General features: G+C 60.8%; 42 protein-coding genes and 5 pseudogenes. 14 read left to right on the top strand and 33 right to left on the bottom strand.

Features of this window, described 5'->3' with window-relative positions:
• Window positions 1–37 precede the first annotated feature (37 nt).
• From AC57B6_RS15110 to AC57B6_RS15085, 6 genes and pseudogenes are all read right to left on the bottom strand, one after another.
• Entirely contained in the window at window positions 38–322 is a 285-nt protein-coding gene (locus tag AC57B6_RS15110) for a hypothetical protein (protein WP_496421637.1), read from the bottom strand.
• 346 nt (window positions 323–668) lie between these two features.
• Complete coding sequence (locus AC57B6_RS15105) at window positions 669–1,034, bottom strand: hypothetical protein (RefSeq protein WP_496421636.1); 366 nt, start codon at window positions 1,032–1,034, stop codon at window positions 669–671.
• A 590-nt stretch (window positions 1,035–1,624) separates the two neighbouring features.
• Window positions 1,625–1,921, bottom strand: a complete 297-nt coding sequence (locus tag AC57B6_RS15100; protein WP_496421635.1) for a hypothetical protein — start codon at window positions 1,919–1,921, stop codon at window positions 1,625–1,627.
• Window positions 1,922–2,124: 203 nt separating this feature from the next.
• Window positions 2,125–3,819: a site-specific integrase gene (locus AC57B6_RS15095; RefSeq protein ID WP_496421634.1), complete on the bottom strand. Its 1,695-nt coding sequence runs from the start codon at window positions 3,817–3,819 to the stop codon at window positions 2,125–2,127.
• Between the two features lie 440 nt (window positions 3,820–4,259).
• Window positions 4,260–4,370 (bottom strand): annotated as a pseudogene (locus AC57B6_RS15090) (IS6 family transposase); the annotation flags it as partial.
• Window positions 4,371–4,477: 107 nt separating this feature from the next.
• Entirely contained in the window at window positions 4,478–5,347 is an 870-nt protein-coding gene (locus tag AC57B6_RS15085; protein ID WP_496421633.1) for an NAD(P)H-binding protein, read from the bottom strand.
• Between the two features lie 192 nt (window positions 5,348–5,539).
• Here AC57B6_RS15085 and AC57B6_RS15080 point away from each other — a divergent pair, with 192 nt between their 5' ends.
• Together AC57B6_RS15080 and AC57B6_RS15075 are read left to right on the top strand one after the other, a co-directional pair.
• Window positions 5,540–5,890, top strand: coding sequence for a winged helix-turn-helix transcriptional regulator (locus AC57B6_RS15080; protein ID WP_496421642.1), 351 nt, complete (start codon window positions 5,540–5,542; stop codon window positions 5,888–5,890).
• Between the two features lie 326 nt (window positions 5,891–6,216).
• Window positions 6,217–6,500, top strand: a pseudogene (locus AC57B6_RS15075) (DDE-type integrase/transposase/recombinase); the annotation flags it as partial.
• Between the two features lie 69 nt (window positions 6,501–6,569).
• Here AC57B6_RS15075 and AC57B6_RS15070 read toward each other — a convergent pair.
• Together AC57B6_RS15070 and AC57B6_RS15065 are read right to left on the bottom strand one after the other, a co-directional pair.
• Entirely contained in the window at window positions 6,570–7,931 is a 1,362-nt protein-coding gene (locus AC57B6_RS15070) for an MFS transporter (protein WP_183797579.1), read from the bottom strand.
• A 91-nt stretch (window positions 7,932–8,022) separates the two neighbouring features.
• Window positions 8,023–9,189 carry a M24 family metallopeptidase gene (locus AC57B6_RS15065; protein ID WP_183797580.1) on the bottom strand — a complete coding sequence of 389 codons (1,167 nt, stop codon included), beginning with the start codon at window positions 9,187–9,189 and terminating at the stop codon, window positions 8,023–8,025.
• A gap of 187 nt (window positions 9,190–9,376) precedes the next feature.
• On the opposite strand from AC57B6_RS15065, the gene AC57B6_RS15060 reads away from it, so the two are divergent.
• The gene (locus AC57B6_RS15060) at window positions 9,377–10,372 is read left to right on the top strand and encodes a LysR substrate-binding domain-containing protein (protein WP_183797581.1); all 996 of its coding nucleotides are present in this window, start codon (window positions 9,377–9,379) and stop codon (window positions 10,370–10,372) included.
• A 16-nt stretch (window positions 10,373–10,388) separates the two neighbouring features.
• On the opposite strand, the gene iolB is transcribed toward AC57B6_RS15060, so the two are convergent.
• The 5 genes and pseudogenes from iolB to AC57B6_RS15035 all read right to left on the bottom strand — a co-directional run.
• Window positions 10,389–11,219 (bottom strand): 5-deoxy-glucuronate isomerase, encoded by an 831-nt coding sequence (iolB, locus tag AC57B6_RS15055; protein ID WP_454805402.1) that lies wholly within the window; start codon window positions 11,217–11,219, stop codon window positions 10,389–10,391.
• A gap of 69 nt (window positions 11,220–11,288) precedes the next feature.
• Window positions 11,289–12,767, bottom strand: a complete 1,479-nt coding sequence (locus AC57B6_RS15050) for a mannitol dehydrogenase family protein (RefSeq protein WP_454805401.1) — start codon at window positions 12,765–12,767, stop codon at window positions 11,289–11,291.
• Entirely contained in the window at window positions 12,754–13,812 is a 1,059-nt protein-coding gene (gene uxuA, locus AC57B6_RS15045; protein ID WP_496421632.1) for a mannonate dehydratase, read from the bottom strand. The genes AC57B6_RS15050 and uxuA overlap by 14 nt, the downstream gene beginning before the upstream one ends.
• A gap of 386 nt (window positions 13,813–14,198) precedes the next feature.
• Window positions 14,199–14,601 (bottom strand): annotated as a pseudogene (locus AC57B6_RS15040) (GMC oxidoreductase).
• 187 nt (window positions 14,602–14,788) lie between these two features.
• Window positions 14,789–15,175, bottom strand: a pseudogene (locus tag AC57B6_RS15035) (IS6 family transposase); the annotation flags it as partial.
• Between the two features lie 322 nt (window positions 15,176–15,497).
• Here AC57B6_RS15035 and AC57B6_RS15030 point away from each other — a divergent pair.
• The 6 genes and pseudogenes from AC57B6_RS15030 to AC57B6_RS15005 form a co-directional block, all read left to right on the top strand.
• Complete coding sequence (locus AC57B6_RS15030) at window positions 15,498–16,802, top strand: MFS transporter (protein WP_454805399.1); 1,305 nt, start codon at window positions 15,498–15,500, stop codon at window positions 16,800–16,802.
• A 149-nt stretch (window positions 16,803–16,951) separates the two neighbouring features.
• The gene (locus AC57B6_RS15025; protein WP_496421631.1) at window positions 16,952–18,169 is read left to right on the top strand and encodes a porin; all 1,218 of its coding nucleotides are present in this window, start codon (window positions 16,952–16,954) and stop codon (window positions 18,167–18,169) included.
• Between the two features lie 59 nt (window positions 18,170–18,228).
• Window positions 18,229–19,656 carry a M20 family metallopeptidase gene (locus AC57B6_RS15020; RefSeq protein WP_496421630.1) on the top strand — a complete coding sequence of 476 codons (1,428 nt, stop codon included), beginning with the start codon at window positions 18,229–18,231 and terminating at the stop codon, window positions 19,654–19,656.
• A gap of 55 nt (window positions 19,657–19,711) precedes the next feature.
• The gene (locus AC57B6_RS15015; protein ID WP_496421629.1) at window positions 19,712–21,241 is read left to right on the top strand and encodes a M81 family metallopeptidase; all 1,530 of its coding nucleotides are present in this window, start codon (window positions 19,712–19,714) and stop codon (window positions 21,239–21,241) included.
• Window positions 21,242–21,272: 31 nt separating this feature from the next.
• A complete protein-coding gene (locus tag AC57B6_RS15010; RefSeq protein WP_496421628.1) occupies window positions 21,273–22,232 on the top strand; it encodes a LysR family transcriptional regulator in 960 nt (319 codons plus the stop codon).
• A 1,117-nt stretch (window positions 22,233–23,349) separates the two neighbouring features.
• Window positions 23,350–24,186: pseudogene (locus tag AC57B6_RS15005) on the top strand (IS630 family transposase); the annotation flags it as partial.
• Window positions 24,187–24,285: 99 nt separating this feature from the next.
• Here AC57B6_RS15005 and AC57B6_RS15000 read toward each other — a convergent pair.
• From AC57B6_RS15000 to AC57B6_RS14980, 5 genes are all read right to left on the bottom strand, one after another.
• Entirely contained in the window at window positions 24,286–24,537 is a 252-nt protein-coding gene (locus tag AC57B6_RS15000; protein ID WP_216752381.1) for a hypothetical protein, read from the bottom strand.
• 120 nt (window positions 24,538–24,657) lie between these two features.
• Window positions 24,658–26,919 carry a xanthine dehydrogenase family protein molybdopterin-binding subunit gene (locus AC57B6_RS14995; protein ID WP_216752383.1) on the bottom strand — a complete coding sequence of 754 codons (2,262 nt, stop codon included), beginning with the start codon at window positions 26,917–26,919 and terminating at the stop codon, window positions 24,658–24,660.
• Window positions 26,919–27,920, bottom strand: a complete 1,002-nt coding sequence (locus AC57B6_RS14990; protein WP_216752384.1) for an FAD binding domain-containing protein — start codon at window positions 27,918–27,920, stop codon at window positions 26,919–26,921. Before AC57B6_RS14990 ends, AC57B6_RS14995 begins: the two co-directional genes overlap by 1 nt.
• On the bottom strand, window positions 27,917–28,510 hold the full coding sequence (locus AC57B6_RS14985) for a (2Fe-2S)-binding protein (RefSeq protein ID WP_496421627.1): 594 nt from the start codon (window positions 28,508–28,510) through the stop codon (window positions 27,917–27,919). The genes AC57B6_RS14990 and AC57B6_RS14985 overlap by 4 nt, the downstream gene beginning before the upstream one ends.
• 199 nt (window positions 28,511–28,709) lie before the next feature.
• On the bottom strand, window positions 28,710–29,165 hold the full coding sequence (locus AC57B6_RS14980; protein ID WP_216752386.1) for a hypothetical protein: 456 nt from the start codon (window positions 29,163–29,165) through the stop codon (window positions 28,710–28,712).
• Window positions 29,166–30,467: 1,302 nt separating this feature from the next.
• On the opposite strand from AC57B6_RS14980, the gene AC57B6_RS14975 reads away from it, so the two are divergent.
• On the top strand, window positions 30,468–30,737 hold the full coding sequence (locus tag AC57B6_RS14975; protein WP_183797594.1) for a hypothetical protein: 270 nt from the start codon (window positions 30,468–30,470) through the stop codon (window positions 30,735–30,737).
• Between the two features lie 616 nt (window positions 30,738–31,353).
• On the opposite strand, the gene AC57B6_RS14970 is transcribed toward AC57B6_RS14975, so the two are convergent.
• From AC57B6_RS14970 to AC57B6_RS14955, 4 genes are all read right to left on the bottom strand, one after another.
• Window positions 31,354–32,073 carry a glutathione S-transferase family protein gene (locus tag AC57B6_RS14970; RefSeq protein ID WP_183797595.1) on the bottom strand — a complete coding sequence of 240 codons (720 nt, stop codon included), beginning with the start codon at window positions 32,071–32,073 and terminating at the stop codon, window positions 31,354–31,356.
• A 540-nt stretch (window positions 32,074–32,613) separates the two neighbouring features.
• Window positions 32,614–33,198 (bottom strand): plasmid partitioning protein RepB C-terminal domain-containing protein, encoded by a 585-nt coding sequence (locus tag AC57B6_RS14965; RefSeq protein WP_454805392.1) that lies wholly within the window; start codon window positions 33,196–33,198, stop codon window positions 32,614–32,616.
• Window positions 33,195–33,512: a hypothetical protein gene (locus tag AC57B6_RS14960; protein WP_216752406.1), complete on the bottom strand. Its 318-nt coding sequence runs from the start codon at window positions 33,510–33,512 to the stop codon at window positions 33,195–33,197. The genes AC57B6_RS14965 and AC57B6_RS14960 overlap by 4 nt, the downstream gene beginning before the upstream one ends.
• Window positions 33,509–35,104 (bottom strand): recombinase family protein, encoded by a 1,596-nt coding sequence (locus AC57B6_RS14955; RefSeq protein ID WP_454805391.1) that lies wholly within the window; start codon window positions 35,102–35,104, stop codon window positions 33,509–33,511. Before AC57B6_RS14955 ends, AC57B6_RS14960 begins: the two co-directional genes overlap by 4 nt.
• 232 nt (window positions 35,105–35,336) lie before the next feature.
• On the opposite strand from AC57B6_RS14955, the gene AC57B6_RS14950 reads away from it, so the two are divergent.
• Window positions 35,337–35,690 carry a hypothetical protein gene (locus AC57B6_RS14950; RefSeq protein ID WP_216752948.1) on the top strand — a complete coding sequence of 118 codons (354 nt, stop codon included), beginning with the start codon at window positions 35,337–35,339 and terminating at the stop codon, window positions 35,688–35,690.
• Between the two features lie 370 nt (window positions 35,691–36,060).
• Here AC57B6_RS14950 and AC57B6_RS14945 read toward each other — a convergent pair whose 3' ends face one another.
• The 3 genes from AC57B6_RS14945 to AC57B6_RS14935 form a co-directional block, all read right to left on the bottom strand.
• Complete coding sequence (locus AC57B6_RS14945; protein ID WP_454805390.1) at window positions 36,061–36,690, bottom strand: helix-turn-helix domain-containing protein; 630 nt, start codon at window positions 36,688–36,690, stop codon at window positions 36,061–36,063.
• Window positions 36,691–36,737: 47 nt separating this feature from the next.
• Complete coding sequence (locus AC57B6_RS14940; protein ID WP_454805389.1) at window positions 36,738–37,787, bottom strand: winged helix-turn-helix domain-containing protein; 1,050 nt, start codon at window positions 37,785–37,787, stop codon at window positions 36,738–36,740.
• A gap of 356 nt (window positions 37,788–38,143) precedes the next feature.
• Window positions 38,144–38,563: a hypothetical protein gene (locus AC57B6_RS14935; protein WP_496421626.1), complete on the bottom strand. Its 420-nt coding sequence runs from the start codon at window positions 38,561–38,563 to the stop codon at window positions 38,144–38,146.
• 19 nt (window positions 38,564–38,582) lie between these two features.
• On the opposite strand from AC57B6_RS14935, the gene AC57B6_RS14930 reads away from it, so the two are divergent.
• Entirely contained in the window at window positions 38,583–40,502 is a 1,920-nt protein-coding gene (locus tag AC57B6_RS14930) for a hybrid sensor histidine kinase/response regulator (protein ID WP_496421641.1), read from the top strand.
• 563 nt (window positions 40,503–41,065) lie between these two features.
• Here the strand turns inward: AC57B6_RS14930 and AC57B6_RS14925 are convergent.
• The 5 genes from AC57B6_RS14925 to AC57B6_RS14905 all read right to left on the bottom strand — a co-directional run bounded on the left by AC57B6_RS14925 (window position 41,066) and on the right by AC57B6_RS14905 (window position 43,926).
• Window positions 41,066–41,239 (bottom strand): hypothetical protein, encoded by a 174-nt coding sequence (locus AC57B6_RS14925; RefSeq protein ID WP_183797601.1) that lies wholly within the window; start codon window positions 41,237–41,239, stop codon window positions 41,066–41,068.
• A 42-nt stretch (window positions 41,240–41,281) separates the two neighbouring features.
• Complete coding sequence (locus AC57B6_RS14920) at window positions 41,282–41,500, bottom strand: hypothetical protein (RefSeq protein WP_496421625.1); 219 nt, start codon at window positions 41,498–41,500, stop codon at window positions 41,282–41,284.
• A 44-nt stretch (window positions 41,501–41,544) separates the two neighbouring features.
• Complete coding sequence (locus AC57B6_RS14915; protein ID WP_183797667.1) at window positions 41,545–41,721, bottom strand: hypothetical protein; 177 nt, start codon at window positions 41,719–41,721, stop codon at window positions 41,545–41,547.
• A 677-nt stretch (window positions 41,722–42,398) separates the two neighbouring features.
• Entirely contained in the window at window positions 42,399–43,598 is a 1,200-nt protein-coding gene (locus AC57B6_RS14910) for a PAS domain-containing hybrid sensor histidine kinase/response regulator family protein (RefSeq protein WP_496421624.1), read from the bottom strand.
• Between the two features lie 70 nt (window positions 43,599–43,668).
• Window positions 43,669–43,926, bottom strand: coding sequence for a hypothetical protein (locus tag AC57B6_RS14905; protein ID WP_496421623.1), 258 nt, complete (start codon window positions 43,924–43,926; stop codon window positions 43,669–43,671).
• Here AC57B6_RS14905 and AC57B6_RS14900 point away from each other — a divergent pair.
• Together AC57B6_RS14900 and AC57B6_RS14895 are read left to right on the top strand one after the other, a co-directional pair.
• On the top strand, window positions 43,925–44,080 hold the full coding sequence (locus tag AC57B6_RS14900; RefSeq protein ID WP_496421622.1) for a hypothetical protein: 156 nt from the start codon (window positions 43,925–43,927) through the stop codon (window positions 44,078–44,080). The genes AC57B6_RS14905 and AC57B6_RS14900 overlap by 2 nt on opposite strands.
• Before the next feature lie 1,081 nt (window positions 44,081–45,161).
• A complete protein-coding gene (locus AC57B6_RS14895; RefSeq protein ID WP_496421621.1) occupies window positions 45,162–45,329 on the top strand; it encodes a hypothetical protein in 168 nt (55 codons plus the stop codon).
• Between the two features lie 113 nt (window positions 45,330–45,442).
• On the opposite strand, the gene AC57B6_RS14890 is transcribed toward AC57B6_RS14895, so the two are convergent.
• From AC57B6_RS14890 to AC57B6_RS14880, 3 genes are all read right to left on the bottom strand, one after another.
• Window positions 45,443–45,676, bottom strand: a complete 234-nt coding sequence (locus AC57B6_RS14890) for a hypothetical protein (RefSeq protein WP_496421620.1) — start codon at window positions 45,674–45,676, stop codon at window positions 45,443–45,445.
• Window positions 45,677–45,952: 276 nt separating this feature from the next.
• Window positions 45,953–46,351: a hypothetical protein gene (locus tag AC57B6_RS14885; protein WP_496421619.1), complete on the bottom strand. Its 399-nt coding sequence runs from the start codon at window positions 46,349–46,351 to the stop codon at window positions 45,953–45,955.
• 172 nt (window positions 46,352–46,523) lie between these two features.
• Window positions 46,524–46,685 (bottom strand): hypothetical protein, encoded by a 162-nt coding sequence (locus AC57B6_RS14880; protein WP_496421618.1) that lies wholly within the window; start codon window positions 46,683–46,685, stop codon window positions 46,524–46,526.
• Between the last annotated feature and the right edge of the window lie 336 nt (window positions 46,686–47,021).

Raw genomic sequence — 47,021 nt, 5'->3', positions numbered from 1 at the left:
CATTCTGCCGCAACCAGCCCTCTCTCAGCTTACTTCTTCAAGGCACGTCAAGTATTCGCTTCGCCGGGCTGGCGCCCGTACTTGACCCGCCAACCCACCCACTGAGAATTGAAAAGAGGCACTTTTTTGTCGTTGCCTCGCATCCCGTCAGAAAATGCTCAGATGCATCCGAGTGCAACCCGCCTGTGTTCGCCAATTCCAGGATTGCGGCGACCTTGGCCCGTTGCTCCTCACTTGCCGTAGCAAGAATGCCTGCGACAGCGACCTCCAGTGCGGATAAGCGTCCGAATAAATAGTCAAAGCGGTCTTCGAAGTTGCTCATCGCTGGGCTCCATTTTCCTGCGTGGCCCGCGCGCAAGCGCGAGCGCTTTTCCTAGTCATCCAACGGCGCGAGGATCCATCGCCCGCACCCATCTCGGTAAATCTGTACTCGCTCACACGCCAGCTCCTCATGGAGCGCGTCCGGAACCGAGTCCGTGCATATCAACCACGCAAGCTCGAAGCCGTCCAGAAACTCAGACGGCACTATCTCGATTGCTTCGCTTCGTGCTTGCCGAAGTAGTACAGCATTTCTCGCCATTGCCAGTCGATCTTTTTGTTTTCCTCTGTTTGACCCGCGCAACAGGCGTGCGCTTTTCCTATCGCTTTACAACCATCCGGCGACGGGTCTATTGAGTCGTAGTTGTCGTGACGCCATTGTCCGGGCGCATATGAACGTCGTTTGCATGCCCGACGCATCTGAACGTGATCGACGCCCCGCCCAACCGAACGCCAGGAATATTGGAGGTGGTTGTTTGCGTCACCAGTTCGAACTCTTTATCCATCGCAGCGCAAAACTGATTGCCCTCAACCATCAACTTCCCGCTCACCGCGCTCACGTCCCCGAAGACTCCTGCCGTGTTGGTCTTTGACGAATAGTAGGTATCCCCGCCGATCTTCGTTGGAGGGGTGCTAGCACATCCGCCGATGAAAACAGCAGCAGAGAGCATCACAACTCTCGTGATCAGTCCCGCCCCGTTTCCCGTCTTCATCATTATGTTTTCCTAGCGGTCGAGCGCGCTAGAGGGAACGCTGAACGGCACGAGCCGAACCCGAAATGTCCTGCCCTACGCCGGCCACTGTGTTACAGCCTGTGACCAAGAGCAACGCTCCAATTAGTGACAACACCGCTGCTCGGCGTCCAAATGTTCTCATCATCACGGCCCACAATTTGCGGCTACCGGCCGTCACGCGGGGCGCGACTCGCGCCGAATGCTCTCACCGTCAAATTACGCCACTCATAACCGAGGCCAGCCTGACCGGATCACCGTCTATTAGACGTTTAACGGCAGATAGACTAGAAACTCCAATCAATTGCTGTATCAGTTTCAGCGAGCGCCCGTCGCGGTGCAGTCTGACCGCGAAAGTCCGACGCGCAGCGCTCGTGTTGCCATGCTCGATGCCTGCCTGTTGGTGAAGTCGCCGCACGATTTCGGTAAGTGACTCGCACGAATAGCTAACCGCACCTGACGGCGTCTTTCGCGGCGTAAAACTGAACGGCTCCCCGTCTCCCGCCAAGAATAACGGGCTGTTTGGGTCTAGGCCCCGAAACGCCGCTGATGAGGTGATTACGCCGTGCCGTGCGTCAAGTCTGGAGCGCAGATAATCGTCCACTGCGGCGCGAATTTTCTGACTGACCCACAGCAGCGGGCGCCGCTTCCCATTGAAGGCAATTTTGGGCCGCGGTTGCCTCGACTGAGTGCTGACCATCCGCCTGGAGAAAGTCCGACACCAAGAGCTTCGCGATCTCGTTTGGGGTCAGGCCGGTCCCATAGAACACCAGAAGCAAAGCCACGTCGCGCTTTGCATTCTGCCCCGTGACGGATGCTACTTTTACTGCATGCCGAAACGGATATTGCTCGATAACAGGGGCTTTAACCATCCCGTAATGCGTCTATATTTGGCTGTATTACAAGAAATTATGAAGTTCCACTGCGGGGATCGCAATCGCGGCACCAGCGAATCGTCACTTCCTCGGAAAATCCCCTGCACCGAAAGGAAGGTGGTTTTCGGCCGGATCAAGTCGGACGGGTAAATGACCGTCGGCCCCGTCGATCTCATCGCTCGCCATTGCCGTCCCGGTAATCATTTGCTCCCGAACGCCCCTGCGATCTGCTGCGCCCGCTTGACGTCATCGCCATGCAGGTAGATCGAGGTCGTCGAGATCGAGGCATGACGGAGGTTGTCGCGCACGATGGTCAGTTCGGCACCGTGCGCGAGCGCATGGGTCGCATGGGTATGGCGCATCCAGTGCGGACTCGCCTGCCGCAGTTTTTGCGAAACCGCGGGACTGTCGGCGTCGACGAGATCGGCGGCTCCGGCAAAGAACCGTCGCAGCACGTTCCAGAGGCGCACACTGGTGATGCGCGCCGCACCGTCCTCGGCGAGACTCGCGATCAACGGCGTGTCCGGGCGCCAGCGGCTGGGCGTCACCGGTAGCCGGCGCTCGACCAGGTGACGATCGAGCGCCGTGCGGGCGAGGGGCGGCAAGGCGACCTTGGCCACCTTGCGTCCTTTCCCAATGACCTTGATCCAATGGTCGCCGCGCGCGTCGGTCTCGATATCGCCGAGCGTCGCGCCAACCAGTTCGCTCGCGCGCAGGCCCGTCGCATACCCGAAGTCGAGGACGAAGCGCAGTCGTTGTGCCGCCACGGGCGCCCAGCCGTATGACCACTCGAGGCCGTCGGCGATTGCCCGGATCAGCAGCCATTCCCCTTCTGTGAATACATGCGACGTATCGAGCACGCTCCCGCGGGCGCTGCCCCGCACCTTGACCCCGGCAAACGGATTCGCAAGCAGGTACCGTTGTTCGATGAGCCAATGGAACAGCGCACCCAGCACGGACAGCGCATAGGCAGCCGAGCGGGCGGACAGGCCACCTGAGAACGGGCGCCAGTCGGATGCGCTGCGCGACCGGACCGGTCCCACCCAGCGTTCCCGCGGCGTCGGTCGGCGCAGGAACGCGCGATAGGCAACCGCGTCCTCGGTGGTGAGCGACGACAGCGCCCGGCCACGCTCGACGATCGCCCACAGGATGAGGCGCTCGGCTTCCTTACGGTACGCGCGCTGCGTCGCGGCGGACTCGTGCAGCGACAGCCACGCCTGAACGGCCTGGTAATCGTTGTCCGCATCAAGCGTGCAGGCGGCGCGCGGGGCGCGATAGGCGCCAGCCGAACCGTCGACCTCGTGCGGAAGCCGCAGTTGCTCCCACGGCACGATGCTGCTGGCCAGCGCGACAGCAATGAGCGCCCTCGCCCGCTCGGATAACTCTGGGTACGCCGCAAAGAACGCCTCGATACGTCGCGCACTGCCGGCACCGAGGCCGGGAATGGCTTTCCACCACTGGCGCCGGCGCGGAATGCGTACGGTGAGGTCCGACAGCGTCGAGATACCGTGCGCGTGCAGGGTAGCGACCGCTCGCGCGGGCAGCCAGATGCCGATGTCGTCACTGATCTTCGGAGTCGGCATGCGCGCATACCGCAGAAACTCAATCGCGTCTGCGACCGCTTTCGCTTCCCGTAACCGCTCACCGTCTGGGTGTTCAAAAATCGTGGCGAGATCCGGCCGGCCAACCTGCCGTGCGACTTTCGCCAGCCGCCGGCGAACGCCGCCCAAGACGCCGCGCGCCGACTGCCCTGCCCCGATGCGCTCCGGCAGGTAGTGTTCCACGGCTTTGCGAACCGCCATGCCGGCGTACCAGGCGCGCAGCATGGCCAGCTCGTCGGCACCGGGAAAATCCACGGGGTGACATTCGGGCGAAGGTATCAGGCGCGTTTTCATAAGTGCTAGTTTGGCATAACAATGGTGCTATTGTGATAAGAATACTTATCACAATAGCTAGTCCAGAAAGCGCTGTTGCAGACTTAAGCTGCATTTTCGGGCCGCTGCATGGCGCTGCCCAGGAGAAGGCGCATAGCCTCGTCGGACTCCTGAACCAACATTCGAGGTGCCTCGCCTCATGGTACGTTTGGGATTTTTTCCGCGACATATCGTGCCTCGCATTGGTGACGGTTTTTGCGCGGTGAAACCGCGTCTAATGGTTTCACCGTGGTTGACTGTTAGTTGCGTTCTGACTGTTTCGGATTCGGACATATAGATATCGGATTGTGGTGTCTGGAGGCAATTTAGACGGTTAGCTGCGTATTTGAAGCCCAGGCTTTCACGGATCGGTGCGTTTTTTGGCTCCGGTGCAAATCGGAGCTGCCGGTAAGTTAAGCTCGGTTGTTCAGATATTTTGAGGACCGGACCTTCGTGTCTTCAGGCAGCCGACCATTTGCCTTTATCTCGCGCACCGCGCGGTGCGAGGCAGCGTATCCATCGAGCGTGACGGCGTGTGGGTCGAAACCGCGAACGACCCCCGACGCCGTTCGGTTATCTGTAGCGACATAGATATACGGCGGTGGAGATGAGCCGCCGCCGCATCCGGCCACCGCATCGATCACGACCGCCGCCATGCATCCGCCGCATTTCGCACAAAGGTTTCGATCGCGATCGGCTCGCGCCCGGTCACACGTTCGATATGCTGGCTGACCTGTGCGGCTCGCCCCTCGCGGATCGCCGCCATATCCCGCAGCAGCATGGCCCGGTATCCGTCGGGAATCCCCGCCTCGCGCAGAAAGCGCTCTAACGTGCCCGGCGGCGCCGGCATATGGACTATTTCACGTCCACACGCCTGTCCGATCGCCGGGGCGGCCTCCGCGAAAGTCACGGCGGCCGGACCGGTCAGCGCATACGTCGCGCGTTCGTGGCCCGACTGTGTCAGGGCTTCCGCAGCCACTGCGGCAATGTCCGACGCATCGACCAGCGCGACCGCGCCATCGCCGGTGGCGCTGACGATCACGCCATCATTGCGGATGCCCTGCTGCGCCATGCCTTCGGAGAAGTTCTGAAAGAATCCGGACGGCCTGAGGATCGTCCATGCAAGTGGGGATTCCCGCACGGCCTCCTCGTGCTTCCTGCGACCCGATGCGAACGGTTCATCCGCAAACGTCACACCGAGCGAGGAAAGCAGCACCACGCGGCGTACGCCCGCCGACGCGGCCTCGCGCAGGAAAACCGCAATGGGTGCCGACGCATCCTCGACGCACGACGGCGGTACGAGATAAACGGCATCGATGCCCGCGAGCGCTTTCGCATGGCCACCGGGTTCGTCCCAGTCGAAATGTACGAGATCGGCTCCCGTAGACGAGACTAGCGCGTCGGGACGGCGCACGGCGGCCACGACGCCGGCGCCGCGCGCGGTCAAATGTGCGACCACGCGCGTGCCGGTCTTGCCCGTTGCGCCCAAAACCAGAATTCTGCGGGTCATCGATAGCCCTCCGGCAACACGGCGACAGGTTCGATGACGTTTTCATTGCGCGCGTCGGGATTCAGGAATGGTGCGTCGGCTTGCTGGTAGTCTTGTGCTTTTGCATTCATCGTCGCTATCCACAGGGAAAGGTGCTCAATTGTTTGAGCCAGCGTGGCATCGCGTCAACGCCCCGGGAGGTACGTTGTGACCATGGACCTCGGTTTGAAATCCGCTCCGCAGGCGAGCGACGTGCCAGTCGACGCGGTAGGTAATTGCCCGCTCGATCTGGCCATCCGCACCATCGGCGGCAAGTGGAAGCTGCTCATCCTGCGCGTGCTGTTTCTGTCGGGTGGTGAGCGCTACAACAACCTGTTGCGAGTCATCCCGGACATCAGTCCGAAGGAGCTGACGCGCAATCTTCGCGAACTCGAAGATACGGGCCTCGTCATCGCTCGACAGAGCGACGGCTACGCACTCAGCCCCCTTGGCCTGCAACTGGAGCCGGCACTGAAACAACTCGGCATTTTCGGCCGCGCGCTTTCCGAATCCGGTCGCGGTTGATCGAGTGCGAACTCGCATCCAGCGCACCCAATTGGAGAAAACTGCCGCCCAACCACGGCGCGTCATCGCACCCGTGTGATCTGGACACGCCGGGACAATTCAAGGCTTCTTTTGCAATAAGGGACCCGCTATGCTGAAGTCCCGAGAACCCACGATCTGATCGATGAAGCAGAACCTGAATCCGCTTTCGCAAACGTGCACCTTGTGGCGAGCTTCGCATAGGAAACCGTGGAGATGGACGTCCAGTTGTTAAGGCTGACGTTGGCGATGCTGCTTTCTGCGCACGCAGAGACAGATTGCATCGAGCGGACAGTGTAGACGCTTGAGCTGCCCGACCTCACTTCGAAAAGGCGATCGGTAACAATCGAGAACCTGAGCTGTCACCGTCGACAAGAGCGGCGCGAACTTGGCCGCACTTGATGTCCTGAACGCCGAACGGGACATGCTCATCCGGATCCGAAGGGTCAAGTACCTGAACACTATTGTGGAACAGGACCATCGCGCGATCAAACGCGTCATCAGCCCGATGATAGGCTTCAAGGATTTCCGCTGCGCGGGCGTCATCCTCTCGCCGTTCAATTTTACTCGCCTATTATATAAGGCATCCTAATCTTATGCCGGCTTGTCGAAACCTCGTCTCTTATCCCGACACATACTTTGTTCTACCGCCGCCTCCCGATTAACCTGACAGGGCCGTACCCAGCGCTGCAGCCGCCTCATCTTCCGACTCTGCGGACAGATCCCGCCTGAAAGTCTCCGCGAGGAAAAACGCGCACACGAGGCTCAACAACGCTGTCGCCGCGATATAGGTCGAAATGGGCAGCGTCTGGCCATACGTCGCGAACAGATAGGTGGCGATCAATGGCGTCGGGCCTGACGTGATGATGCCGGCGATCTGATACGGCAGCGAAGCACCCGTATAGCGCACCCGCGTACCGAACAGTTCCGCAAACCACGTCGATTGCACGCCGTACACCGACGCCTGGCTCAACGCGATACCGCAGACGTACGCCACGAAAATCAAGGTCGGATTGCGTGTCTCGAGCAACGGAAAGAACGCGAATCCATAGATCGCCACGAACACCGCGCCGAGCATGAAAACGGTCCGGCGTCCGATCACGTCCGACAGTTTGCCGAACAGCGGCAGCGTGATGAGCGCAAACGCGCAGCCCACAATGATGGCGTTCAGCAGCAGTCCACGCGACAAGCCGAGCCGCGTCGTTCCGTAGACCAGCACGAACACGTTAATCACATTGAAGGTGATGTCGACCGCGAAGCGCGTGCCGATCGTCAGCAGGAGGTCTTTCGGATGCCGGCGCAGCAATTCGATCAACGGCGCCTTCACGACCTGCTTGCTCGCCTTGATCTGTTCGAACACCGGCGACTCCATGACGCGCAGGCGGATGAACAGGCCGATCGCGATCAGCGCGACGCTCAGCAGGAACGGCAGGCGCCATCCCCATGAATAGAACACGTCCGCCGGCATACTCGACACGCCTTTGAACACCGCGGTCGAGAGCATCAGCCCGAGGGGCACGCCCAATTGCGGGAACGCGCCGAAGAAGCCACGTTTGCTGGCCGGCGCCGTTTCGACCACCATCAGCACGGCGCCGCCCCATTCGCCGCCGACCCCGACCCCTTGCAGGAAGCGCATCGCCACCAGCAGGATGGGGGCCCAGAAGCCGATCGAGGCGTAAGTCGGCAGCAGGCCGATCACGAAGGTGCCGACGCCCATGATCGTCAGCGTCGCGACCAGCGTCGCCTTCCGTCCGATGCGATCACCAAAGTGCCCGAAAAACACGGCGCCAAATGGCCGCGCGAGATAGCCGACCGCAAAACTTCCGAACGCCGCGATGGTGCCGACCATCGGATCGAACGAGGGGAAGAACAGCTTGGCGAACACCAGAGCCGAAGCGGTGGCATAAAGAAAAAAGTCATACCACTCGATGGCGGTCCCGACCACCGAAGCGACCAGAACACGGTTGACGGCCGAACGGCTGATAACCGACGCGTTGCCGGATGAAATGGGCGATGTATTCATGTCTCCTCCCTTCTACGGGAATCTATGTTTTGAACTGCTGCGTGCCGGCGGGACGTGGGTTCGCCGACACGTTACGGTAAGTTCGCTGCACTCACCAGTGCAGTTCCATCGGGAACTGGTCGAGCGTTTCGACGCCGCCCGCGGTCAATCGCACGATACGTTCCGTGCGCAAGCCGCCGACGTTCGGCACCGTGATCGTCGCCTTCAGGGTAAAGACCATATTTTCCTGCAGCACGGTCTGGTTGCCCGGCCCGATCCACGGCGCTTCTTCTTCCGGATCCATGCCGGTGCCGTGACCGGTGCCATGGCCACGCGCTTCGCTCGAGTATTGTTCGTAGTTCGATTTCACCAGCGCCTGCTGGATCACCGCGTTCAGTTCCATCGCCGCCATGCCGGGACGCGCGGCGGCGAGTCCCGCCTCGACCGCGCGCGCCGCTGCCGCGACGATCGCCCTCTTCTCCGGATTCGCCGGGCCGTAGGTGAAACCGCGTCCGCCATCGGCCACATAGCCGCGGTAACGGGCACCGATGTCGGTCATGATCAGGTCGCCTGGTTGCAGGATGCGATCGGTGGGGCGCGCCAGGTTATACGCCGAGCGCGGACCGGATTGCACCATCGAGTCGAACGCGGTCCGGTCCGCTCCTCCCGCGAGCATCGCGCGGTCAGCGATCAGAGCAAGTTCACGCTCGGTGTAGGGACGACGGTCGGCGAGCGCGTCGCGGATCGCAGCCATCGCCGAATCGGTCAAGGCGGCGGCTTTGCGCATCAACGCCACTTCGGCGTCGCTCTTGATCGCCTTGATTTCAGCCAGCACCATCGTCGGTTCGAGCTTCAGTTCGCCGAGACCGGCGTTCAGGCGCTGCAGCAAGTCCGCGGGGATATAGGCGGCGCCAGCGAGGCCGACCGTGCCGCCGCGGTGCCGCGCCGAAAATGCCTGCACCTGTTGCGTGACTTCTCGCAGGCTGCGCACCTCGAAAGCGGTCACGCTTGTCGCGTAGTCGAAGCATTGATCCGATACGAACAGCACGGGGTCGCCGTCCACGGGCAGCAGCAGGATCGCGTTGGCGATGTCCGACACGCCGTCGAGTGGACGGAACTCGGTAAAGTAGCCGATGTTCGCGCCACGCCAGCAATCGCCGAAGGCGAGCAGGCCGACCAGGCCCGCCTTGTCGAGTGCGCTGCGGACCTTGGCGACGCGGCCCAGGAACTCGTCGGTCGTGATGCCTTCCGGCGGGATGTCTGCGGTGCGGGTGTTCATTGCTTCGTCGTCTCCTGTGCGGCTGCATGCGCGGATGCTGGATGCAGCCGGTGTCGATGCCTGTGATGGGAATCCGCCCCGCCTCTGAATGCGGGACGTCTTCTGCATAGTAGAATCTATCGATATGCTTTTATAATGAAAAATAACGCAAATTGTATATCGATATGGAATACATGGAGACGACAGCGTGACCTCGTCCATTCATCGTGACAACGGCGAGGAGGCCATCGCGACGGGCCACTTCGACCCCACGCGGCTGAAGACGCGCCAATTGGCCCTGATCGTTCAGCTCGACACCCATCGCTCGGTATTGCGCGCGGCGGACGCCGCGCACATGACGCAGCCCGGGGCGACCAAGTTGCTGCGGGAACTGGAAGACACCATGGGTGTGCAATTGTTCGAACGGCATCCGCGCGGTGTCGAACCCACCTGGTACGGCGAGGTGCTGATCCGCCACGCACGCAGTGTGCTGGCGGAGCTGCAGCACGCATACGACGAAGTGTCCGCGCTCAAAGCCGGCCTGACCGGGCAGGCGATGATCGGCACCGAGGTTACAGCGGCCACCAACCTCGTCCCGCAGGCCGTGGCGCTGCTCAAGAAGCGCTTCCCGCAGATTCGCGTGAACATCGAAATGGAGTTCAGCGAGGTGCTGGTGCAGCGTCTACAGGAAGGCAAGCTGGATATGATCGTCGCGCGAATCCGCAATCCAGACGATCTGGCGGAACTACATTACGCCCCGCTCGCGGAAGCACAGCACGCGCTGTTCGCTCGCGTTGGCCACCCGCTCGTCAAGCGCAAGGCTCTGAGCTGGGACGAACTGGCGCCGCAAACCTGGATCTTGCCGCCGAAAGGCAATGTGATGCGTAATCAGTTCACGCAACTTTTTCTCGAACGACAGCTCGCATTGCCGACGGATGTGGTCGAGAGTTCGTCTCTGCCCGTCATTACAAGTCTGCTGCAAATGAGCGATATGATCGCGCCGCTTGCGCGCGAGCCAGTGCGGCCGTATTGCATTGCGGGTGCGCTTGAACCGCTACCGTTCCAATTCGATCTGAAGCTTGGACCGGCGGGCATCGTCACCCGGCGCGGCGACAGGCTCTCGCCGGGTGCGCGGGCGATGCTGCAAGCGCTGCGCGAGGCCGCCGGATTCGACATCCAGGGCCCCGACGCCGACAGCGACTGACTTACCGCAACGGGACTCAGCGCGCGCCGTCCACCGCTACGCTTGCGCCGGGTTGTAGTAACCATTGATGAGCCGGCTCGTTATGTACGTGCCAGATACGGCGCGGACCGGCCATCACGTTCAGGTAATAGAGATCGTAGCCGTGCGCGGCGGCAACCGGGTGGTAGCCGCGCGGCACCAGCACGACATGCTTGTCGTACGCCGCAAGCGTTTCGTCGAGACTTCGGTCGTCGGTATAGACGCGCTGAATCGCGAAGCCCTGCGGCGGCGAGACGCGGTGGTAATAGGTTTCCTCGAGATAGGTCTGCTGCTCGCCATCGTCGGTATCGTGCCGATGCGGCGGATAGCTCGACCAGTTGCCCGCCGGCGTCACCGATTCCACCACCAGCAAGCTCTCCGCCGGCTCGGTTTCGGGCAGGATGTGGCGCACGTGACGCAGGTTGGCGCCAGCGCCGCGGGTTTCCTGCTTGACCTCGTCAGGTGCAATGAAGCGCGGCGGCAGACCGCCCTTCGCGGGCGCGGAGCAGATACCGAGTTCGACGTCGTCCGTGGCCACGATCGTGTAGCGCGTATGCGGCGGCACGTACATGGACCATGGCGCGCCATCGAACGGCGACATCCGGGCGCCGATCGCGCGGCTCGCGAGCCCTTCGCAAGCCGCCGTTGCGTGCCCCCTGACGAGCACGACCACGACTTCGCGATCGCCCGTTTCACGAGTAACTGTCGCGCCAGGCGTCAGGTCGAAGACATCGAAGCCGACGTATTTCCAGTTGGCGCTCTCCGGCGTGATATGGATGATCTGGCCGTCTTCGGCATGCTTTGACGGTTTGACGAGCAAGTCGCTCATGTCTTACTCCAATTATCAAGGTTTGCTATCTGGCAGAACGCGGCAGTCGCGGCGGACACGTGAACGGCCTCAAGCGGCAACAGCGCCCATTGCTTTGACGACGCCTTGCGTGCGAATCGCATCCAGATGACGCGCGACTTGCGCGACGAAGCGCGGGTGCGCGCGCAGATCGCAACCGAAAATCGACTCGATTTCGAGCAGGGTTCGTACCGCATCAACTGCACCCGCTAGCAAGGTCGAACGGACCGCCGCGGTCAGGGTGTCGGCGAGCGGATCCGCGATGACATAAGTGCGCCCTGTCTCGTCCTGACCGCTCAGGTATGCGATCCAGCCGGCCAGCGCAAAGGCGAGACGTTCGGTCGGCGCGCCGTTTTTCAGGTTGGCGCGCACGCTTTCCAGCCAGCGCTGTGGCAGTTTCTGCGAGCCGTCGGTCGCGATCTGCTGCAAGCGGTGATCGAGCGCAGTGTTGCGAAAACGCGCGAACAGTTCGGCGCGATAGGTGGCCAAAGCAGGTCGCGACAGCGTCGGCTCCACCTCGTCGCGCAACATGCTTTCGACAAAGTTCAGCACCGCCGGTGCGCCGATCGCCTGATCGACGGTGTCATAGCCGATCAGCGACCCTAGGTACGCGAGCACCGAATGCGCGCCGTTCAACATCCGCAATTTCGCCTGCTCATACGGACGCGCGTCACCCACGAGCGTCGCGCCTGCGCGCTCCCAGGCCGGCCGCGGTCCCGCGAAGCGATCCTCGATCACCCATTGCGAGAACGGCTCGGTCATCACCGGCCACGCATCGTCGGCACCGAGTTGCTTTGCTACACGCACGCGATCGGCGCCGGAGGTTAGCGGCACGATCCGATCTACCATCGTGTTGGGAAATGCGCCCTCCTGCTCGATCCATTCGGCCAGCAGAGGATCCGCCTTGCGCGCGAACGCCAGCGTCAACGCGCGCATCGTGTCGCCGTTGGACGGCACGTTGTCGCACGACAGCACGGTAAACGGGCCCATCCCGCCCACGCGGCGCAGCGCCAGCGCGCGTACGACAAAGCCGATCGCGCTACGCGGTGCGGCAGCCTCGCGCAGATCATGGGCAATGTCGGGATGATCGCACTGCAATAGCCCGCTGGCCGGATTGTGGCAATAGCCTTTCTCGGTGATCGTCAAGCTGACGATATGGCAGCGCGGATCGGTCATTGCATCGAGTACGGCGGCGGGCGACTGCGGCGCGACCAGCGATGTGATCAGCGCACCGATCACCTGGAACGAATCCGCGGTGCCGTCGCGCACATTCACGGCATAAAGATGATCTTGCGGAGTGAGCGCTTCCGACGTGTCCGCATGCCGCAACGACACGCCGACGATGCCCCAGCGGTGATCGCCAGCGCGCAACGCGTGCTCGGTGTATACGGCCTGGTGCGCGCGATGAAACGCCCCGAGGCCCAGATGGACGATGCCCGGCGCAAGGCTCGCGCGATCATAGACGGGAATGATGACTTCGCCAGCAGTGCGCGGTGCGAGCGAAGCCACGCAGGCATTACTCAGCCGCATGATCGGCCGGATGTTTGGCGAGGCCCTCCCAGATGCCGTTCAGGTAGACCGCGCCCAACGCACGGTCGAACAACCCGTAGCCGGCGCGGCCCGTTTCCCCCCAGATCATTCGCCCATGGTCGGGCCTGGCATAGCCTTCGAAGCCAGTGTCGAAGTAGGCCTTGACGATTTCCGCCATGTCCAGCGAGCCGTCGGCCGAACGATGCGAGGTCTCATGAAAATCGCCCGCCGCATTGACTTGCACGTTACGCAGGTGTGCAAAGTGAATCCGGCCACGCGCGCCGAACTCGCGCACCAGTGCCGGAATATCGTTCTGCAGGTCCGCGCCGAGCGAGCCCGAACACAGCGTCAGGCCGTTGGCGGGATCGTCGACGATAGCCAGCACGCGCTGCAGGTCCGCACGATTCTTCACGATGCGCGGCAGCCCGAAAATCGGCCGCGGCGGATCGTCGGGGTGGATTGCCATCTTGATGCCGGCTTCTTTGGCCACCGGGATGATCGCGCGCAGGAAGTAGCCGAGATTGGCCCAGAGACCAGCTTCGTCAAGCGCTTCGTAGTCGCGCAACAGGGCTTTCAATTGCTCGGGTCGGTAGCTCGCGTCCCAGCCGGGTAACTGGATACCCTTGCTGACGTCGAGCTCGCGGATCGCTTGCGTGTCGAACGCGAGTGTCGTCGACCCATCAGGCAGAGGCATTTCCAGCGATGTGCGGGTCCAGTCGAAAACCGGCATGAAGTTGTAGCACACTACCTTCACACCGCAGGCGCCGAGGTTTCGCAGTGTCTGGCCGTAGTTGGCGATGAGCGAGTCGCGCGCCGGTTTTCCGAGTTTGATGTCCTCGTGCACCGGCACGCTTTCGATCACTTCCAGCGTCAGGCCGTGAGCCTCTATCTTCTCCTTCAGCGCCAGGATTCTGTCGATCGGCCACACCTCGCCCACAGGCACGTCATAGATGGCCGAGACGACCCCGACCATGCCGGGAATCTGACGGATGTAAGCGAGCGGCACGGGGTCGGTGTCGCCATACCAGCGAAAGGTCATTTTCACGTTCGAGTCTCCTCACACGCTCGCTGCGCCTTCGACGACGCTGCGTATCAGTGAATGGTTGGTTCAGCCCTTTCGCGTTGGTCCAGCGCAGCCACACCGCCTTTGGACGCCGTGCGCCGGCCCGTTCACGCGGGGGCACAGCCAGGAGTCTGCATAGTAGCGGCGATCGACATGCTTTTATAATGAAGAATAACGTTCTATCTATACGATTTTGGAATACATGCAGTTCGCAACGTCACCGCGCGCCGGTTGCCGACTACCCAGGGCACAGCAGCCAGCGACGGCGCTTGCTGCGTGGCTGCACGCACCGGATTCCCCCGCCGGGGCACGCGAAGTGCGCGGGACCGACTTACGTTTCGCTGCGATCGCAGGCTTGATTCGCTCCCTCACTTTTCCACTGCCGCCTGCGCCTGCTTCACGCCTCGCAGAATGATCTCCGCCGCCCGCTCCGCGAGCATCAGCACGGTCGCATTGGTGTTGGTCGACGTAATCGACGGCATCACCGACGCGTCCACGATCCGTAAGCCCGTCATCCCGCGCACGCGCAGATTCGCATCGACCACGCCCGTCGCGTCGTCGCCCATTCGGCAAGTACCAACCGCGTGATACACCGTCGAGCCGTTGTCGCGCGCGTACTGCAGCAGTTGCTCGTCGGTTGCGGCCGCGTTTCAGTCCCTCGACGACCGTCGCACGATCGAGTTGATGACTCAGATACTCGGGCGCGATCACCGGCGCGACGTTCGCGTCGCTGCTGCGGATATGCACGTGGCCGCGGCTCTCGGGCCGCATCTGCCAGACTCCGCACGACACGCCCGGCTGCGACTCGAGCACGCCGATGCGCCCCGCCGCGAAGCTGCCCGGCGCCATCACGTACTGCACGTCCGGCCGCTTCGCAAGCGGCGTCTGCCCAAACGCGCCAACGATCGCGGCGCTATAGGTCAGCACGCCGCTGCCGCTCACCACATAGCGCATCATTTCGCGCGCGAGCGCGAGCGCGATGGGCACGCAGCAGGAAATCCACCGTGTTGCCCGCCTTGTCGACGGCACTGTAGAAGTATTTCCATTGGCCTTTGACCTTGACGTAGGTCTCATCAACGCGCCAGCTTTTGCCGACAGGCCATTTGCGTTTGCGGAATGCTCTTTCAAACACCGGCAGCAGCTTGATAATCCACCAGTGCACGCTCGAATTATCGACCTTGATACCCCGCCCGGCCATCATTTCCCCGAGGTTACGTAGGCTCAGCGAGTAAGCCACGTACCGCCGGACGCACAACAGGATGACGTCCAGCGGGTAGTGCAGCCGCTTCAGCAACTTGCCAATGTTAGCCGGCAGCGTCTCGCGCGGCGACTTCGTCTTTGCCATCATGTTTGTCATGCATTGCGGGAGACGAATTTTACTTGACCGCGATATTGCGACAAAACCGTCCCCACGTCTGAATAGACTGCCGGTCCCTGCGTTCGCGAGCGGTGTTGCGCTCGCCGCTGTCGTGCTGCCGTGCTATGCCGCCCCCTTGGATGAGCGCCGCCGTGGCTGCATACAAAAATTCATCGGCCTAAAAAAAAGTGAATAGCGGGGGTTTTTTGTCCCGGAAATACTGGCTTCAACTCAAGCCGATGCCGGTTCCCCGCCTTTGTGAATCGCTGCTGTGCTTGCCATCAAACCGTCGCCTTCCCCCGGAATTTCGATGAGCAATGTCACCCTGCAATCAGCCGACGCGTCCCTCGGCGTTCGCCGTAGCCGGCCAACTTCCCAGCTACGCACCATCGCCGCCTGTTCGATCGGCAACGCGCTTGAAATGTATGACTTTACGGTCTATAGCTTCTTCGCAATGCTGCTCGGCAAGCTGTTCTTCCCCGTCACCAGCGCGTACGGCTCCCTGCTGCTGGCGGTCGGCACATTCGGTATCGGGTTCGTGATGCGGCCGCTCGGTGCGATGGTGATCGGTAGTTTCGCTGACCGGCGCGGACGTAAGGCAGCGATGACGCTAACGATCTCGCTGATGGTGTGCGGCACGCTGTGCATCGCCTTTGCACCCACCTATGCAACGGCAGGAACCGTAGGCACCCTCGCCATCGTATTTGGCCGCGTATTGCAGGGCTTTTCGCTCGGCGGAGAAATCGGCGCATCAACCGCGATGTTGATGGAGTCCGGCAGTTTCGGCAGCCGTGGCTTCCGGATCGGCTGGCAGGGAGCGAGCCAGGGGTTCGCCGCCCTGCTGGGCGCGCTGAGCGGCGCCGTGCTGTATGCGAGCCTCCCGCCAACGGCGCTCGAATCCTGGGGCTGGCGTCTGCCGTTTCTGCTGGGCTTGCTGATCGCGCCGGTCGGGCTGTATATCCGCGCCCATCTCGACGAAACGCTGGACAGCCAGGCCACGGAAGCTCATCCGTTAGCGACGGTGTTCACCGAGCATGGCACCAAGATCGTGCGCGGCGTGCTGTCTATCGTCGCGGGAACGGTTGGCATGTACCTCGTCGTTTTCTTCATGCCGACCTACATGGTCCGCGTGCTGCACCTGCCCACTTCGCTGTCGCTGATGGCGGGCTGCGTGTCGGGCGCGACCATGATGTTCATGTGCATCATATCCGGCCTGATCGCTGACCGCACGGTGTCGCGCAAACCCGTCGCGATTGCATCCGTCGCGCTGACCACGCTGCTGATCTATCCCGCGATCTGGGCAATGAACATGTTTCCCAGTGTCCCGCTGGCCCTTGTCATCATCGCCGTGGTCACCGCCGCGAGCAGCTTCGGCACTGCGCCGATGTTGCTTTTGCTGATGGAAATGTTTCCGGCCAGCGTGCGAGCGAGCGGACTTTCGGTCATCTACAGCATCGGCGTCGCGCTCTTCGGCGGATCGGCCCAGTTCATCGTGACCTGGCTTCTCGCGAAGACGGGCAATCCGATGTCGTTGGCGCTCTACATGGTCGCCTGCGGAATCGTCACGATCTGTGCGATGTCCAGCCTGCCTGAGCCGCGCAAGCGCGCTTCATAGCAAACGGCCCGGCCGGCCCCTCGCGGGCCGCCGGTGGCCCCCCGTATTGATCCTCTCACCGAACCAAATTTCGCGCTCGAAAGAGAGGCGAGGGAGCGGCACGCCCGTTCACCAGCGCACCTATCAAAACACGCAAGTGGAGATCTGCAATGAAAAAAAAGACGTTGAGTGCGCTAGCCGCTTCGATAGCCACGCTGGCCGGTAGCGGCGCTTTCGCGGAGGTGTCGCCGGGCGCGCCGCCAGACGCGGCGGCGGCCGCGTACGCGACCACCTCGCAAATGCAGCAGATCTTCCAGTACTGGGGATCGGGCCTCGGGCCGCAAACGCTCGGAGTCGCTTCAGAGCGCACCTTTGTGACGCTCTACGGCACCGTGGATATAGGCGTCAACTATACGAAGGACGGTCCGTACAGCATCACGCGAGTGCAATCGGGCGGCGCATTGACATCGAAGTTCGGCTTCTATGGGCAAGAGTATCTCGGTAACCAATGGACCGCGTTCTTCCGGCTAGAAAATGGCTTCCTCGGTAACACCGGCGCCGTTCAGGACTCGACGTCGCTTTTCAATCGCGCTTCCTATATCGGGATCCAGAACCGTATGTACGGGCAACTGACGCTGGGCCGTCAATATACGTCCGGCGGCGCTGCCGCGCTCGGTGCGGACCCGTTCCTAGGCGTCGCGCACGAATCGGTCTATACCTACTTTCTCGGCACCTCGGATCTGGGGCTCGGTGCGAACAGCAGTGCGCTGGGACGCCTGCCCAACACACTGCGCTATATCTCACCGCGCCTCGGGCCATTCGGCTTTGACGTGAGCTACTCGCTCAAAGGAGACCAGACGGTAGGCCCCGCCGTGAGTCAACGCTCCGCGACGGTGTCTTACGTCGACAAACGCGCGGTGCTGTCGATCGCGTTCGGGCAAAGCTGGTGCGACCCGGCGATCTCGGGCAGTTGTGTCGGCGCTGCGACTACCGCGCCGGGCAAGCGCACGGACACCTACCTCGCCTCGCTGCTCTATGACGTCGGACCATTCATCGCCCAGGGCGCCTATATTCGATACGTGCCGCAGGCAGCGGATAGCGCTATCGCCAGTACCTATCTGCTTGGTCTGCAGAAGTGGTGGAGGGGCAATCTGCTGCGCGCCTCGGTTGCGTATCGCGATACGACGAAATCGCAGGATTACGCGTATGGCTCGACCCTCGGCATCGATCACTTTCTGTCGAAAAGAACGTCTGTGTACGCACGGCTAGGTCTGATGCGCAATGGCCCGAACTCCAGCGTCACTTACAACTACGACAGCGGCTCGCCGACGCCTGCAGCGGGACGCACGGTATCGAGCGTGACGCTAGGTATCAATCATCAATTCTGACCTGGTACGGGGCGTCGCCGCGTCACCACTCATTGTTCCCTCACATTAAGGAGACATCCGTGTCGATCGACCTGGTTCAAGACTTTATCGAAAGCAGTAAAGACAAATACATTCAGCTGTCGGATGAAATCTGGCAATACGCGGAGTTGGGGTACACCGAACAGAAGTCCGCCGCCGCACATATTGAATTTCTGAAAGCGGCCGGTTTTTCCGTACGCGAGGGTGTGGCGGGCATTCCAACGGCGTTCGTCGCGGAGGCCGGCTCCGGCGGCCCGGTGATCGGCATCCTCGGCGAGTTCGATGCGCTGTCCGGGCTAAGTCAGGAGAGCCTCGCGCTCAATGCCTGTCCGTCGACCGAAATCTTGAACGGCAACGGCCACGGTTGCGGCCACCATCTGCTCGGCACCAGCGCTCACCTGGCGGCGGTCGCCGTCAAGAATGCGCTGGAACGCAACGGCATTGAAGGCACGGTGCGGTTCTACGGTTGTCCTGCCGAAGAAGGCGGCTGGGGTAAAACCTTCATGACCCGCGCGGGCGTGTTCGACGATGTCTCGGCCGCGATCACCTGGCACCCGGGTGTCGCGAACTCGATCATGAACATGGAGAGCCTCGCGGTTAAACAGGCGTACTTCCGCTTCAAGGGCGTGGCTGCGCATGCAGGCGCGTCGCCGCATCTCGGCCGCAGCGCGCTCGACGCGCTCGAACTGATGAACATCGGCACCAACTTTCTGCGCGAACACATGATCCCGGACGCGCGCGTGCATTACGCCATTACGGACACCGGTGGCATTGCGCCGAATGTCGTGCAACCGAATGCGGCGGCGCTCTACATGATTCGTGCACCGCGCAATCGCGATGCGAGCGAACTCTACGAGCGGATCTGCAATATCGCGCGCGGTGCGGCGCTGATGACCGACTGCGAACTGGAGATCGAGGTTCATTCGGCGTGTTCGAACCTGCTGCGCAACACGACGTTGAACGAATTGATGCAGGCGAAACTCAAGCAGTTCGGCGCGCCGCAGTATGACGACGAGGAGTTGCAATTCGCCGAGTCGATGCACCGTACGACCCGCCCCGAAGAGATCGAGATGGCCGGCCGGATGCTGGCTTCAGCGTGGCGCCAGCCGAAGGCGTTGTTCGATGGTGTCGATGAACTCTACAACGAGCGTCCGTCGAAGATGCACGGCTCGACGGACGTCGGCGACGTGAGTTGGGTCACGCCGACTGTGCAATGCATGACGGCGTGCTTCGCTTTTGGTACGTCACCGCATTCGTGGCAGTGGGTCTCGCAAGGCAAAAGTGCGCTGGCACACAAGGGGATGACGCTGGCCGCGAAAACGATGGCCGCCACCGCACTCGAGCTTTACACGAACCCGCTGCTGCTCGCGGCAGCGCGCACGGAGTTGCTGGAGTGTCTCGCCAAAGAGCCGTACGTGTGCCCGATTCCGGCAGAGGTCCAACCGCCGATTCCCGGACGCGCCGCCTGATTCTGTCAGCCGGTCGAAACCTCACTCAATTTATTGGCGTTCCGGGATATAAATCATGCGCGTTTTCGTTGCTTCACTCGTTACCGAGACAAATACCTTTTCGCCGTTTCCGACCTCCTATGAAGATTTCATTGTTCACGAGAGAGGATCCGCTTCTGACTCGATGCTCGGTGTCGTTCCAAAAGTCTTTCGCAACAGGGCGGAAGCCGACGGACACACAGTGATTGAAAGTATCACTGCTTATGCCGAACCCTCCGGTCGTACGGTCAAGACCGCCTATGAGCGGCTGCGCGACACGATTGTCGGCGACCTGAAATCGGCCGGCCCGGTCGACATGCTGTTGCTTATGTTGCACGGCGCAATGGTCGCGCAAGGGTATGACGACTGCGAGGGCGATATCCTCACGCGGCTTCGCGAGATAGCCGACAATGCGGTGATCGGCGTTGTGATCGATCCGCACTGTCATCTGACGGAAACGATGGTCGAGAAGTCCGATCTCATGATCATTGCCAAGGAGTATCCGCATATCGATTTTGCGGATCGGGCGCACGAAGTCTACGACATCTGCCAGAAAGTCTCCAAAGGCGAGGTCACGTTGACAGGAGCGCTGAAGGATACGCGGATCGTCGGCTTCTACCCTACTTTCGATCCTCCGATGCGCGATATCGTCAATGAATTGACGGAGGTGGAAGAAAGCCCATCCATTCTGTCTGCAAGCATCGGACATGGTTTTCCATGGGCCGATGTGGAGGATGTCGGGACCCGCGTGCTCGTCTATGCAAACGACGACGCACGGGAAGCCGCTAGAGTGGCCGCAAACATCGCGGAGCGGCTCTACGAGGCAAGGGCTGCCTTGCGTCCGAACTATCCGTCGATCGCGGAGTCACTGGATCGGGCGATTGCGATGAGTGGGCAAATCGTGCTGGGTGACTTCGCCGATAACCCGGGTTGCGGTGCATCGGGCGACAGTACGTTCTTCCTGAAAGCGATGCTCGAACGCAATGTGACCGACGCCGTGATCGGCGCATTCTGGGACCCGTTGGTAGCGAAGGTCTGTGCATCGGCAGGGGTCGGTGCGACTCTGAATATCAGGTTAGGCGGTAAATGCGGGCCGGCGTCGTCGGACCCGGTTGATCTAAAGGTGGAAGTCATGGGCGTGGTGGACAATCACAGCGGCGGCGCATGGGGGGGCCGGATTCCGATGGGGTTGTCCGTGTGGTTGCGCGCCGGCGGGATCGACATTGCGGTGTGTTCCATCCGTACGCAATTATTCGAGCGCGATTCGCTGACGGGATTGGGAATCAATCTCGACCGCAAGCGCATCATTGTCGTGAAGTCCAGCAACCACTACCAGACAGGATTCCGCCCTGGGTCGGACGCGCTCTGGCATGTGAATTCGCCGGGTGCGCTACCCTCCGACTTTTCAACGCTGCCCTACACGAAGCGTGATATGAATTACTATCCACGGTCGCCCGACCCATGGGCAGAGTATGGTATGCCCCCCCCCATTCTATTCGGGGGTAAGAGGGCGATAGCGAACAAGGCACTCGCGTCGCTGCACCGACCGTATTTTGTCCCGCTATGATAAACGCCTGCGGATGAGATATGGGGACATCGTGAAGTTGAGACAACTCGATGCGCTACGTGCAGTCGCCGAGGCTGGCAGTCTTCATGAGGCCGCCCGGCGCCTGTTTCTGACCCAACCGGCAATCAGCCGCTCGATTCGCGAGTTAGAAGTTGAATTGGGTGTCCAATTGCTGACGCGCTCGGCGACTGGCGCAACACTGACTCCGTTCGCTCACCAGGTGTTGAAGCGCGCCTTTATCGTACAACGGGAAATCGAGCGCATTGCGGAAGACGCGCAAACCGCCCGTGGAGAGCGCGGGGGCCGGCTGACGCTTGCAATTACGCCGCCTGCGTCAACCCTCGCACTTGCCGATACCCTGATCGAACTGAAGGCCGCGCGTCCAACTGTCAAGCTGGATGTGATTGAATGGCGCGGCGAGAATATTGCGGATGGACTGCAACACGGAACGGTCGATGTCGCGATCTTCACGCAATACGGCGAGCCGAAGAACGCGACGTTCGAATGGACCAGGCTGTACGAACTCGAGGTGCTGCTGACGATTGCTGCGTCATACCAGGGCAGCGAGACCTTAACGATCGAGGAGATTCACGCACTACCCTGGCTGTTGCTAGATTCGCCGAGCGACGAGTCCAGCTTCGTCCCAACGCTATTCGGCGAACATGGTATGCCGCTGCCGGAACATATAACGCGCTGTTCCTCGATGAATCTGTACCTTGAACTCGCGATGCAGATGCAGGCGGTCGCCGTCTTTACGTCGCTCGCGAAACCCTTGTTATCGCAGCGTGCTGATGAAGGTCTGCTGAAACTGCTCAACCTGACCGAATCGACGCCGAAGGTCGGAATGTACCTCGCCTACTCCAGCGAGCAATTGCTGACCGCGACCGCTGAAGATTTCATCCGGCGTTTGCGTTTCAAGCTCGATGGCCGCGACGCAGGCCGTTTGCCCGCTGGCATGCCCTACAACGTCAGCCGCGTTAGCGCTCCCTAGTCCCGAGCGCATTACAATCGAACGGGCGGCCAACGCTGTAGTCGATGTGCATCTGAAGTTGCTCGAGCCTGCCATCACCCGTCACTTACCACTACCAGTGAAGCCGTTGGATCGTAAGTCACCCTGAAAGACGTGCCAGCCCAGACTACCCACCGGCGCGGCACACACCTCTATACGCGTCTGGAGACAAGCTGAGCCGTTTCAGCCGATAAAGTCCATCGAGACGAGGCATCCGATTGCGTCAAAAACTCGAGTTACCAACCTCAGCGCCCCTTGCGCGGCGTGTGTGTTCCGGCCGCAGCTACGTCTGTGGCTTTTTTATCCACTCGCGCTTCTCGCGCGCTTTCGCGAGCCATCGCCCGCTGCTAGCTTCGACTGCACAAACGACTCGCGCAGACCTACTGAAGTGAAAATGGCGGCTAAGGGCATCGCCGGCCATCGATATACGCTTTGGCGTATTTAACGGCAGACCTGCATGCGGCGCTCGCGGACGCGAAGTACGCAGGAACGCCAAACGTTTTGCGTTCGCCATTTCCGTGCACGACTATCGCTGTTGCTGCATAGCCTCGGATGGAAACCAGGGCGAGAGTATGAGCGTCGATGCCTTGTATTGCGCGAGATCAGCGCGCATGGCATGTCTCTCCTCACTCTTGTTCGGATAACTGGCTGTTGAGTATTAATTGTTCCGTCCTGGAACAGTTGAGCGACGATCACGACGTACGGCGGCCAACTGGCGTCGAGACGGGCTAGGCGTTTCTTCGCAGATACATAGTGGGCTGAGCCGGGTGCAGTGCGGGTCTCGAGTTCTGCCGGTTTTCGCACGTCAACATGGTTCGGCGCGCGCCCGCCATCTCTCAGGTTCTAGCTGCCCCTCGGAAGCTAAACTTTTTCAAAGCCGGCTTAACTTCGTCATACAGGCCGTTGATGATTCGGCCTTCGGTCGTCCCATGGACGTGCTGGTATCTCCTGTTCCGTTGATCCCAGCATGCTACGGGAACATAGATTAGTTAACAACAGAACAGAACACTAGTTTATCGCAGGTCGCTGAAGGAAATCTCAAGAAGCCTTATCTCATGGCCTGGGACGATAGTCGTTGCAAAAAAAGCCAGCACGACATCCCGGCAAACCGCGCACGATTGACGATGAGCGACTGGCTCAACTGATTTACAAGACCCTGCACACAAAGCCGGCGGATGGCTCCGCGCACCGGAGCGTACGCACGATCGCCGCCGAAACGGCTATCTCGCCGCCGAGTGTGCACCGTTACTTCAAGCTGCTCGGCCCGCAACCGCATCGCAGCGAGAGCCTCAGGCTCTCGACCGATCAACTCTTCATCGAGAAACTGCGCGATGTGGTCGGCCTGTACCTGAGCCCGCCCGAGAATGCCTTGGTCTTGTGCGTGGACGAGAAGGGCCAGTATTAGGCGCTCGAACGCACTCAGCCCATGCTGCTGGGGCTTCGGCTACGTCGAACGCGTCACGCACGATTATGTTTGTCACCCTACAACCACGCTATTCGCTGCACTGAACGTGCTCAACGGTGCCGCGCTCGCTACCTGCAAGCCGCGCCACCGGCAACAGGGGTTCCAGTCGTTTCTGAGCGGATCGACAAGGCCGTCCCCGCAGAGCTCGACGGGCACTGCATCGTGGACAACTACGGCAGTCACAAGCACCCGAAGGTCAGGGCGTGGTTGGCGGCACGCCCTCACTGGCACGTGCATTTCATTCCCACATACAGTTCGTGGCTCAACCAAGTCGAACGCTTCTTTGCCTTGATCACCGACGAGGCGATCGGCAGAGGCTCGTTCAGCTCGGTCAAACAACTGATCAAGCGTATTGATCAATTCGTCTCCCACTACAACGCAAACTGCGGGCCGCTCATCTGGACTGCAAACGCCGATTCCATCCTCGAAAAGCTGCACAGACTTTGTTCGCGAATCAGCGGAACGGAACACTGGCCATTCGAGTGCCATCTTGAACTTTTGCGCGTCCGATTTAAACCCGTACCGCGAGCAGAAAGGCCGCAACTCTTTTCAGGCATTTCCACATTCTGATTACCGAGTTGCAATCTCTGGAATCTGACCGCCGTTCTTTGAAGCCACGCGTTCTTTCAGCTTCGTCAGCACATGTGTCGCTGCCTCTTCGATCGCCATGTCAGGATTGAAGATGCGACCAAACTCCTTCACATACCACTGGCACACTTCAATGGCCGATTCGACCGTTGGCTCATCGATCACGACCGGCACGAACGCTGTCGAGATGGCCTGAGTCAAAGAAACAAAACAGGGCCGCGAGTCTTGCCACATGCTCCGAGTACCGACTAACTGCGATCTCCGAGCGTAGGCGTCGAATAAGTCTTAACGAGAGCGCCAGTTCGCGGGCGATAGCTGCGGTGGAAGACGAAATTTATGAAAGTGGTGCCGAAATCAGGCAATTACCTTGTCCAAGGTAATCGGCAGATCGCGAATACGCTTGCCCGTCGCATGCCAGATCGCATTTGCGATTGCCGCCGCAACGCCCACCACGCCAATCTCCCCCACCCCCTTGGCTCCTAGCGGATTGACCACGTTGTCGGATTCGTCGACAAACACGACTTCGATGCGATCGATGTCGGCATTCACGGGAATATGGTACTCAGACAGGTTGTGATTCATCGCCCGGCCCAGGTTATGATCGAATTGCGCCTCTTCCTGCAGCGCCATGCTGATGCCCCAGACCACCGCGCCCGCGATCTGACTGGCGGCGGTTTTCGGATTCACGATCCGGCCCGCAGCGACAGCGCTGACTACGCGCGTAACGCGTACCGTCCCTAATGCTTCGTCCACGCGCACTTCGGCGAAAACGGCCGAATGCGTACCCATCGAATATTTTTTTTGCTGCTCTTTAGGACTGACCGTTGCGGATTCGTCCAGTCGTTCGAGCCCCGCCCGACTTAGCAGCTGGTCGATCGCTATCGCGCCACGTCGCCCGGTACCGCAAGACAGCTGCATGCCGTCACGGCGAATCTCGGCCGGCGTTGCTTGAGCAAACTGCTCGCCGCCGTATTCGCGTGCCAACGTCGCGAGACGATCGCGCAATCGCGAGCATGCTGCCTGCACCGCACTGCCCACTGAGGACACGGTAAAGGAGCCACCTTCGATCGGTGCTTCCGAGAGCGTGGAGTCACCGAGTTCAAAGCGCACGTCGGCGACATCGATGCCGAGCGTGTCGGCCGCGATCTGGGTCATCGCGGTGTACGTGCCAGTGCCGATGTCAGCCGTCGAACTGGACACCGTGACGCGGCCGTCGCTTTTCAGCACCGCGCGCGCCGAGGCGGGCTTTTGCATCGCGTCCCACGCGCCGGTCGCCATGCCCCAGCCGATCAGCTCCGTGCCGTCGCGCAAACTGCGCGGCGCGAGCGGCCGGCCAGCCCAGCCGAAGCGCTCCGCGCCTTGCTGGTAGCATTCACGAAGCGCTTTGCTGGAAAACGGCAGGTTCTTGTTTGCATCGCGCTCGGCGTAATTCACCACCCGCAAGGCCAGCGGGTCCATCTGCAACTTCTCCGCGAGTTCGTCCATGGCGGACTCCAGCGGGAACATGCCCTGCGTCGCGCCCGGCGCGCGCATGTCGCCTGGTGTGCAGACGTCCAGTTTCGCGACTTTGTAGCCGAGCCGCACGTTATCGCATGCATACAACTGCCCAGCCCAATTCACCACGACGTCACAGTGATCTTCGAACTGCGAGGTCTCCGAGACTGCTTCATGGATCACCGCCGCGAGCCGCCCGTCCGTCGCCGCAGCGAGCGCAACGCGCTGGATCGATTGCGGGCGGTGCACGAAGTTGAACATTTGCTGTCGGGTCAGCGTGACACGCACAGGCCGTTTCAGGTCGCGTGCGGCCATTACCGCCAGCGGCAGATGGTAATGAGGCCGCAAACCGGAGCCGAATGCACCGCCCACGAACGGCGAAATGACGCGCACCGCTTCGGCCGGAAGGCTGAATACGTTCATCAGGTACTCGCGGGTATTCAGCACACCTTGGGTTTTCTCATAGACCGTGAGTCGACCGTCTGCATCGGGCACGACCGTGCAGCCATGCATTTCCATCGGATTGTGGTATTCGATCGGCGTGCTGTAGAACGCGTCGGTGCGCACGGGGGCGTCCACGAACGCGCTGATGGCGTCGCCGCGCGGCGAGGGGGGCGGCTCGAAGCCGCCCTTTTCCTGCGATGGCGGATAGGCATTGGAAATTACCCGGGACAGCTCCGTGCAATGTGGCGTAGTTTCGTAACGCACGCGAACAAGCGAAGCCGCATGGCGCGCGAGTTCGAGCGTCTCGGCAACCACCAGCGCGACGGGTTGCCCGCTGTACCAGATGCGATCGTCCCAAAGTGGCCGAAACGGCATGCCACCCGGCGCAATCTGATCCTTGAAGGCGGCGTCCGCCAGCGGCAACTCGGGCCGGTTCTCGTGGGTCAGAACGAGCAGCACGCCCGGCGTTTCATGCGACGCGGACGCATCTATCGCGACGATGCGGCCGCTCGCAATTGTGCTCGACACAACGAAGCCGTACACCAGGCCTTCGGCCGTGAAATCGGCGGCGTAACACGCGGCGCCGGTCACCTTCAACCTGCCGTCCACCCGATTGACGGGTGCCCCGGTCGCGGGGCCCAGTGGATATTCGGTACGCAAAGCCTCTGTTCGTGCCATTACGCCTCCTCCGTGAAACGCCGTTGCGTCGCCATTTCGAATGCTCGCACCACGGCTCGCGTGGTGAGTCCGATCTTGAACGCGTTGCCGCGGCGGCCGCGCGCTTGGCGCACCAGCATGTCGGCGAAACCGCGCACCGCATCGCGTGTAAGCGCTTGACCGCGCAACCAGGCTTCCGCTTCCAGGTCGCGCCAGGGTTTGTGCGCGACGCCGCCAAGCGCGCAGTTCACTTCGCCAATCTTCTCGTCTTCAAGCCGCAGACCGAGCGCGACCGAAACCAGAGCGAATGCATACGACGCCCGGTCGCGGACCTTCACGTAGGCGTGATGATCCGCGAAACCGGCAGGCGGCAGTTCCACGGCGGTGATGATTTCGTCGGGCGCAAGGTTCGTATCGATCTGCGGCGTGTCGCCGGCCAGCCGGTGAAAATTGGCAAAAGGCAGCACTCGCGTGCCGCTCTCGCCTGCAAGATGGACGACAGCGTCCAGCGCCGCAAGCGCGACGCACATATCGGACGGATGCACCGCGATGCACTGCTCGCTTGTGCCGAGAATCGCGTGAATCCGGTTGACCCCTTCAAGTGCGGGACAGCCGCTTCCGGGGTCACGCTTATTGCAAGGCGTACCCGTGTCGTAGAAATAATGGCAGCGCGTGCGTTGCAGCAGATTGCCGCCGACAGTTGCGACATTACGGATCTGCGCCGATGCGCCCGCGAGGATCGCTTTCGCCAGCAGCGGATAGCGTTGCGCGATCTGCTCGTGATAAGCGACCGCGCTGTTTGTCACCAGCGCGCCGATCTTGACGCCGCCAGGCGGGGTCGTCTGTATGTCTTTCAGCGGCAGGCGGGTGATATCGACGAGCAGCGTGGGACGCGCAACGTTTTCTTTGATGAGGTCGACCAGATTGGTTCCGCCCGCGAGGAACGCCGCGGCCCCGCTGCCGCGGTGGTGCGCTATGGCCTGTTCGACATCGGTCGCGCGAGCGTATGAAAAGCGGTTCATTCGGCGCCTCCGTCTTTGCGATCACCGGCCGCACGTTCGCTGGTGGGCGCGGCATTTAACTGAGCGACTTCCGCGATCGCATTCACGATATTGACGTACGCACCGCAGCGGCACAGATTGCCGCTCATCAACTCCCTGATGTCGTCGCGCGTATCCACGTGTCCTTCCGCCAACATTCCGACGGCCGAACAAATCTGGCCGGGGGTGCAGTAGCCGCACTGGAACGCGTCGTGGTCAATGAAGGCCTGCTGCATTGGGTGCAATGCGTCGTCGCTTTCTTGCCCGTTTTTTACCCCCCTCCCCAACCCTTCGATCGTCGTTATGGTCGAGCCGTCATACACGGCGGCGAGCGCGAGGCAGGTGTTGATCCGCTGTCCGTTCACCAGCGCCGTACACGCGCCGCATTGACCGTGATCGCAACCTTTACGCGTACCGGTAAGTCCGGCCCGCTCGCGCAACAGGTCAAGTAACGTGGTCCACGGTTCAAGCTCAAATTGGTGTCGTGTGCCGTTGATCTCCAAAGTCATGCCGATCCGCTGCTCGTCCACGCCGGCCAGATCCAGCGCGTCTCGCGTGTTCGATGTGCTCATCTGTCCTCCTTGGCAAATCTTGCGTGCGCGCTCGCGCAGCCAGAGACACGGCGCCGGGAGGAACCCGGCAGTCCCCCGCTCCTGCGCGCAAATCTCGTACCTGTTCCGGGGCGCCGATTCGTTCGACTGCAAACAGGCACGTCGGGGCTGGAATTCCCATATAGCGGAAATCTTTGCAAAGCGGGCACGCGACCACGGCTCAACGCGTGCCAGGTCGCTGATGCTCAGGACGCGAGACGTCCCGGCGGCCGGCCGAACATGGTCCAATCCGTGGGCCACACGGCAATGACCATGACACCCATCGGCGGAAACACAAGTCCGTGCAGCACAAGCGCCGCTTCCGCCACGTCACCGCGCTCGTCACGGCCATGGCCGCAACGCCAGCCGAGATCAGGCTGCGTACGATCTGGTTGGCAACCTCGAAATAGCGGCCCGTGTGCCGCGATGTGCCATACGACGCCGCTTTCAATACCGCGCCATAGTCGGCATAGCAGATATCCTTCAGTACCGCTTCCGCTGTACTGGCCCAGATAGACCGTAGGTCCTGTTTCGGATCGGGCGGAAAGCCCGTCGCGATGTACACGCCGTTCAGTCCGTCGGGCAACGCGACGTCATAACCATCGGTCAGGCAGATCTGTGCGGGCTTCGCGGTCATCCCGCCGGGCATCGACCCGTTTACGTCTAGACGGGCCGGCATCCGTGGCACGCTGCCCTCCACGCCCCTGACCGCGTTGAATAACAACCTGGCCGTCCCCCGGCAAGGACGCGCGAACGGAACCCCGCGTCAGTGGCATTTCATCAATTCGACGCGGCGCTCCGCTCAGATGTCGGCCGCTCCCCTATTGTCGATCTATTTTCTTGTTTGGCAGATCCGTCGTGACCATTTCGGCATTCGCCTCAAAATCCGCCTTGATCGTGACCGACCCTTAGCGCCTCTTTCCGGGCCACTCTCGACACGTAGTGAGCGCGAACATCTGCCCTCCCGGCGGCAAGGAGATGGTTCCTGTCCTGTCGCCGATATGCCAGTGGATCGCCCGGTTGCCCGTCGGCCCTAATCAGAACAAATCCTTTTTCTCGCTGCGGGATGGTTCCATGTCAGGGGCGTCTCTGCGGTCTGACCGTGTCGGAGTTGCTCGCTGAGCGCAACGGGCAGCGAATGAGCGAGACGGGCTACTACAGCCGCCCTCCTATCAAGCCAGTGAGCCTCGCGCGTCTTCGCGAGCCATCGCCCGCTGCTGGCTTCGACTGCACAAACGACTCGCGCAGACTTACTGAAGTGAATACGGCGGCTAAGGGCATCGCCGGCGATCGATACAGGCTTTGGCGTATTTAACGGCAGACCTGCATGCGGCGCTCGCGGACGCGAAGTAGCCAGGAATGCCAAACGTTTCGCGTTCGCCATTTCCGTGCACGACTATCGCTGTTGCTGCATCGCCTCGGATGGAAACCGGGGCGAGAGGCACGATCGTCCATGCCTTGTATCCCGCAGGATCAGCGTGTATGGGGTGTCGCTCCTCGTCGTCGTTCGGTTATCTAGCTGTGGAGTCTTAATTGTTCTACGCTGGGACATTGAGCGACGATCACAATGTGCGGCGGCCAACCGGCACCGAGACGGGCTAGGCGTTTCTCCGCAGACACATAGGAGGCTGAGTCGGGCACAGTGCGGGTCTCGAGTTCTGCCGGTTTTCGCACGTCAACATGGTTCGGCGCGCGCCTGCCATCTCTCAGGTTCTAGCTGCCCCTCGGGAGCTAGACCTTTTCAAAGCCGGCTTCGTGCCGGCTTTTTTTTGCAGCGCACACGCAAAGACTATCGTCCCAGCCCATAAGGTAACGCTTCTTAAGATTTCCTTCAGCAACCTGCGATAACCTAGTTCCAGACCATCGTGTGCCGTTTGATTGCAACTCAACCCAGCTGCAAGCCCAGCGGTGAATGTACCCATACAAAATTGAAAGACTGATGCAACAGGGAAAAACTGGTGGCGTCGCCATGGCCAATGCTCGAGCCGCTTATGTGCTTGAACTGGCACGAGGTTGTTCGTATATCAGCAGCACTCTGAGTCCGGACACGCGGAGCAGTGCTATCGCTGAAGTTTTCGGCGAATTTCGCGAACAGCACGGCGAACGGGACGTAGCACTCTTCCAGAAACTGCTTGCCGAGGATCTGCAACGTCGAGGCAAACCGGATGCCGCCGCGACAGTGCTCGACTTCAAACTCGTCAGGCCGTAAGCGTCGCCAGCGTGTCTGCGCTGGATGTCTGTAACTGTTGCCGCTGACCCCAGCAGAGTATCGCGAATATTGTTCGCGACAGGAAGGCGGAGCCACCGGTACGGCTATTGATTCAATGGAGACCAACGACGCGAGTGCCCAGGAGCAGCCTTCGCGTTAACAGAGTTCCCACGCTCTCCATCGGCCGCTTCTTTGCGCAAGCTCGGATTTTTTCGGGCCTACCCCGCCACCCATGAACAGGTCGTCATCTTCGCGTCCGTCAACCTTCCCGATTTCGCTATAGAGGCTGAACGAAGCTGGATTCGCCAATCCCCGTCCGCCGCCGAGCCACCGCGTCGGCCTTGAATCGCGTCCTCTGCTTGAGGTCGATTCGCGGTACAGCCACCAGTCATTCGTGAACCGGAGGCAATCAAAAGTTTCTGGCAGATCACGGCCATCGTGCTCTATGTAATCGCGCTGACGTATTGACGTTGAAGTAACGCCAATCCGGTCCGCGCTCGAAACGCAGCGTCTTGCAAAACACAGCCGCTGCCGGTTCCGAAGAAACTACATTGCTGGGCAAGCACGTCCGGTCGCGCCTTCTAACAGCAGATGTAAAGACAGGCAGTCCAGACCACTAGGTGCCGGTACCGTGTGGTTCACTTGGGGCAACGACCCGCTCGTGCATCGCCTTGCAATGCCGGATGAGGTTCGGCCGCGACAGCACGTAGCGCTTCAACGGCGTATCAATGTCGTAGTAGTAGATATTCGCGACGCAGCCGTAGATCGCGGCATCGACCGTGGCCGGCTCGGGCCCGAAAACAAAGCCGCTGTCGCCGAGCAGATCCCCCACGACGTGCAAATCGCCGATGCCGCGCTCATACACCTGATCCGGCTCGTAGCGGCCGATGCCCTGATAGTGGTAGCGTAGGCGGTTGTACTCGCTCGCCGCCTCGAGCGCACTCGCGGTGATTTCCGGGTGCGCCGCCGTGAAAGCGTTGCAAAATACTGGGCGAAAGCGCTCGTCGCGCCAGCGCGAAAAGCTCATCGGCCAATACAGGTCGTCGAGCGTGCGCCGCACGAGGAAGTCGAGATTCGCTTGCCTTGGGGAGAGCGCGCTGTCGATGCGAAGATCGTACTTGCGCTTCAGGTAGGCGATGATTGCATCGCTATCACCGATTGATTCCTCGCCGTCGACCAGATACGGCAACTGTCCACGCGGCGCCTCTTTCGTATCGAGAATGTGCCTGTGATCGAAGTCGAGGCCGCACAAGCGCATGAATGCATAGACCTTCAGGCCAAACGGATTGTTGTCGGCGACGCCGAACAGGTCCGGGTAAGAATACAGGATCGGCATGGGGCTCTCCCGAATAGAGACATGGTGCGGCCGGCGCCTGGGGTGTTCGAAACCCGGCGCGCTGCGTGATTGTGACACCTGGATGGCCGCTTCGACTGCGACCCAGCGAACCCAACCGGTCCGAATGAATGTAATTACCGCCGACAGCACGACCAAAGACGGGACGAAGGAAGATGCGATAAACCATCACGGCATGGCTGAGATGAGACCAGAAATGTCAAGGCGAAGCGGTCCTGTCGGTACGAAGTGAGCCACGGACCTAGCAACATAATTCATTGCCTGGTAAAGAACGGCCTTACATGTGGCGATCACGCTGGACTTCCGACCGGCGCCCTCGCCCTCAGCCGCAAAAATGGAGTCTTCACACGCCCTCGGCCAACTGCGGCAGTTCAGATATCTTCGCCCGATTAACTTGAACTGCCCCTTGCGGCTGAAGTCCAAAGGAAGTGCCATCAAAGGCGGGGCCCCCGTTTTTTTGGAACGCTGCCGGCTGCTTCGTAGCAGCAAACAAATTCCCCGAAGTCTCACACCGGCTTCCGTTCAGTTCCGCCTCGTCTGCGCTGCCTGAACGGCACGCGTATAAGGCAATTTCATCGTTCGCCTGGGCGCCTTCGCCTTTTCCGATGCCGATACAAGATCGCCAAGTGCCGCGGCAGCGCCCGGAGCGTGTGCAAGTAGCCACGCCGTGACGACGTCATCCTGCATCCAGCCCCTGACGAAGCTCGCGGCGAGAGCGAGACGGTAAAGGTCGTCGTGATAGCGGGGTGTCAGGGACCGAACTGTCTCCTGCATATGCGTAAGACCTTTTTCCATCCCGGAGAGCAGCCTTGCGCGATGACGGTCGGACTGCCTGCCGCGCGGATCGTCGGCGCGTTGTGATGCAGACGTGGCCGCGAGCAACGCACGCGCAAGATCGCCCGAACAGTTGTTCGCGCCAGCCATCACGCGCGCCGCGGCCAGTTGACGGGGACCTGTCATCCGCCTGAGCGATGAAGTGGTGCGTTCCGGTAGCCGGTACCCGTCCAGCACGGTGAGCGCCTCCGGACAGATGCCTGCCGGAGCGGCCTGCCCGGCCGCGACCTCCGCGACCCGGGCAACGAATCTCGCAGGTTGGCCGGTTGTCATGAATCCCTTCCCTCCAGCCGGTCCCGAAGCAGGCGTGGCATCGTCACAAACCCCTGACCTCTGAGCAGCGTGATAAACGCAGGATCGGACAGCAGTTCTCGCAGTACGTTATCCAGAACGGCCATTTCCACCCGGACCGATTCCATCCGTCGAAGAAGCGTCTGCTGCCGCGCGCGTTCGAGCTTTAAAACCTTTCGCGCCTTCGCTTCGGGCGTTAATTTCCGGTTCGCGGGGCACCGGTCGCCGCGCAACGAGGCCCGAGCTTCGTCCGCAGGGACATCCAGGCCTCGGCTATCGGGATTCGCGCGCGTCATGGCGTCGACCTCGTCCCCGAATTGCGAGCCGCCGGCAGCACGTCGAGCGAAACCGTCTCCGCCAGCGCGAGCAGCGCTTTCAGATCGGGATGCCGGTACGCTTCGAAATGGGACTGGCCGTGACGGAACACCACGGTGTACTCACCTGCACGAAGACTGCCACGCGGCAGGATGTGGAAATCAGACAGTTCAGTGCCGTCGCGCTCGATGCGTCCGTACACCAGAAAGTCGATCGCGAAGCAGTCTGGCCAGCGGGCGACCCAGTACGGCAGATGCCCCTGGATCATCCATGGACGGCGCACCACCAGTTGCATCCGAAGCGCGCCATCGAGGCACAGCGTGGCGGTGTGCTTTTCATACCGGACGTCATGTCCGAGTTCGCGCAGCATGGCAGCGGCGCTATCCGCGACGCGCTGTTCCATACGCCGCTCGACGCTCCGGTTTTCGGAGCGCACGGGATCGAGGTTCGGTGCATAGCCGATGACCTTGTACGCTTCATTGAGACTGCCAAACTCGTGCGCCACCTGCTCTGCCGACGGAGCGCCCCGGCAGCGCTTCAGCAACTTCTGATTGATCCTGCCTGTGCGGCTTATTACCTTGCGCATGCCCCCGACGATCTCGTCGCGCGTCGGTCGGCGCCTGCTTTCCGCAAGCTTCGTCTGGACCGCCGCAAAGAGTTGTCTGTCGACCACGGGGGCAAATGCACCCGTCACCCTGATCCATTCATCAGATGGCAGTTGCTGCCATGGACCATCGAGTTTTGAGGTCGTGCGGCTGTAGACATTGGTGCCGATATATTTCTCGTTGCGCAGAATCTGTAAGACGTTCTGCCCCTGCCACGGACGCCCGTCGCCGTTGAAGATCCCGAATTCATTCAGACGCCGCGCAATCCCCGCCGCCGTCACCGCTTGCGTCGCATACCACTCGAACATCCTGCGCACGATCGCTGCTTCGCCCGTGGTGTCCGGGACCACGATGACGCGGTCGGTCTGCACACTCTTGTATTCATGACGGGCAAGCGGCTGCCGGGCTTCCGCGCGGGCATTGACGAGCACACGCCGCAGACCATATCCCACAGGCCCCGCGGTGTGGTATCCACGCTGCACGTTCAGACAGTGGCCAAGAAATACCTTGCGCGACATCTCCCGGCTGAATTCACCGGCCATTGCCCGTTTCATCGCTTTCATGACCGATGAGAGTGGGCTGCCGTCGTTCTCGAAGGGCTCAGCGATATAGATCACGCTCACGCCAGCGCGACGGCAGGTGTATTCATAGAAAGCGCTCTCATCGACATCCTGAAAACGGCCCCAGCGGCTGACGTCATACACCAGAACGCTGGAAAACCTTCGGGCAGGATTTTCCACATCGAGCAGCAGCTGGATCAGCGCCGGTCGATCCCGCAACGTGAGACCGCTGATGCCTGCGTCTTCGTAATCGCGCACGATCCGTATGTTGTGTGCGGCGGCATAGCAGGCAATCGCTTCGCGCTGGAAAAGCGGAGAATATTCCTGGTGGTCGGTGGACATGCGAATGTACTGCGCGGCCCGGGGCGGCGCAGCGAGGCGGGTGGAACGCGTCGGGGCGGAGGGCATGAACGCTCGACTGACGGTAAGCTTCAGTGCTAGTGGTTTTTGCTGCGAAGTCAAGCTCGGGGAAAGCGCCTGCCGGGAAAGCGGACCAGGATTACTCCCCCGCGCCCGGTCCCAGTCCGGGATCGGCGGTATTCACTGCAACGCGATACCTGCCATCCCCCCGGAACAGCAATTCGCAAGGTTACGAACGCGCGAACCCGCGGCACCATGCTCACCGTATGCGATAGAACCGATGATCGAACCTGATGGACTTGACGACGAAGCACGTGCGGAACTGCTTTGCTACCTTGCAATAGCCCAGCTTGTTGCGAGGGCACGCAGCGGTGACTGGCTACGCACCGATCACCTCGTGGAATCGGCGCGCATCTGGCTTGCGGCAAACGGCGCGAACGCGGGCTGGCGGGAGCGGGTACGGCTTGGCGCGCTCTCAGAACGGATCGCACTCGGCCTCGCGGGTCTGCCGGATTTCAACGATGCGCAGTACCTCGCCAGGCTGTTCACCGACGGCTGGAGACCTGACTATCGATCGTCTGTTGTACGCGCGATCCACGCAACCTGTGTGGCCGAACTGAACGGGCAAGCATGACCTGCGGGTCGCGGTTCCTTTCAGCGCTTTGATTAGGACACGGAAGAAGGTGTCGCCCGCGTTGAATCGAACAGCCGACCATAGTAAAGCGCCGGAACCGACCGGGATCGAACCGATGTGCAGTTGCTTTCTCGGTGAGCGGTGCATGTCCGGCGGCGACGATCAGCCGGACGGTCGGCTGGCGAAGGCTGGCGGACGCGGCTGGACGACGCCCCACGCGACTACGCCAGGTCGCGCGGCATGATGTAATGTAAGCCCGCTTCGGCGGTTTTTTTGTTTTGCAGTCTGCGGTTGGGACCGCTGTTGCTCCCGGATACGCGGCACCGGCTCGGATCGTTGGGTGGCAGCGTATACGTATGTTGACCGACGATTACTTTCGCATATTGATCAGCACATGCGACAGGCCCAATCCTGTTGCGAGATGCCAGATATAGAAACGCGAGTAGCGCACACCGAACTTCGTCTCGATGGCCGCTCTGAGGCGCCCGTTCGACCAGTGGTCAGCATCAATGCCCTGTTCCCGGGGAGACTGCCGTAAGGCTGACGCGATCCAGGCAAGCGCCGTAGCGTCGATAGTTCCGGGTGCTCGTCGGCTCGGCGCCTTGTGCGGCTGCATCCGGTCAAGTAACCCGAGATCAATGGTGAGTTTACGGACGTACACGTCGGAAAACCGGATGCCGAACTCGCGCTCGATAACAGTCAGCAATTTCGGATTTGACCAGCGATCCGTTTCAAAACCGTGCAACCGGGGCGAACCCTTTACCGTTTTGACGATCCAGGCTCGGGCTTTGTCGTCCAGCACCGATTTACGTCCGCCCACGCTGATTCGTTCGATTTTTTCGATACCTCCTGCATCCAGCATGGCTTTGTAGTCCTTGACCGTTCGAACGTTCATCCCCACGGTCTCGGCGACGCTCTCAACAGGCCAGCCTCTCTCGAGTAGTTTTGCTGCCTGAAGGCGCTTTGCGGCAATTGGCTTCAGCCCGGAGTTCGAACTCATGTGGTCTGCGGAAGTGTTGATGGCGTATTTTTGCACAGAACTGTTGCTCAGCTACGGAGCCTTGTCAGCAGGTCTGCCACGCCGGCCCGAGTGGCAATTTCCCAGACATAACCTCGAGAATACTCAACGCCCAGCCGACGATGAAGCACGATACGCAAGCGCGCATTCGTCCAGTGATCGGCGTCGATGCCGTGTGCTCGTGGCGACTCCTTGAGTGTAGCGGCGACCCATGCCAGCGTTCGATCGTTCATCGTCACGCGCTTTTTCTCCGTTCGCGCTTTAGGTGGGTACATCCTGTGTTCCAGCCCGAGCTTGCTGACCAGAGTCCTTACGTGGCCGTTGGAATGGTAAATACCGAACCGCTCCTTGATCAGCCCCTGAACATCTCCGTTTCGCCAGAGTCGAGTTTCATAGCCGTAGGCCATGGGGCTACCTTCCAATGCCTCCTGCAACCATTTAAGGGCTTCGGGGCCAAGTGTAGCTTTGCGTCCGGATGACTTGAGCTGTTCGACAGCCTCAACGCCGCTAGCCCTTACCATTGCCCTGTATTTTTCAATGGTTCGCACACTGATGTTGAGTGCTTCCGCAACGTGTTTGACGCTCTCCCCTTTTAACAGCATCTTCGCCGCGATTTTTCGGCGCGCTGCGTAGGCGTCACGCTGCGATTGTTCAGCAGTTGTGGGCGACGCCTTTTCCTGCGTTGAATAGGTCAGCCGGTAAGCCAAGCCATAGCCCCGAACCAGGTGGCCGACATGCGAAGCCGAAAACTGGACACCGAGACGTTTAAAGATCAGTTCGCGCAGTTGGCCGATGGTCCAGCACGGTCCTGGATAGCCGTGAAGGCCAGGTGAATGCTTGATTGCACTGACAAGCCAGCTTTCCGAAGCATCATCCAGGCGTGGAACGTTTCCATTGAAACGGAGCTTCGCCAGCGCCTCCGGTCCACCCCGCTCGATCAGTTGCTTGTATTTGCTCACGGTCGGAAGACTCAGCCCGGCCTTCCTCGATACTTCACTGATACCTTCACCATTTGACAGAAGTTCGGCAGCGAGAGCCCGACGGCGCGCGAGCGGAGCATCGTCCAGGTGTGCACTCATCGTAATTTTTCAGCGGGAACTTGACGGTTATTCTGCTCTGGCAACGGCATTATTTATACACGATTTTCGACGTCTTTCGTGCCATGACGCGCCCTCCGTCTTTGCCAGGCGCTGTGCGACTGGTCCTTCAGGTTTCCTTAAGCCTGTTCAGCCAGGTTTCAGGTATCGTGCGCACTTCGATCCGCACCCAATCGTCGAGACGCGCTCCGCTCCGTTCCGATGCTCGTGGCTGTGTTTCACCTCCTCTCAGGTTCTAGCTCACTCGGACGCTAGACCTTTCAAGCCGGCCTCGTGCCGGTCTTTTTTTGCGCCACCAGATGTCGCGATTTGGACCGGAGCCCAGTCTCTCCGAGTAGTTACCGGTTCCAGATCTCACCGGCGTCACCGCCGCAGATGGCCAGCCGCCCGCTCGCGTCCGTATGTATGTATTGTCGCGGTCGGATTTCGCGGTTCAGCATCTCGCACGAACCGGCCGTGCGTTGCCGCTTCGAGCGCCTGATCACGTACCCGGAGTCATCGCGGTACTCGTTCGCCAGCGTAATCGGGCACATGTGAAGCACGGTGCCGCTGCCGTCTGTTACGCCAACCGGTCGCCCGGTCATGGCCGACTCTTCCAGCCGTTTTTCCCTGACATACAATGGCCAACCCATTGTTTCCCCTACGACCTGCAACGCGTTGCAAACGGCGATAGCGGCCGGGAAGGGCCTGAACGCCTGTTTATCCATGGGCTGGCGCGCCTGTTGCTTGTCGAGAATAATTGCACGAACTGCCCACACGAGGCTGCCTGTGAACGCCATGACAGATAAAACACAGACCATCGGGGAAATGACAGAAGAACAGTCCTTCCAGCTGCTCGTCGCAGGGGTGCGGGACTACGCAATTTTCATGCTGGACCCGGACGGTTTCGTCAGGACGTGGAACGCGGGGGCGCAACGCTTCAAGGGCTATGCCGCGAATGAAATTATTGGCGAGCACTTTTCCGTGTTTTACACGCAGCAGGACCGGGACGCCGGCCGGCCGGCTCTCGCCTTGCGAACCGCCCTTGACGAAGGAAAGTTCGAGGACGAAGGCTGGCGGGTGCGCAAGGACGGCAGCCGGTTCTGGGCAAATGTGGTGATCGATCCGATCCACAATGATGCCGGCAAGCTCATTGGCTTTGCCAAGATCACGCGCGACATTACAGATCGGAAGGTCGCCCAGGAGGCTTTACGTAAAAGTGAGGAGCAGTTCCGGCTACTGGTTCAGGGTGTCACCGACTACGCAATCTTCATGCTCTCGCCCGCCGGCGAAGTCACCAGCTGGAACGCCGGCGCAGAAAGGATAAAGGGCTATACGCGCGAGGAAATTCTCGGAAAGCATTTTTCCTGCTTCTACACGCAGGAAGATCGCGCGAGCGGCCTGCCCTCGCTGATGCTGTCGACCGCCGCTACAGAAGGCCGCGCGGAGCGCGAGGGATGGCGTGTGCGCAAGGACGGCTCGCGCTTCTGGGCTCACGTAGTGGTCGACGCAATCCGTGACAACACCGGTGAGCTGGTGGGCTTTGCCAAGGTGACACGCGACGTGACCGAACGCAAACAGGCAGCCGAGGCGCTCGAACGCGCCAATGCAGCACTGTTCCAGTCGCAGAAGATGGAATCGCTGGGGCAACTGACCGGCGGGGTTGCGCACGACTTCAACAATCTGCTCGCTGTGATGTCAAACGGACTTGATGTGCTTTCGCTGCGGGTACAGGACCGCGCCGACCTGAAAATGCTGGAAACCATGCAGCGCGCGGTCACCCGCGGCGCGACGCTGACCCAGCAACTGCTCTCGTTCGCGCGGCAGCAGCCGCTCAAAGTCGAAAAATGCAACCTGAACGCCGTGATCCGCGGATTCGAGGCGGTCCTGCGGCGGGCCGCAGGCGGGGTAGTCGAGTTCGATGTCAGGCTGGAGCCCGGCCCCCGGCCTGTCCTGCTCGACGTGGTGCGGTTTGAGTCCGCGCTGCTTAACCTGATCGTCAATGCGCGCGACGCAATGCCCGAGGGCGGCCGGATCGGCATCGCAGTTGAAAATGTCGAACTCCGCGAGGGGACAGTGGGCACACTCGCGGCTGGTCTGTATGTCAGGGTGTCCGTCGCGGACTCCGGCTCGGGAATGCCACCTGAAGTCGCGGCGCGTGCGTTCGAACCCTTTTTCACCACCAAAGAGGTGGGCAAAGGCACCGGACTCGGCCTGAGCCAGGTGTATGGTTTCATTGCCCAGTCCGGTGGCGACGTGCTCATACGCAGCGAACCGGGCCACGGCACGGTGGTCAGCATCTATCTGCCAGTCGCAAAAGGGGCGTCAGGCGAGGAGGATGCGCTCGCGGACCCGGCACTCGATACGGTGCTGGTGGTGGAGGACGAACCGGATCTGCTGGACGCGACTGCGGCGCTATTCCGTGGCCTCGGCTACGAAGTCCTGACCGCGAGCAACGGATCTGAGGCAATGGATGCGCTGCGTCGTCGCGACGATATCCGCGTGCTGTTCACCGACATTGTGATGCCCAGTGGAATCGATGGGATCAAGCTCGCACGTTCGACGCGCGAGCTTCGGCCCGAGATCAGGATCGTACTGGCCTCGGGTTATCCGCTGCCCGCCCTCAGGGCCGAACACGGCAATCTCGACGAGTTTGCATTTATTCATAAGCCGTACCGGCTCTCCGATCTCGTCCGCGCGCTAGGCATGGCGACGTAGCGCCCGGGCTGCCTCGCGGTTCGTCGGCACTGGACGTGCCGTCGACGGTCGCTCAAGCGCCGTGGCGGCGGGCACGTAAAAGCAACGCAGACCTGATGTGCTCTATTGCTCTGCATTGGGTAATGCGGACGGTGAATCCGGCCTGCGTTGGTAGAATCGCCTCCTCGGCCGGACAGATCCACGAGAGCGTGTCCAGGAGGACGAACCGCAGCTCCTTTCTCCGGTCGGGCTACCGTGAAACCCTGGTGGGAGCGCGCCTGGTTGCACGTGGGCACGTGGTAGGCGAGACTGGCCGGACGAGCAACGGGAGGTCTGAAAATGGCCGTATGCGACGAGCTTCTTTCATGGGTACGGATGCTCATCGTAATTCCGCTACTCGCTTGCCTTGCGCTGTGGCTGCTTTGCCGTGGCGACCGCATCATCGTCAGACTCACGACACGCCGGCGGCGCCAGACGCCCGGTCGCATCCGGTTCGTGCGCTGACCAGCAGACAGTGGTGCAGATCGACCCACGTGATCCGGACACGAGTGCCGTACCGGCCGTCTTCCTCTGGTGTCAACACCTCATGCGTCTTCGAGAGCTATACGCGCCTCGTCGCTCATTTCAAGCAGTCCTGCATCAACCTCCGAAAGCCACTGCTCGCGAATAATCAGTGCTTCGCGCTGCGCCTGCGGGTCGTGCTCGTCTTTAATCGCGGCAACCACTTTCTCCACGGTCGCCAGATCGACATTTGCCATCACAATCTCCAGTTTGGCTCGCGAGAGCCGCAAACCCTTTTCCTAATTCGGCTGTGCGTGCTTTCGCAGCAGTGCCCTGATCGCGTCATCGACCGTTGAGCGCATCACAAATTCCGGCCCGCGTGGAAGCAAGGCAGCGAACGCTTCACTCAGCGAGTACGCGACCTCGGCTACGTTGTGCTCCCGAACGATCACCCTGAGCCCTGCGGTCGGCTCGGCCTCAAGCTCCCGATCGCCGATACGAAGTTGGATGGTCGCCATCGCATGCTCCCAAAAACCTCGACGCGTCGTTTTCCAGTCCGTGGTTAGTCGACCCTGATGACTTCGAGTTCGTACTCTGTCAGCCACTCCGAACCGGTGCCACCGTCGCTGGTCACGACGCCATTATCCAGCTGGTCGCGGATCTGCTCCTCAAACTCTTCGACAGAGCTGCAGTGCATTTCCTCGAGTTCCGCGTCGGAAACTTCAATCCTGATGATCATGTGTGTCTCCTTCTGTCCGGACACGCTGGTTTTTCCTGCCTGTCCTCGCTGCCTGGCTGGCCGGCTTTCCCCGTCGCCAGAACCCGCCCCGTCAGCACCCGGCCGAAATATAGTGTGGCCGTCAGAGCGAGGGCGATGCAGACAACGCAACTAGGCCTGAGCGTAACAAGACCGCTCGTGGCCGACATACGGAAAGGGTTAATTAAGGATAATCTGGCTTCGCATCTGGCAGGCGAAAAGAAGCGTCACCGGTGCGCCGGACAGTAGCCCCCAAGTCGAGCCGCGCGCCGCCCGTTCCATGTCTGCCTGAAGACTTCTGTTCATTATCTTTTTCCCGGGCTCAGGGATCAAACTGTTTGCGCGAGTGCCCTTCGATCGACACCGGCTCACGCCCCATTCCATGTAGTGCCGCACGCAGGATCGCGGTATTTTCGCAGGTTCGGCGTCCGACCCGGTCTGCGCTTGCCTTTGGACTGAGCAAATCGGTCTTCCGGCGCCAGCGAGTACTCGCTGACGATCTCGCGAATTTTTCTCAGTCGCTGCGGCCGCGTCCTGCTCTTGCGCCGCAACAATACGCGCAAGCAAAGGAATAGGCAAGGAAGCATAGCCTGCCTGGACTCGTTTCCCCCCGCGCTCGCCAGCAGTTGCGACGCCGCACCACCTGCTCTGGCCCGTCCTCAAGGAGCAGGACTGTCTCCAGTCGCGGCGGGAGGCGGGACATCAGTACCTTTTCCGGGTGCTGCAACCGGCAGATACATGTCCACCTTCGTCCCTTTCCCTATTTGGCTGGACAGACGCACATCGCCGCCCGACTGCTTGATGAGCCCGTACACCTGGCTCAGCCCGAGCCCCGTGCCCTTGCCCGGCTGCTTGGTGGTAAAAAACGGCTCGAACGCCTGAGACAGCACCGTGTCAGTCATACCCGTGCCAGTATCCGACACGGAGATGCGCACGTAGCGGCCGGCCGGCAGCCCCAATGCCGTTTCCGCATCCAACTGAACCGTGTCTGTGCCGATGGTCACCGTGCCGCCCGCCGGCATGGCGTCAACTGCATTCACTACGAGGTTCAGCAGCGCCGCCTCGAAGCGCGCTGCGTCGATCAGCGCATACGCATCCGCGGGACGAAGGGCAAGCTCGACGTGTGTATTGCGGTTACCTGCGCGCGACAGCATCGGCGCGAACTCGCGGATCAGTGCGTTGAGGTCGTGAACCCGCGCCTGCAACGGCTGCTGCCGCGCAAACGAGAGCAACTGTTGCGTCAGCGAGGTGCCGCGGTCAATCGCTCGCCGCATGCCCTCGATCAACTTCCGGTCGGTCGGCGTGTGCGACTGGATTGCAAGCACTTCCAGACTATTGGACAGCACCCCCAGCAGGTTGTTGAAGTCGTGCGCAACACCGCCCGTCAGGCGCCCGATCGCCTCCATCTTCTGCGCCTGGAAGAGCGCTGCGTTGGCTTTCTCGAGCGCGGCCGCTGCTTCCTTGCGCTCCGTGATGTCGCGCGTGACTTTTGCGAATCCGATGAGCGTCCCCGCCTCGTCGCGGATGGCATCGACTACGACATGCGCCCAGAAGCGGCTGCCGTCTTTGCGCACTCGCCAGCCTTCACGTTCGGCGCGCCCTTCTCTCGCCGCGGCCGCCAGTATCTGCGCTGGCAGGCCAGCCGCCTTGTCCTCGTCCGTATAGAAACGCGAGAAGTGCTCGCCGACGATTTCCTGCCGCTGATACCCCTTTATCCGCTCGGCGCCGACGTTCCAGCTCGTCACCACGCCCGACGGCGACAACATGAAAATCGCATAGTCGGTCACGCCCTGAACGAGAACCCGGAACTGCTCCTCGGTTTCGCGTGCCGAATCGTTGCTCCCTACTTTTTCTTCCATGTAATGCAGCCACAGTCGGGCGCCCCTTTGGGAAGTGAAATCTGCCTTCTAATGTAGCGCAGCCATTGAGTCAGTGGCTGGTCCGTTGCCTGAGTAGGTCGATCAGTTGCATGGGTGAATCCGGTTTGCGAACGATAGCGGCGGGACGTACGTCTGCAGGCAACGTATGAACCGCCGACTGGAACAGGAAGGGTATGAAATTGTAATCTGGATAAGAGGCCGGTACCCGCCATAACTCAACACCGCTCATCAAGGGCATCACGTTGTCAGCCACAATCACGTCTGATGGCGTAGTGCGGACTGCAAAGGCTGCGATGGAGCGTGCCATGCGACAAACCTGCCCCAACGTCAACTCGTCGCTGCTCGATAACTTCTTCAACGGTAATGAAGCCGTCGAGCAGTACGCGGACTACGTCGAAGAGACCTTTACCGGCAAGCTCTCGATGGTGAAAACGGACAACGCTTGGCGAGAGGATCGCTGACCAACGCTAGATGGCGATGTGAAGCGGACGCTGGCGTCTTGCAAGCGCTTGAGGCTCCAGGACTCACAGAGCCTCTTTTTTTGTCCGAACCCGGACTTCAAAGATCGCCTGCAAGCAGCACGTTCACCCAACCAAACTGCTACGGTGAACGAGTAGAAGAGCTTGTCCTGTCCGCTATCCAATCGACCCATCATGACCATTCACTCCCGTCGTTCGATGTCTCCCAGGATACCCAACATTTCGCATCTACGGCGCCTTTTTCAACAGAATCGACCCCGAGCGGACAGTCACTGCGTCCCGATAGCGGACACTCAGAATGTTGGCTAAGTCAACGCCCATTGCCGGTTCCCCGCGTAGTCTCGCTCCACAGTTTTGGTTATGGTGTATGAGACCTTGTCGAGTGAAACCCGACTCCGACAGAACGACATGGTCGAGTTTCGACAGCTCCTCCAGCAGGGAGAGTCCGACCTTCGCAAGAACAGGACGACCCAAAACCGCAGGGCTTGGGCGCCACTCTTCCGCTTCAATCGGCCGAAGGAAAGTGCCCAACTTGTGGCGTCCGCATCGAGAACACACTGTTGCCTCACACGGACGGGGTGACACCGATGGACCTGCAGCACAACATCGATTATCGGCCGTAACGAAGGTCGACATATAGCGATTACAAAGGCAGCCGTACCGGTCAGCGACCTGCGAGGTAGTAGAAAGTGACCCGGCTTTCCGGCCGAGCGAACACTCAAACCCAAACGGTGTCACTGCAGCGCCTATGCCGCGCGCCCCATTGCGGTGGCAGAGGCGCATTGATTCAACGCTGTGAGCAAGCTCCGGGGCAATGTGGTCCGCCTCCGCAAAGTCAGCTCGCACGCGAGCAAGCTCATCCGGCTTCGACGCAATGTCGTGCGGCGTTGTAGTCGCTACGACAGCTATCGGTTGTCCGGCCACAGCGCAGCAACAGGAACATTGCCTTTTCCGTTCGCACGGTCGACGGCCGGCCGCTTCGATAGCGCCTTACAGCACCAGAGATGAAGACGCGGAATACTCCTTGCTCGCAACAAATCATTCCAACTCAACGGAGACAACCATGGCCATTATCCCAAAGGAACAGAACCCCGCGAGTGAAAAGTCTGAGGAGCACGTCGATAAGACTATTGAAGACACCTTTCCTGCCAGCGACCCTCCGGCGACGGGCGGAACCACCCGGATTGAGTCGGAGGACGGCGAAGAAGTTGACGAGGACAAGCCGGAATAATAGCAATCGCAAAGAAGGCACGAACCATGAGCCGCCGACCCCGCGCGGCGGCGGAGAACCGCGTTCATTCGTGACGTCTTTCCGACCCGACCGGAACATTCCGAATATAACCGTCACTTTGCAGAGGCTGCGCTCGCACCAGCAGCCTGACTTGCTGCCTTTGCCTTCTTGCCCGCCTCATGGTGCCCAATCGCACATCCAGCGGTCGCCCCCACCACCCCATGCTTTCCTGCGACATGCCCTGCGACGCCTCCAACGACGGCACCCTTCGCGCAGCCGGCAGCCTCCGCGTTGCCAATGGCGGCGACGCTCAAAACCAGGAGGATACAGCCAACGAATTTCTTCATGAGAGACTCTCCGAAATGACGTTTCGGTTTGCGGCACGCAAAGAGCGTGCCCGACGGAAGAACGAAAACCAATGCCTTGGCGACGTCAAATGCGAGCACAAAACACCCGTTCGCAGGCTTGCCTGCGGTTCAGCCGAAGCGCTCTGAATCAATTCAGGTGGAGCTGGAGGCTGGCGCAAAGTCTGAGACCGGTTCTGAGCCATCCCCATCCTCGCAACTCAGACTCAGTCAGGATGATGTCGGTTGCGAGCCGTTAGAAATATCGAGTGCCAACAGCTACGTCAAACAGTGCTGATAGATTTCTCTCGCTATAGCCGACCGGAAATCAAGCCGCAAGTTCTCGCAGAATAGTGCGGTAGTCGTTTGAGGTGGGACGCCGATCAATGGTGCCTTCTCCAACTGTTTGGCGGCCTCCAGAGCGCGACTCGAAAGCATCACTCGCTGGATAACATCCGCGCCCGCACCGTTGGTGCGCAGCCATAAGGTTGTTGACTCGACGACGTGGTTGGGCGAAAGCCAGTCGCCCGTCACTTGCTTCGCCAGTTGGCGCGAGGAAACAAGATAGGCGAGCAGTTCGGCACGCGCTCGAAGGTCCAGGTGAGTGGGTCGCTCATGCTTTATTTCGCTGGATATTCGAGTTCCGGTCGGATGGTAATGCGGCCAACCGATGCTCATAGAATCGCGTCCCCATTATCGAGTATTGCATGCAATGCGGCCAAGTTAGATGCTTCCAGATTCAGCCACGCTTCTATATTTATTGGGCTTTAGCGTTGTTGCGTAAGGCGGTCGCCACCGGTTATTCGTAACACTGCAATACGCACGACCACCTTAAGGTGAATTTTATCCTTCAACTACCACCCGAGCCCGGATTGGTGGCCGAAGCCGGCGTGGCGGCACCGGACTTCTTGTGCATTTTCTTGTGCGAGGTGGTACCGGCGGGAGCCATGCTATCCGCACCGGACGCGCCCGACACAGTATCGGTCGAACCATTGGCGCTCGGTTTGCTCATTCCGGTGCCACCTTGCCCACCGGCCGCCCCACCGCCGCCCGCGCCTTGCGCGTAGATGCTTCCTGATACGCCAATAAATAGTGCACAAATCAACATTCGTTTCGTCAGAACTCGCATGGCAGTCTCCTTAAGCGCGAAGCGGTCGTCAGCACCGGAAGGTGTGAGCCGGCGTCCTTCCTGTTCGCAATTTCCATACCGCATGTGGGACGAGGACCGCCGGTCAATCCGATATGCCTTCGCACGGTCGACGTATCGGATGTTTCAACGCGTCAGTCGAAAAGCGCGGCGGATTTGAGCCGTTCATGCTCAGCTCAGAATGCCTTGCCAGAAAGAAGC

It is taken from the genome of Paraburkholderia sp. BGA-UO-ETr-F12 (genome assembly GCF_059567945.1).
This window is presented reverse-complemented; position numbering and strand designations above follow the sequence as displayed.

Coding starts and splice junctions, on each gene's coding strand:
- AC57B6_RS14945 (WP_454805390.1), bottom strand. CDS start 36,690: ATGAGTTCGAACTCCGGGCTGAAGCCAATTGCCGCAAAGCGCCTTCAG.
- AC57B6_RS14955 (WP_454805391.1), bottom strand. CDS start 35,104: ATGCCCTCCGCCCCGACGCGTTCCACCCGCCTCGCTGCGCCGCCCCGG.
- AC57B6_RS14880 (WP_496421618.1), bottom strand. CDS start 46,685: ATGAGCAAACCGAGCGCCAATGGTTCGACCGATACTGTGTCGGGCGCG.
- AC57B6_RS15080 (WP_496421642.1), top strand. CDS start 5,540: ATGGACCTCGGTTTGAAATCCGCTCCGCAGGCGAGCGACGTGCCAGTC.
- iolB (WP_454805402.1), bottom strand. CDS start 11,219: ATGAGCGACTTGCTCGTCAAACCGTCAAAGCATGCCGAAGACGGCCAG.
- AC57B6_RS14975 (WP_183797594.1), top strand. CDS start 30,468: ATGCAACAGGGAAAAACTGGTGGCGTCGCCATGGCCAATGCTCGAGCC.
- AC57B6_RS14940 (WP_454805389.1), bottom strand. CDS start 37,787: ATGAGTGCACACCTGGACGATGCTCCGCTCGCGCGCCGTCGGGCTCTC.
- AC57B6_RS14890 (WP_496421620.1), bottom strand. CDS start 45,676: ATGAAGAAATTCGTTGGCTGTATCCTCCTGGTTTTGAGCGTCGCCGCC.
- AC57B6_RS14985 (WP_496421627.1), bottom strand. CDS start 28,510: ATGAGCACATCGAACACGCGAGACGCGCTGGATCTGGCCGGCGTGGAC.
- AC57B6_RS15000 (WP_216752381.1), bottom strand. CDS start 24,537: ATGTGGCAAGACTCGCGGCCCTGTTTTGTTTCTTTGACTCAGGCCATC.
- AC57B6_RS14990 (WP_216752384.1), bottom strand. CDS start 27,920: ATGAACCGCTTTTCATACGCTCGCGCGACCGATGTCGAACAGGCCATA.
- AC57B6_RS15070 (WP_183797579.1), bottom strand. CDS start 7,931: ATGAATACATCGCCCATTTCATCCGGCAACGCGTCGGTTATCAGCCGT.
- AC57B6_RS15050 (WP_454805401.1), bottom strand. CDS start 12,767: ATGCGGCTGAGTAATGCCTGCGTGGCTTCGCTCGCACCGCGCACTGCT.
- AC57B6_RS14950 (WP_216752948.1), top strand. CDS start 35,337: ATGATCGAACCTGATGGACTTGACGACGAAGCACGTGCGGAACTGCTT.
- AC57B6_RS14960 (WP_216752406.1), bottom strand. CDS start 33,512: ATGACGCGCGCGAATCCCGATAGCCGAGGCCTGGATGTCCCTGCGGAC.
- AC57B6_RS14895 (WP_496421621.1), top strand. CDS start 45,162: ATGGCCATTATCCCAAAGGAACAGAACCCCGCGAGTGAAAAGTCTGAG.
- AC57B6_RS15015 (WP_496421629.1), top strand. CDS start 19,712: ATGCGCGTTTTCGTTGCTTCACTCGTTACCGAGACAAATACCTTTTCG.
- AC57B6_RS15065 (WP_183797580.1), bottom strand. CDS start 9,189: ATGAACACCCGCACCGCAGACATCCCGCCGGAAGGCATCACGACCGAC.
- AC57B6_RS14885 (WP_496421619.1), bottom strand. CDS start 46,351: ATGAGCATCGGTTGGCCGCATTACCATCCGACCGGAACTCGAATATCC.
- AC57B6_RS14995 (WP_216752383.1), bottom strand. CDS start 26,919: ATGGCACGAACAGAGGCTTTGCGTACCGAATATCCACTGGGCCCCGCG.
- AC57B6_RS14900 (WP_496421622.1), top strand. CDS start 43,925: ATGCGACAAACCTGCCCCAACGTCAACTCGTCGCTGCTCGATAACTTC.
- AC57B6_RS14980 (WP_216752386.1), bottom strand. CDS start 29,165: ATGACCGCGAAGCCCGCACAGATCTGCCTGACCGATGGTTATGACGTC.
- AC57B6_RS15105 (WP_496421636.1), bottom strand. CDS start 1,034: ATGATGAAGACGGGAAACGGGGCGGGACTGATCACGAGAGTTGTGATG.
- AC57B6_RS15085 (WP_496421633.1), bottom strand. CDS start 5,347: ATGACCCGCAGAATTCTGGTTTTGGGCGCAACGGGCAAGACCGGCACG.
- AC57B6_RS14910 (WP_496421624.1), bottom strand. CDS start 43,598: ATGGAAGAAAAAGTAGGGAGCAACGATTCGGCACGCGAAACCGAGGAG.
- AC57B6_RS15100 (WP_496421635.1), bottom strand. CDS start 1,921: ATGGTTAAAGCCCCTGTTATCGAGCAATATCCGTTTCGGCATGCAGTA.
- AC57B6_RS15095 (WP_496421634.1), bottom strand. CDS start 3,819: ATGAAAACGCGCCTGATACCTTCGCCCGAATGTCACCCCGTGGATTTT.
- AC57B6_RS15110 (WP_496421637.1), bottom strand. CDS start 322: ATGAGCAACTTCGAAGACCGCTTTGACTATTTATTCGGACGCTTATCC.
- AC57B6_RS15030 (WP_454805399.1), top strand. CDS start 15,498: ATGAGCAATGTCACCCTGCAATCAGCCGACGCGTCCCTCGGCGTTCGC.
- AC57B6_RS14925 (WP_183797601.1), bottom strand. CDS start 41,239: ATGGCAAATGTCGATCTGGCGACCGTGGAGAAAGTGGTTGCCGCGATT.
- AC57B6_RS14905 (WP_496421623.1), bottom strand. CDS start 43,926: ATGGCACGCTCCATCGCAGCCTTTGCAGTCCGCACTACGCCATCAGAC.
- AC57B6_RS14930 (WP_496421641.1), top strand. CDS start 38,583: ATGACAGATAAAACACAGACCATCGGGGAAATGACAGAAGAACAGTCC.
- AC57B6_RS14920 (WP_496421625.1), bottom strand. CDS start 41,500: ATGGCGACCATCCAACTTCGTATCGGCGATCGGGAGCTTGAGGCCGAG.
- AC57B6_RS14970 (WP_183797595.1), bottom strand. CDS start 32,073: ATGCCGATCCTGTATTCTTACCCGGACCTGTTCGGCGTCGCCGACAAC.
- AC57B6_RS14965 (WP_454805392.1), bottom strand. CDS start 33,198: ATGACAACCGGCCAACCTGCGAGATTCGTTGCCCGGGTCGCGGAGGTC.
- AC57B6_RS14915 (WP_183797667.1), bottom strand. CDS start 41,721: ATGATCATCAGGATTGAAGTTTCCGACGCGGAACTCGAGGAAATGCAC.
- AC57B6_RS15025 (WP_496421631.1), top strand. CDS start 16,952: ATGAAAAAAAAGACGTTGAGTGCGCTAGCCGCTTCGATAGCCACGCTG.